The 54,407-nt window shown below is 52.2% G+C and carries 69 protein-coding genes, 1 pseudogene and 1 riboswitch; of the genes and pseudogenes, 24 read left to right on the forward strand and 46 right to left on the reverse strand.

The window, feature by feature from the left end; translation table 11 throughout:
* Together EVJ32_RS16485 and EVJ32_RS06245 are read left to right on the forward strand one after the other, a co-directional pair.
* A partial coding sequence (locus tag EVJ32_RS16485; RefSeq protein ID WP_131436690.1) for an IS3 family transposase occupies positions 1–81 on the forward strand: 81 nt, incomplete at its 5' end.
* Positions 82–278: 197 nt separating this feature from the next.
* Positions 279–542 carry a hypothetical protein gene (locus tag EVJ32_RS06245; protein WP_131457545.1) on the forward strand — a complete coding sequence of 88 codons (264 nt, stop codon included), beginning with the start codon at positions 279–281 and terminating at the stop codon, positions 540–542.
* Between the two features lie 15 nt (positions 543–557).
* Here the strand turns inward: EVJ32_RS06245 and EVJ32_RS06250 are convergent, their stop codons facing one another.
* Positions 558–1,364 (reverse strand): HAD-IIB family hydrolase, encoded by an 807-nt coding sequence (locus EVJ32_RS06250; protein ID WP_161568784.1) that lies wholly within the window; start codon positions 1,362–1,364, stop codon positions 558–560.
* Between the two features lie 64 nt (positions 1,365–1,428).
* Between EVJ32_RS06250 and EVJ32_RS06255 the strand changes: the two genes are divergently transcribed.
* The 6 genes from EVJ32_RS06255 to EVJ32_RS06280 all read left to right on the forward strand — a co-directional run bounded on the left by EVJ32_RS06255 (position 1,429) and on the right by EVJ32_RS06280 (position 4,652).
* On the forward strand, positions 1,429–1,680 hold the full coding sequence (locus tag EVJ32_RS06255) for a hypothetical protein (RefSeq protein WP_070329166.1): 252 nt from the start codon (positions 1,429–1,431) through the stop codon (positions 1,678–1,680).
* Positions 1,681–1,797: 117 nt separating this feature from the next.
* Positions 1,798–2,358, forward strand: coding sequence for an RNA polymerase sigma factor (locus EVJ32_RS06260; RefSeq protein ID WP_131457549.1), 561 nt, complete (start codon positions 1,798–1,800; stop codon positions 2,356–2,358).
* The gene (locus EVJ32_RS06265; protein ID WP_131457552.1) at positions 2,355–3,068 is read left to right on the forward strand and encodes an anti-sigma factor; all 714 of its coding nucleotides are present in this window, start codon (positions 2,355–2,357) and stop codon (positions 3,066–3,068) included. Before EVJ32_RS06260 ends, EVJ32_RS06265 begins: the two co-directional genes overlap by 4 nt.
* Positions 3,069–3,151: 83 nt before the next feature.
* Positions 3,152–4,063, forward strand: coding sequence for a Gfo/Idh/MocA family protein (locus EVJ32_RS06270; RefSeq protein ID WP_131457554.1), 912 nt, complete (start codon positions 3,152–3,154; stop codon positions 4,061–4,063).
* Positions 4,064–4,079: 16 nt separating this feature from the next.
* Positions 4,080–4,265, forward strand: a complete 186-nt coding sequence (locus EVJ32_RS06275) for a hypothetical protein (RefSeq protein WP_131457556.1) — start codon at positions 4,080–4,082, stop codon at positions 4,263–4,265.
* A 57-nt stretch (positions 4,266–4,322) separates the two neighbouring features.
* A complete protein-coding gene (locus EVJ32_RS06280; protein ID WP_131457558.1) occupies positions 4,323–4,652 on the forward strand; it encodes a DUF4349 domain-containing protein in 330 nt (109 codons plus the stop codon).
* A 17-nt stretch (positions 4,653–4,669) separates the two neighbouring features.
* Here EVJ32_RS06280 and EVJ32_RS16280 read toward each other — a convergent pair whose 3' ends face one another.
* Positions 4,670–4,831 (reverse strand): hypothetical protein, encoded by a 162-nt coding sequence (locus EVJ32_RS16280; RefSeq protein ID WP_167615757.1) that lies wholly within the window; start codon positions 4,829–4,831, stop codon positions 4,670–4,672.
* 605 nt (positions 4,832–5,436) lie between these two features.
* Positions 5,437–6,285 carry an HAD family hydrolase gene (locus tag EVJ32_RS06285; RefSeq protein WP_131457559.1) on the reverse strand — a complete coding sequence of 283 codons (849 nt, stop codon included), beginning with the start codon at positions 6,283–6,285 and terminating at the stop codon, positions 5,437–5,439.
* A 166-nt stretch (positions 6,286–6,451) separates the two neighbouring features.
* Between EVJ32_RS06285 and EVJ32_RS06290 the strand changes: the two genes are divergently transcribed.
* The 4 genes from EVJ32_RS06290 (at position 6,452) to kynB (ending at position 10,861) form a co-directional block, all read left to right on the forward strand.
* Positions 6,452–7,966: a BCCT family transporter gene (locus EVJ32_RS06290; RefSeq protein ID WP_131457560.1), complete on the forward strand. Its 1,515-nt coding sequence runs from the start codon at positions 6,452–6,454 to the stop codon at positions 7,964–7,966.
* Positions 7,967–8,093: 127 nt separating this feature from the next.
* Positions 8,094–9,371 carry a kynureninase gene (kynU, locus tag EVJ32_RS06295; protein ID WP_131457561.1) on the forward strand — a complete coding sequence of 426 codons (1,278 nt, stop codon included), beginning with the start codon at positions 8,094–8,096 and terminating at the stop codon, positions 9,369–9,371.
* Positions 9,372–9,382: 11 nt separating this feature from the next.
* Positions 9,383–10,222, forward strand: coding sequence for a tryptophan 2,3-dioxygenase (gene kynA / locus EVJ32_RS06300; RefSeq protein ID WP_131457562.1), 840 nt, complete (start codon positions 9,383–9,385; stop codon positions 10,220–10,222).
* Between the two features lie 12 nt (positions 10,223–10,234).
* Positions 10,235–10,861, forward strand: coding sequence for an arylformamidase (kynB, locus tag EVJ32_RS06305; RefSeq protein ID WP_131457563.1), 627 nt, complete (start codon positions 10,235–10,237; stop codon positions 10,859–10,861).
* Between the two features lie 33 nt (positions 10,862–10,894).
* Here the strand turns inward: kynB and EVJ32_RS06310 are convergent, their stop codons facing one another.
* The gene (locus EVJ32_RS06310; RefSeq protein ID WP_131457564.1) at positions 10,895–11,764 is read right to left on the reverse strand and encodes a MurR/RpiR family transcriptional regulator; all 870 of its coding nucleotides are present in this window, start codon (positions 11,762–11,764) and stop codon (positions 10,895–10,897) included.
* A 204-nt stretch (positions 11,765–11,968) separates the two neighbouring features.
* Between EVJ32_RS06310 and EVJ32_RS06315 the strand changes: the two genes are divergently transcribed.
* Positions 11,969–13,366 (forward strand): 6-phospho-beta-glucosidase, encoded by a 1,398-nt coding sequence (locus EVJ32_RS06315; RefSeq protein WP_131457565.1) that lies wholly within the window; start codon positions 11,969–11,971, stop codon positions 13,364–13,366.
* Positions 13,367–13,405: 39 nt separating this feature from the next.
* Here EVJ32_RS06315 and rbsB read toward each other — a convergent pair whose 3' ends face one another.
* From rbsB to EVJ32_RS06350, 7 genes are all read right to left on the reverse strand, one after another.
* On the reverse strand, positions 13,406–14,317 hold the full coding sequence (gene rbsB, locus EVJ32_RS06320; RefSeq protein ID WP_070329453.1) for a ribose ABC transporter substrate-binding protein RbsB: 912 nt from the start codon (positions 14,315–14,317) through the stop codon (positions 13,406–13,408).
* A gap of 22 nt (positions 14,318–14,339) precedes the next feature.
* A complete protein-coding gene (locus EVJ32_RS06325; protein ID WP_131457566.1) occupies positions 14,340–15,236 on the reverse strand; it encodes an ABC transporter permease subunit in 897 nt (298 codons plus the stop codon).
* 70 nt (positions 15,237–15,306) lie between these two features.
* Positions 15,307–16,785, reverse strand: a complete 1,479-nt coding sequence (locus tag EVJ32_RS06330) for a sugar ABC transporter ATP-binding protein (protein WP_131457567.1) — start codon at positions 16,783–16,785, stop codon at positions 15,307–15,309.
* Between the two features lie 11 nt (positions 16,786–16,796).
* A complete protein-coding gene (gene rbsD, locus EVJ32_RS06335) occupies positions 16,797–17,186 on the reverse strand; it encodes a D-ribose pyranase (RefSeq protein ID WP_070329456.1) in 390 nt (129 codons plus the stop codon).
* On the reverse strand, positions 17,186–18,070 hold the full coding sequence (rbsK, locus tag EVJ32_RS06340; RefSeq protein WP_131457568.1) for a ribokinase: 885 nt from the start codon (positions 18,068–18,070) through the stop codon (positions 17,186–17,188). Before rbsK ends, rbsD begins: the two co-directional genes overlap by 1 nt.
* Positions 18,067–19,050, reverse strand: a complete 984-nt coding sequence (locus tag EVJ32_RS06345) for a LacI family DNA-binding transcriptional regulator (protein WP_131457569.1) — start codon at positions 19,048–19,050, stop codon at positions 18,067–18,069. Before EVJ32_RS06345 ends, rbsK begins: the two co-directional genes overlap by 4 nt.
* A 185-nt stretch (positions 19,051–19,235) precedes the next feature.
* Entirely contained in the window at positions 19,236–19,790 is a 555-nt protein-coding gene (locus EVJ32_RS06350) for a GNAT family N-acetyltransferase (RefSeq protein ID WP_131457570.1), read from the reverse strand.
* A 68-nt stretch (positions 19,791–19,858) separates the two neighbouring features.
* Between EVJ32_RS06350 and EVJ32_RS06355 the strand changes: the two genes are divergently transcribed.
* Positions 19,859–20,305, forward strand: a complete 447-nt coding sequence (locus tag EVJ32_RS06355; RefSeq protein WP_131457571.1) for a DUF4385 domain-containing protein — start codon at positions 19,859–19,861, stop codon at positions 20,303–20,305.
* Here EVJ32_RS06355 and EVJ32_RS06360 read toward each other — a convergent pair whose 3' ends face one another.
* The 15 genes and pseudogenes from EVJ32_RS06360 to EVJ32_RS06425 all read right to left on the reverse strand — a co-directional run bounded on the left by EVJ32_RS06360 (position 20,306) and on the right by EVJ32_RS06425 (position 33,080).
* On the reverse strand, positions 20,306–20,743 hold the full coding sequence (locus EVJ32_RS06360; protein WP_131457572.1) for a GNAT family N-acetyltransferase: 438 nt from the start codon (positions 20,741–20,743) through the stop codon (positions 20,306–20,308).
* 97 nt (positions 20,744–20,840) lie between these two features.
* Entirely contained in the window at positions 20,841–21,290 is a 450-nt protein-coding gene (locus tag EVJ32_RS06365; RefSeq protein ID WP_131457573.1) for an OsmC family protein, read from the reverse strand.
* 207 nt (positions 21,291–21,497) lie between these two features.
* Entirely contained in the window at positions 21,498–22,574 is a 1,077-nt protein-coding gene (locus EVJ32_RS06370) for an RNA-guided endonuclease InsQ/TnpB family protein (RefSeq protein WP_131457574.1), read from the reverse strand.
* 4 nt (positions 22,575–22,578) lie between these two features.
* Complete coding sequence (gene tnpA, locus EVJ32_RS06375) at positions 22,579–22,977, reverse strand: IS200/IS605 family transposase (protein WP_131457575.1); 399 nt, start codon at positions 22,975–22,977, stop codon at positions 22,579–22,581.
* Positions 22,978–23,246: 269 nt separating this feature from the next.
* Positions 23,247–23,882: an SDR family oxidoreductase gene (locus EVJ32_RS06380; RefSeq protein ID WP_131457576.1), complete on the reverse strand. Its 636-nt coding sequence runs from the start codon at positions 23,880–23,882 to the stop codon at positions 23,247–23,249.
* Between the two features lie 23 nt (positions 23,883–23,905).
* Entirely contained in the window at positions 23,906–24,538 is a 633-nt protein-coding gene (thiE, locus tag EVJ32_RS06385; protein ID WP_131457577.1) for a thiamine phosphate synthase, read from the reverse strand.
* Positions 24,516–24,665 carry a hypothetical protein gene (locus EVJ32_RS16380; protein ID WP_236639493.1) on the reverse strand — a complete coding sequence of 50 codons (150 nt, stop codon included), beginning with the start codon at positions 24,663–24,665 and terminating at the stop codon, positions 24,516–24,518. Before EVJ32_RS16380 ends, thiE begins: the two co-directional genes overlap by 23 nt.
* 76 nt (positions 24,666–24,741) lie before the next feature.
* Positions 24,742–24,789: pseudogene (locus EVJ32_RS16385) on the reverse strand (hypothetical protein); the annotation flags it as partial.
* On the reverse strand, positions 24,768–25,064 hold the full coding sequence (locus EVJ32_RS16490; protein WP_370276222.1) for a thiaminase II/PqqC family protein: 297 nt from the start codon (positions 25,062–25,064) through the stop codon (positions 24,768–24,770). The gene EVJ32_RS16490 and the pseudogene EVJ32_RS16385, both read right to left, overlap by 22 nt.
* Positions 25,065–25,144: 80 nt before the next feature.
* Positions 25,145–25,249, reverse strand: a riboswitch (TPP riboswitch).
* Positions 25,250–25,310: 61 nt separating this feature from the next.
* A complete protein-coding gene (gene pelG / locus EVJ32_RS06400) occupies positions 25,311–26,759 on the reverse strand; it encodes an exopolysaccharide Pel transporter PelG (RefSeq protein ID WP_131457578.1) in 1,449 nt (482 codons plus the stop codon).
* A complete protein-coding gene (gene pelF / locus EVJ32_RS06405) occupies positions 26,740–28,158 on the reverse strand; it encodes a GT4 family glycosyltransferase PelF (protein ID WP_070329468.1) in 1,419 nt (472 codons plus the stop codon). Before pelF ends, pelG begins: the two co-directional genes overlap by 20 nt.
* Positions 28,155–30,002 (reverse strand): DUF2194 domain-containing protein, encoded by a 1,848-nt coding sequence (locus EVJ32_RS06410; protein WP_131457579.1) that lies wholly within the window; start codon positions 30,000–30,002, stop codon positions 28,155–28,157. Before EVJ32_RS06410 ends, pelF begins: the two co-directional genes overlap by 4 nt.
* Positions 29,984–30,922, reverse strand: a complete 939-nt coding sequence (locus EVJ32_RS06415; RefSeq protein WP_131457580.1) for a tetratricopeptide repeat protein — start codon at positions 30,920–30,922, stop codon at positions 29,984–29,986. Before EVJ32_RS06415 ends, EVJ32_RS06410 begins: the two co-directional genes overlap by 19 nt.
* A gap of 4 nt (positions 30,923–30,926) precedes the next feature.
* Complete coding sequence (locus tag EVJ32_RS06420) at positions 30,927–32,174, reverse strand: GAF domain-containing protein (RefSeq protein WP_131457581.1); 1,248 nt, start codon at positions 32,172–32,174, stop codon at positions 30,927–30,929.
* 66 nt (positions 32,175–32,240) lie between these two features.
* Positions 32,241–33,080 carry a glycoside hydrolase family 191 protein gene (locus EVJ32_RS06425; protein WP_236634139.1) on the reverse strand — a complete coding sequence of 280 codons (840 nt, stop codon included), beginning with the start codon at positions 33,078–33,080 and terminating at the stop codon, positions 32,241–32,243.
* A 108-nt stretch (positions 33,081–33,188) separates the two neighbouring features.
* On the opposite strand from EVJ32_RS06425, the gene EVJ32_RS06430 reads away from it, so the two are divergent.
* Entirely contained in the window at positions 33,189–33,584 is a 396-nt protein-coding gene (locus EVJ32_RS06430; protein ID WP_131457582.1) for an ion channel, read from the forward strand.
* Between the two features lie 11 nt (positions 33,585–33,595).
* On the opposite strand, the gene EVJ32_RS16285 is transcribed toward EVJ32_RS06430, so the two are convergent.
* The 5 genes from EVJ32_RS16285 to EVJ32_RS06450 all read right to left on the reverse strand — a co-directional run bounded on the left by EVJ32_RS16285 (position 33,596) and on the right by EVJ32_RS06450 (position 36,659).
* The gene (locus tag EVJ32_RS16285) at positions 33,596–33,748 is read right to left on the reverse strand and encodes a hypothetical protein (RefSeq protein ID WP_167615759.1); all 153 of its coding nucleotides are present in this window, start codon (positions 33,746–33,748) and stop codon (positions 33,596–33,598) included.
* 47 nt (positions 33,749–33,795) lie between these two features.
* On the reverse strand, positions 33,796–34,635 hold the full coding sequence (locus EVJ32_RS06435; protein WP_131457583.1) for an aminoglycoside 6-adenylyltransferase: 840 nt from the start codon (positions 34,633–34,635) through the stop codon (positions 33,796–33,798).
* Positions 34,632–35,009 carry a pentapeptide repeat-containing protein gene (locus EVJ32_RS06440; RefSeq protein ID WP_236639492.1) on the reverse strand — a complete coding sequence of 126 codons (378 nt, stop codon included), beginning with the start codon at positions 35,007–35,009 and terminating at the stop codon, positions 34,632–34,634. Before EVJ32_RS06440 ends, EVJ32_RS06435 begins: the two co-directional genes overlap by 4 nt.
* Positions 35,010–35,113: 104 nt before the next feature.
* Complete coding sequence (gene tnpB, locus EVJ32_RS06445; protein WP_131457584.1) at positions 35,114–36,205, reverse strand: IS200/IS605 family element RNA-guided endonuclease TnpB; 1,092 nt, start codon at positions 36,203–36,205, stop codon at positions 35,114–35,116.
* 208 nt (positions 36,206–36,413) lie between these two features.
* Positions 36,414–36,659, reverse strand: coding sequence for a pentapeptide repeat-containing protein (locus EVJ32_RS06450; protein ID WP_236636013.1), 246 nt, complete (start codon positions 36,657–36,659; stop codon positions 36,414–36,416).
* Between the two features lie 54 nt (positions 36,660–36,713).
* Between EVJ32_RS06450 and EVJ32_RS06455 the strand changes: the two genes are divergently transcribed.
* A complete protein-coding gene (locus EVJ32_RS06455) occupies positions 36,714–37,160 on the forward strand; it encodes an NUDIX hydrolase (RefSeq protein ID WP_131457585.1) in 447 nt (148 codons plus the stop codon).
* A gap of 15 nt (positions 37,161–37,175) precedes the next feature.
* On the opposite strand, the gene EVJ32_RS06460 is transcribed toward EVJ32_RS06455, so the two are convergent.
* On the reverse strand, positions 37,176–37,853 hold the full coding sequence (locus EVJ32_RS06460) for a YjjG family noncanonical pyrimidine nucleotidase (RefSeq protein WP_131457586.1): 678 nt from the start codon (positions 37,851–37,853) through the stop codon (positions 37,176–37,178).
* A gap of 72 nt (positions 37,854–37,925) precedes the next feature.
* Between EVJ32_RS06460 and EVJ32_RS06465 the strand changes: the two genes are divergently transcribed.
* Together EVJ32_RS06465 and EVJ32_RS06470 are read left to right on the forward strand one after the other, a co-directional pair.
* Positions 37,926–38,438, forward strand: a complete 513-nt coding sequence (locus EVJ32_RS06465) for a GNAT family N-acetyltransferase (RefSeq protein ID WP_161568785.1) — start codon at positions 37,926–37,928, stop codon at positions 38,436–38,438.
* A gap of 248 nt (positions 38,439–38,686) precedes the next feature.
* A complete protein-coding gene (locus EVJ32_RS06470; protein WP_070329268.1) occupies positions 38,687–38,962 on the forward strand; it encodes a hypothetical protein in 276 nt (91 codons plus the stop codon).
* A gap of 92 nt (positions 38,963–39,054) precedes the next feature.
* On the opposite strand, the gene EVJ32_RS06475 is transcribed toward EVJ32_RS06470, so the two are convergent.
* The 3 genes from EVJ32_RS06475 to EVJ32_RS06485 all read right to left on the reverse strand — a co-directional run bounded on the left by EVJ32_RS06475 (position 39,055) and on the right by EVJ32_RS06485 (position 41,269).
* Positions 39,055–40,005, reverse strand: coding sequence for an alpha/beta hydrolase (locus EVJ32_RS06475; RefSeq protein ID WP_131457588.1), 951 nt, complete (start codon positions 40,003–40,005; stop codon positions 39,055–39,057).
* A 180-nt stretch (positions 40,006–40,185) separates the two neighbouring features.
* A complete protein-coding gene (locus tag EVJ32_RS06480; protein ID WP_131457589.1) occupies positions 40,186–40,947 on the reverse strand; it encodes an HAAS domain-containing protein in 762 nt (253 codons plus the stop codon).
* On the reverse strand, positions 40,916–41,269 hold the full coding sequence (locus tag EVJ32_RS06485) for a PadR family transcriptional regulator (protein ID WP_131457590.1): 354 nt from the start codon (positions 41,267–41,269) through the stop codon (positions 40,916–40,918). The genes EVJ32_RS06480 and EVJ32_RS06485 overlap by 32 nt, the downstream gene beginning before the upstream one ends.
* Positions 41,270–41,435: 166 nt before the next feature.
* Between EVJ32_RS06485 and EVJ32_RS06490 the strand changes: the two genes are divergently transcribed.
* Positions 41,436–42,893, forward strand: a complete 1,458-nt coding sequence (locus EVJ32_RS06490; protein WP_131457591.1) for an aldehyde dehydrogenase family protein — start codon at positions 41,436–41,438, stop codon at positions 42,891–42,893.
* Positions 42,894–42,933: 40 nt separating this feature from the next.
* On the opposite strand, the gene EVJ32_RS06495 is transcribed toward EVJ32_RS06490, so the two are convergent.
* The 4 genes from EVJ32_RS06495 to EVJ32_RS06510 form a co-directional block, all read right to left on the reverse strand.
* Entirely contained in the window at positions 42,934–43,272 is a 339-nt protein-coding gene (locus tag EVJ32_RS06495) for a zinc ribbon domain-containing protein YjdM (RefSeq protein WP_131439500.1), read from the reverse strand.
* A gap of 66 nt (positions 43,273–43,338) precedes the next feature.
* Positions 43,339–43,851 carry a GNAT family N-acetyltransferase gene (locus tag EVJ32_RS06500; protein ID WP_131457592.1) on the reverse strand — a complete coding sequence of 171 codons (513 nt, stop codon included), beginning with the start codon at positions 43,849–43,851 and terminating at the stop codon, positions 43,339–43,341.
* A gap of 113 nt (positions 43,852–43,964) precedes the next feature.
* Complete coding sequence (locus EVJ32_RS06505) at positions 43,965–44,294, reverse strand: four-helix bundle copper-binding protein (protein WP_070329275.1); 330 nt, start codon at positions 44,292–44,294, stop codon at positions 43,965–43,967.
* 81 nt (positions 44,295–44,375) lie between these two features.
* The gene (locus EVJ32_RS06510) at positions 44,376–44,987 is read right to left on the reverse strand and encodes a protein kinase family protein (RefSeq protein WP_131457593.1); all 612 of its coding nucleotides are present in this window, start codon (positions 44,985–44,987) and stop codon (positions 44,376–44,378) included.
* A gap of 151 nt (positions 44,988–45,138) precedes the next feature.
* On the opposite strand from EVJ32_RS06510, the gene EVJ32_RS06515 reads away from it, so the two are divergent.
* From EVJ32_RS06515 to EVJ32_RS06530, 4 genes are all read left to right on the forward strand, one after another.
* Positions 45,139–46,035 carry an aldo/keto reductase gene (locus tag EVJ32_RS06515; protein ID WP_131457594.1) on the forward strand — a complete coding sequence of 299 codons (897 nt, stop codon included), beginning with the start codon at positions 45,139–45,141 and terminating at the stop codon, positions 46,033–46,035.
* A gap of 287 nt (positions 46,036–46,322) precedes the next feature.
* The gene (locus tag EVJ32_RS06520; protein ID WP_236636015.1) at positions 46,323–47,585 is read left to right on the forward strand and encodes a hypothetical protein; all 1,263 of its coding nucleotides are present in this window, start codon (positions 46,323–46,325) and stop codon (positions 47,583–47,585) included.
* Positions 47,586–47,599: 14 nt separating this feature from the next.
* A complete protein-coding gene (locus EVJ32_RS06525) occupies positions 47,600–48,823 on the forward strand; it encodes a hypothetical protein (protein WP_131457595.1) in 1,224 nt (407 codons plus the stop codon).
* A gap of 110 nt (positions 48,824–48,933) precedes the next feature.
* Positions 48,934–49,788: a pirin family protein gene (locus EVJ32_RS06530; RefSeq protein ID WP_201739063.1), complete on the forward strand. Its 855-nt coding sequence runs from the start codon at positions 48,934–48,936 to the stop codon at positions 49,786–49,788.
* Between the two features lie 25 nt (positions 49,789–49,813).
* Here EVJ32_RS06530 and EVJ32_RS06535 read toward each other — a convergent pair whose 3' ends face one another.
* The 4 genes from EVJ32_RS06535 to EVJ32_RS06550 are packed head-to-tail and all read right to left on the reverse strand — an operon-like array spanning position 49,814 to position 51,496.
* The gene (locus EVJ32_RS06535; protein WP_016508867.1) at positions 49,814–50,119 is read right to left on the reverse strand and encodes a hypothetical protein; all 306 of its coding nucleotides are present in this window, start codon (positions 50,117–50,119) and stop codon (positions 49,814–49,816) included.
* A gap of 15 nt (positions 50,120–50,134) precedes the next feature.
* Positions 50,135–50,599 carry a GNAT family N-acetyltransferase gene (locus EVJ32_RS06540; RefSeq protein ID WP_131457597.1) on the reverse strand — a complete coding sequence of 155 codons (465 nt, stop codon included), beginning with the start codon at positions 50,597–50,599 and terminating at the stop codon, positions 50,135–50,137.
* On the reverse strand, positions 50,596–50,916 hold the full coding sequence (locus EVJ32_RS06545) for a hypothetical protein (RefSeq protein WP_131457598.1): 321 nt from the start codon (positions 50,914–50,916) through the stop codon (positions 50,596–50,598). The genes EVJ32_RS06540 and EVJ32_RS06545 overlap by 4 nt, the downstream gene beginning before the upstream one ends.
* 55 nt (positions 50,917–50,971) lie before the next feature.
* Positions 50,972–51,496 carry a GrpB family protein gene (locus tag EVJ32_RS06550; protein ID WP_071398548.1) on the reverse strand — a complete coding sequence of 175 codons (525 nt, stop codon included), beginning with the start codon at positions 51,494–51,496 and terminating at the stop codon, positions 50,972–50,974.
* A gap of 155 nt (positions 51,497–51,651) precedes the next feature.
* On the opposite strand from EVJ32_RS06550, the gene EVJ32_RS06555 reads away from it, so the two are divergent.
* Positions 51,652–52,194: a TraR/DksA C4-type zinc finger protein gene (locus EVJ32_RS06555; protein WP_131457599.1), complete on the forward strand. Its 543-nt coding sequence runs from the start codon at positions 51,652–51,654 to the stop codon at positions 52,192–52,194.
* Between the two features lie 62 nt (positions 52,195–52,256).
* On the opposite strand, the gene EVJ32_RS06560 is transcribed toward EVJ32_RS06555, so the two are convergent.
* The 3 genes from EVJ32_RS06560 to EVJ32_RS06570 all read right to left on the reverse strand — a co-directional run bounded on the left by EVJ32_RS06560 (position 52,257) and on the right by EVJ32_RS06570 (position 54,395).
* A complete protein-coding gene (locus tag EVJ32_RS06560) occupies positions 52,257–53,243 on the reverse strand; it encodes a M23 family metallopeptidase (protein ID WP_131457600.1) in 987 nt (328 codons plus the stop codon).
* Between the two features lie 166 nt (positions 53,244–53,409).
* Complete coding sequence (locus tag EVJ32_RS16190) at positions 53,410–53,598, reverse strand: hypothetical protein (protein ID WP_131439518.1); 189 nt, start codon at positions 53,596–53,598, stop codon at positions 53,410–53,412.
* Positions 53,598–54,395 carry a GNAT family N-acetyltransferase gene (locus EVJ32_RS06570; protein ID WP_131457601.1) on the reverse strand — a complete coding sequence of 266 codons (798 nt, stop codon included), beginning with the start codon at positions 54,393–54,395 and terminating at the stop codon, positions 53,598–53,600. Before EVJ32_RS06570 ends, EVJ32_RS16190 begins: the two co-directional genes overlap by 1 nt.
* Positions 54,396–54,407 lie beyond the last annotated feature (12 nt).

Here is a 54,407-nt window from a genome sequence, read left to right on the forward strand (position 1 = left end):
ATATCGTTCTACAACCACGATCGTTTCCAGAAACGACTAAACGGCTTGAGCCCTGTCGAATACAGGTCTCAAGCCGCCTAGGCTGGTTTTCATTATTTGCCCTGTCTACTTGACGGGGAGCAGTTCATAAACGGTTCTTCGGGTGTTTTTGAATGTGCTCCGCGGTCAAAGTAACCGTTTACGGCACGGTGATTAGTGAAATATAACCATTACTTATTTAGCCGATTGACCACCGCGACCAAAACATGAGAGAACTGGACCCTCTAAAGGAGTTTACAATGTCATTTATTACCGACCACGAATTGTACGAACGCATCCAACAAAAAGACGCCCTCGCTTTAGAACTCCTATACGACCGTTACGAACGAATCTTATACGCCGTTACACTGCGTTTGACGACACGCCCTGACTTGGCGGAAGCCGCCCTCGTGACCGTGTTCACCGAACTTTGGCACAGTCACGTCTCGTTTGATTTGTCCACGAGAACGGTTCGGTCCCATTTGCTCGCGAGCGCGCAACAATCGGCACTCCGTTTCGCTTAAAGTGCATGAAGTGGACTAGTGCGACCGTGTCTCCTGCACAAATCGCGTCAACACCTCTAGTATTCCTTCCGCATAACTTCCCGCGGTCACACGATCGTGCTCAGACTTGGCTTGCTTCGTCCCGTTGCCGAGGACGTATCCGTTACCGACGTGCTTCAACATTGCCAAGTCGTTCCCACTGTCACCGAACGCATACGCTTCGCCCACTTGAAATGCACAGCGGGTACAGACGTAATCGACCGCGGCGGTCTTCCCGGCTCCGCGTGGGATGAAGTCGATATCATACGCCCCGACGGGATCTCCGGCGAGCGGATTGCAACGACTGACGTTGACGGCGATCCCAAAATCACGAGCGGCCGTTTGGATACGCTCTAGCTCGACTTCATCTTCACCGAAGTAATAATAGTTGTGCATCCACGCGTTCGTCCCCATGTTCGTCTGCGGCTCAATCGTGAGCGCATGGTGAGCCAACGTGTTGACGACCTGTTCGACACGGCGAGAGAAATCAGACGGGAACAGTGACTGGAAGTTCGAGTCTAGCTCGAGTTCTCCTGCAGTTGTAATATGGTATAGCTCTGTCCCGAGGCTCGAGGCGATCCGATGTGGAAAGTAGCGCATGTCGGCCCGCCTCACCTTCTCAGCAATCGTCTCAAGCGAGCTCCCCGTCACCCACATCGTCGACAACCGATGGGAGTGCTGCTCGAGAAAATCTTCGAGCCGCCGCAATTGCTCGAGCTGTTCAGATGTACACGCATGCGGGAAATACGTCTCGTCGAAATCAAAACAGACGAGCGTCCGCCCCTCGTTCGTAAATCGTTTCATGGTCATCCTCCTTGTGTCGTCATACCCCATCTCGTATAGTAAAAGGACGAAAGGAATGAGCGACATGAAAAATCGATTAAGTCGGTACTACTGTCAGTATAGCGGAATCCTGATTGGTTTCGCCCTCGTCTTCGCCTTTTTGTCCGGTGTGCGGACGTATCCGTTCTGGCATCAGTCGCTGTCAAACGGGCCCGCGCTTGTCATGACACTCGTCACGGCGGCGCTGTTCAGCTACGCGACACATCAATTGCTCACCTACTTGAATTTACGACTCTTCCGTCAAATCGGGGATGCAACTTCCACGTGTTCACGTTGAACACGATGGATACATACGATCATTCACAAAATAGTCATAATCAAATAGGCATCCATTTGATGATTCTATCCGTTAGATAAATACAAGGGACTCCCTTCATGAGTAAAGGAGAACGCCATGACTGATATTGAATTGTATGAGCGCGTCAGGAAAAAAGACAAGCAAGCGCTCGAAACACTATATGACCGCTACGAACGAATCTTGTACGCGTTCGTCATGCAACTGACGAAAGACCGCGACCTCGCCGAAGAAGCGATGCAAGAAGTCTTCATCAAGCTGTGGCGCGGCGGCGGTGTGTACGACGAGTCGAAAGGCAAGTTCAAATCGTGGCTGTTCACGATGAGCCGACACGTCACGATCGACTTGATTCGAAAACGCAAACCCGATTTACAGCTCGATGAATCATATGCTGAAGCGATTCCTTCCCCGTCCCCTTCTGTCGAGACCGAGGTCGAGTGGCAAGAAGAACGGACTCAAATCGAGACGGCGATGGCCGAGTTGCCGGTCGAGCAACAAAAAGTCGTCCGGCTCATGTATTTCCAAGGTCTCAGCCAGCAGAAGATTGCCGACGCGTGCGACATCCCGCTCGGTACCGTAAAAGGAAGGATTCGATTAGCGCTGAAACAGTTACGAAAACATCTATCCCATGACGATATAGATAAGGAGGTGGAACGATGAACGCCTGTGACCAATTGATCGACTATTTCAACCAACATTTAACGGAAGACGAACGGATTCGCTTCGAGGCACATTTGGCAACATGTCAAACTTGCCAAGAAGAACTCGAACAACTCGAGGCACTTGTCGGAGGCGTCGCGTTCCTCTCTGAACCGACCGAACCACCGAGCGGCATGAAGGCTCGCATCCTCGACAACGTCTTCGCCGAAGACGCAACTGAACCGAAGCTCGTTAAAGCCGAACCGGCTCCCGTCACACCGTTCACGAAAACCCGTAAGAAGCAGAAGTCATCGTGGGGAGCGCTCGCACTCGCGGCCGCACTCGTCCTCTCACTCGTCGGTAACGGCTATCTGTTAATGACTCAAGACGAGCCGACCGCGATCACCTTGACCGATACCGTACCACTCGAAGGCGAATCAGAAGGGGTCGCCTACTTGGCCGAACAAGACGGCGATCGCCAACTCATCGTCCAGACGAACGGCCTCGCACCGCTCGAGGCGAACGAAGTGTATCAAGTCTGGTTGCTCAAGGACGGATCTCCGATTCCGACCGGTGCGTTCGTCACAGACGATAAAGGCAACGGTACCGTCATCTATACGCTCGACTCGACCGAGTTAGCGACAGATTGGGACACGGTCGCCGTCACGAAAGAGCCTGAACGGGGCAATCAAACACCTGAGGGCGACATCGTGTTAAGTGCCAGTCTCTGACATAGAATCGGATGACTTTACGCGTGAAGCGTAGGTGTCATCCGGTTCTTTTTTCGTTATGATGAGAGAAAGGAGTGGTACATATGAGAAAACCGAAAATCGGTGTCGTCGGCCTCGGCGGCATCGCCCAAAAAGCGTACTTGCCCATCTTGACGAACAGCACGTCGTTCGAACTTGTCGGCGCCTACTCTCCGACACAGACTAAACGGGATGAAATCTGTCGGGCTCATCGGATGGAATCGTTCATGGGACTCGATACGCTCGCCTCGTCTGTCGATGCGGCGTTCGTCCATAGTTCGACCGAGACGCATTACGAGGTCGTTTCCTACTTACTCGCACAAGGCGTCGACGTGTACGTCGACAAGCCGCTCGCCGCAACCGTCGAACAGGCGGAACGGCTCGTCGAAACGGCAGAGCGTACGAACCGCAAGCTGATGGTCGGCTTTAACCGTCGCTTCGCCCCGATGTATACTCAAGTGAAGGCAGCGGCCCCGTTCCACTCACTCGACTTCGTCAAGCACCGGGGAGACGGCTTGCGCGGACACGATTACCGGTTCACGTTACTCGACGATTACTTGCACGTCGTCGATACGCTCCGCTATTTTGCCGGAAGCGACTTACGGCTCGTGACGGGACAGATCGAGACGACCGCATCGAACGGACTCCATTTCGCACGTCACGTCTGGCAAGATGAAAACGGCCTGCATACGACGTCGATGCATCGCAAGGCGGGCGTCAATCACGAAGGACTCGTCGCCATCAAGGACGGACTTCGTTTGACGGTCGATGAAATGGTGACGCTCAATCGCTTCGAGCACGGCACGCATTCGACCGAGACGTTTGGTTCGTGGGATACGTTGCTCACGCAGCGCGGCTTCCAAGGAGCAATCGACCACTTCATCACGGCGCTGACCGACGACACTCCGATTTTGACGGACGGACGCGAGGCGTTGCTCACCCAACAACTGGTCACAGACTTGTTCGGCAGACGCTGAGAGGATGAGAATTCGCATGAATTTCTTGTTTTACATCATGATCATCGCCGTCAACGCCATCGTTGCGGACACGATCATCAAGACGCGCAAAGTCCGCATCGAGGAGCTTCGTCTCAAAGTCGAGCAAGAAAAGCTGGCAATCCAGCGGCTCGAACTCGAGATGAAGCGCGACCAGGACAAATTGGATGAACACGGATTTTAAAAAGACGGTCGACCCTTCATCGGGCCGACCGTCGTCGTTTCCCATGACCGGTACTTCTTGAACAAACTGTTCCCAATCACGTATTGGCTCGATGGGACGATGACCCGTTTCCCGGGAAATGTCGCCTACGCGCTTGAAAAACGGGTTGAACCTCACATCGCTGAACCCGTCTCGCAACCGAAAGCCAAAATAGCCAAACCGCAACGGCCCGTCGATACCGCGGCCGACGAGGCACGATTGAACCAGCTCGAAGATGATCATCAGCGTCTACTCGCTCAAATGAACGACACGAACGACGTCGAGGAACTGATGACGCTGCAACGACAAGCCGAGGCGCTCCAAGCTGACATCGATATGCTACCCCATCAGTTGCTTGAATCGATTTAACGACGAACGACGCCGTGTCAACGGCGTCGTTTTTGTTCGAACCAGGATTGGACTAAAAAGCCGGTCACACCGACCGCCATCAAAAAATACGGGACGACGCGCGGCACCGCGCTCGCCTCTCCGATTGACATGAGCAGCAGTCCGCTCACGAACGTGCCGAGCCAGTACAATTTCGGCATAAATTCACCCCTTCGCCCATCACCTAAGAAAAAGCGCCACACGTGTGGCGCTTAACGGTGAGCATTTTCTAAAAAAGCGGACTTTCACCCGATCGAGAAACATCTCGATCGACCGTCCCATCGGATTGGTCAAATACGTGCTAGAAAATCGACGCGATTCACGCAATGATTTCTGAGCGTACGTTCGTCTAGAGGTCGATATAGCCTGGCACAGAAGCAAAAAACGGTTCCGGATTGGCATGTTACCGACACTTCGACTGTGAAAAATGAAATCTGTCACGAACCTCGTCCTGCTCACCTCTGTTTCCAGAAAAATCGATATCCGTTGACGTCTGCTTCCCCAAAGCATCATGTTTGTCTGCCCCTTGCCGTTTTAACATACGCAAGGTGGACGACAGATCGGATATGAAGGACGGTCACACAGGTCGATTTTTCTGACATGCTGTCTCTCGTTTCACCGAGCCGGCCTCGGCCAAACAACGACTGAATCTTTGTTTCATTCGTTGCCCCCTTTCAGCTCAACACGTTGAATGAGGACTACATTAATACAATAGCCGTTCTGCCCAGCGACGAACCCTAGTTCACCATTTCTTCAAAATTTCAGCTCATACATAACGATCCAGCGCATACGCGACTCCATCCGCCTCGACGTCTTTCGTAATATGGGTACTGATGTCTTTTAACGGATCGACCGCGTTACCCATCGCAATTCTCGTCTCCGCCACTTCGAACATCGAGATGTCATTCAAGTTGTCCCCGATCGCAACGATCTCTGCTTGCGGGATCTGATGATGCTCGGCGAGCTGCTTCAGCGCCATGCCTTTACTCGCCTTCGGATGTCCCATTTCAATCTTCGTCCATCCAGCCGTCGTGATCAAAATATCAGTCCTCGGCTCGTACAGCTTCCGTAGCTTATGCAACTTACGACGATCGAACGAATAGATGAACACTTTGTACACTTCATCGGCTTCAAAATCAATCTCGTCAATCGTATCGACGTACGTCAGGCCGAACTGTTCATTTTGAATCTCGATCTCCCGCTCGCCCCACTCTCGGGTGAACGACTGGTCGTGCGGTAACACCTCATCTAATTCGCCTTTTAACAAGTCGGTACCCGTGAACAACACTTTGACACCGGCGTTCGTATAAAACTCGACGTACGTATCGTGCTCATGCGCCACGTCCCACAACTCCTGAACGACTTGTTTTGGAAGGGCGTGATAGTAAATGCGTTCATTTTCATAAAATGCGATCGCCCCGTTCCCGGAAAGGATCGGACATGTCAACTCGCTCCGCTTCAAAATTTCCTCGATATCATGGATTGAGCGTCCTGACGAGATGGCGACCAAATCACCGCGCTCCTGGCGTCGCCGGATTGCTTGTTGGTTCGCTTCCGTGATGACACCGGTGCGCGACAATAACGTCCCGTCTAAGTCGATGGCAATCAATTTCATTTGATTCTCTCCTTTCAGCATGCTCATCTTCATTCTAATTCCCTGATTTGCTCAGTCTCAACTGTCAGATTGCACAGTTAATGAAAACTCCGGTTTCCTGATTTCAAAATTAGGGAATTTATTATTAGTTCCAAATAATATTTGTCCGTTCGGAAAGGAGTTTTTTATGAACATCTCACCTGAAAAACCGCGTTTGAATCGTGTGTTTTACATCTCTACGAGCATCATTGCCCTGCTCGTCTTATTCGGCGCGATTCGCCCGACATTATTTGCTGACATCGCCGGCAGTATCTTCAACTTCACGACCCAGTCGTTCGGTTGGTTTTACTTACTCGCCGTCTTCTTTTTCGTCCTCTTCTTAATCTTCCTCGCTTTCAGTAAGTACGGAAAGATTCGTCTCGGGACAGACAGCGATCGCCCGCAATACCCGTTCTTCACTTGGATCGGAATGTTATTTTCGGCCGGGTTCGGGGTCGGGCTCGTCTTTTGGGGCGTCGCTGAACCGATGAGTCACTTCATCACGCCCCCCTATGCGGATACGACTGAACTGACAGTCGAGGGAGCCCGACTCGCCATGGCCTATTCGTTCTTTCACTGGGGTGTCAGTCAATGGTCCGTCTTCGCCATCGTCGGATTGATCATCGCCTACTTCCAGTTTCGCCGGAACACAGATGGACGAATCTCGACAAGTTTATCCCCGCTCATCAAAGAACGGCCTTACAAACAACCGCTCAACCAAACAATCGACATTTTTGCCGTCATCGCGACGGTCATGGGTGTCGCGACGTCGCTCGGGCTCGGCGTCCTGCAAATCAATGGCGGACTGAATAGCGTCTTCGGGTTGCCGAACACGGCACTCGTCCAAGTCCTCATCATCATCGTATTGACCGTCTTGTTCTTGACGTCGACGACGACCGGGCTCGATCGCGGGATCAAATGGCTCAGTAACATCAACCTCGGAACGGCACTCGTGTTGATGGTGTTCGTCTTCTTCGCCGGTCCGACCATCTTCATCTTAGAGACGTTCACGCTCGGGCTTGGCGACTATTTGCAAAACTTTATCCGCTATAGCCTCCGTCTCCAACCGTATCAACAAGGGACATGGGTACGGGACTGGACGATCTTCTACTGGGCATGGGCCATCGCCTGGTCGCCATTCGTCGGCGCGTTCGTCGCTCGTGTCTCACGCGGCCGTACGATTCGCGAATTCATCGTCGGTGTTCTCATCGTACCACCGTTCATCGCGCTCATGTGGATCGCTGTGTTCGGAGGAACCGCCCTTCATCTCGACTTGTTTGAAGGGACATCGATCGCCCAGGCAGTTGATGCCGACGTCACGAGCGCCTTGTTCGTCACGTTTGCCGAACTGCCGTTCAGTTTCATCCTGTCTGTCTTGTCGATTTTATTGATTCTCACGTTCTTGATCACGTCGGCCGACTCGGCGACGTATATCATCAGCAGCATGACAACGAACGGAAGATTGAACCCGCCGCTTTCCGTCCGCATCGTCTGGGGCATCTTGCTCGGTGGCATCGCCGCTGTCCTGCTCATCGCGAGCGGGCTCGAGGGGCTACAGACCGCTTCCTTGATCTCGGCGCTACCGTTCACGATCATTCTAATCTTGATGGTGTACACGCTGTTCAGCTTGTTGCGTCAAGAGAACATCAAAAAAATCAAATGAGCTTGTCTGAGCCGCCGATTTCATGGCGGCTCTATTGCTGTCTCGATGCGTCGGTCCGTGTTGACACGTATGCGTCCGATTGCTACGCTTTTGTCAGCATGGCACGATAGTCAAAGGGGGAAATGGTATGGTTCAAGATTTCACACGCGGTTATGCGGAGACGCGAGACGCAAGCGATTCACTCGCACGCTACCGGGGAGAGTTTTACTTGCCGCAAGACGGGATCTACATGGACGGGAATTCGCTCGGCCTGTTATCGAAACGAGCCGAGAAGACGCTGCTCGAATCGCTCAGTGATTGGAAAGAACTCGGGATCGACGGCTGGATGTCGGGGCGCCATCCGTGGTTCAACCTGTCAGAAGAGCTGGCCGCACTCAACGCGCCGCTCATCGGTGCGAGTGCCGACGAAGTCATGGTCACCGGATCGACGACTGTCAACTTGCACCAGCTCGCCGCGACGTTCTTTAAGCCGGTCGGCAAGCGGACGAAGATTCTCGCCGATGCGCTGACGTTCCCGTCGGACATTTACGCACTTCAAAGCCAACTCCTGCTACGCGATCTCGATCCGGCCGAGCATCTCGTGCAAGTGCCGAGCCGTGACGGCCGTTATTTAAATGAGGATGACATCATCGCCGCTATGACTGACGACATCGCGCTCATCGTCTTGCCGACGGTGTTATACCGGAGCGGTCAAATTCTCGACATGGCCCGACTCGCCAAAGCCGCACACGAACGCGATATTTTGATCGGCTTTGATGCATGCCACTCGGTCGGTGCCATCCCGCACGCGTTTCACGCTTGGGGCGTCGACTTCGCCTACTGGTGCAACTATAAGCATTTGAACGGCGGACCGGGAAGTGTCGGTGGGCTGTTCGTCCACGAGCGTCATTTCGGGACGACACCAGGTCTTGCCGGCTGGTTCGGATCAAGAAAAGATAAGCAGTTCGACATGGACCATACGATGACACCGGCTGAGCATGCCGGTGCGTTCCAAATCGGGACACCACACGTCATGAGCCTCGCGCCGCAACTCGGCGCGCTCGAGATGTTCAACGAGGTCGGCATGAAAGCGATTCGTGAGAAGTCGCTCGCTTTAACGACGTATATGACCGAATTGATCGATGAACTGCTCGAACCGCACGGCTTCGTCATCGGCAGCCCGCGCGATGAAAAACGACGCGGTGCCCACTTGAGCCTCGAGCATCCGGAAGCGGCTCGTATCTGTAAAGCGCTCAAACAACATCGCGTCATTCCTGATTTCCGAGCGCCGAACATCATCCGCCTCGCACCGGTCGCGCTCTACAACACGTTCACCGACGTGTACGACGTCATCATGATCTTGAAAAAAATAATGGACAACAAAGAATACGAGGCGTTCGAGAACGTCCGTGAAGTCGTGGCTTAAGGAGATTAACGATGAGTGAACGTATCGAACATAAAGTCGAGCAATCGATTCAAACTGACTTTTCAAAAGCCATGTCGTATGGCGACTATTTACAGCTCGACCCGATCTTATCGAGTCAACATCGCCTGTCGGACCACCACGACGAGATGCTGTTCATCATCATCCACCAGACGAGTGAGCTGTGGATGAAGTTGATCTTGCATGAGTTGACGGCGGCCGTGACAGCCATCGAAACGGGTGAGCTCGAACGCTCGTTCAAAATGCTCGCCCGCGTCTCGAAAATCCAACAACAGCTCATCCAATCATGGAGCGTCCTCGCGACGCTCACGCCGGCCGAATACTTAGAGTTCCGTGACGAGCTCGGCTCGTCATCTGGTTTCCAATCGTACCAGAACCGCCAGATTGAATTCGCGCTCGGCTTTAAAAACGCACGGACGCTCAGTGTCTATGCCCATGACGAGGCACTGTATCCGCTCCTCGAGGCGTCACTGAACGCACCGAGCATCTATGACGTGACCGTCCATGAGATGCACCGCCGCGGACTGCATATCGACGCGGACGTGCTCAACCGGGACGTGACGCAAGACTGGGAGTGGAACGAGAGCGTCGAGAACGCTTGGGCCGCCGTGTACCGGGACGTCAACACGTATTGGGACTTGTACGAACTTGGAGAGAAGTTGCTCGACATCGGCAACCAACAACAGATGTGGCGCTTCAACCATATGAGCACGGTCGAACGGATCATCGGTCAAAAAATGGGCACGGGTGGATCGTCCGGCGTGAACTACTTACGCCGCGTCCTCGACCACCGTTTCTTCCCTGAACTATGGACCGTCCGGACAAAATTGTGAGGAGACATGACGATGACACCATGGATTGACGTATCACAGCCGCTCGAAGACTCGATCACGACATGGCCGGGCGATACCCCGTTCAACTACGAGATCGCTTGGCCGATGGCGGACAGCGGCTCCGTCAACGTCGGCAAAGTGACGATGAGTCTACATACAGGCACACATATTGACGCCCCGTTCCATTTCGACGATGCCGGCAAGCGGGTGATCGACCTCGACCCCGGGCTCTACATCGGACCGGTCCGGGTCATTCATTTGCCCGGGCGACAAAAGATTGAAGCAAGTGATTTGGACGGATTCGACTTGACCGGTGTCGAGCGCCTCATCCTGAAGACGGACGGATGGCCGAACAAAGCTGAATTTCCAAGCCAGATCCCGGAACTGACGCCATCCCTCGCCGAGCGGTTGGGACAGCTCGGTATTTATTTGATCGGTCTCGACCTGCCATCGGTCGACGCCATCGACAGTAAAGACATGGACGCCCACCACGCGCTCGCGCGGAACGGCGTCCACATCCTCGAAGGGCTCGTCCTCGATGCGATCGCGCCCGGGGATTACGAATTGAACGCCGTCCCGCTACCGATTGTGGAAGGCGATGGTAGTCCGGTGCGCGCGCTCCTACGTTCGCTCGACTGATCGACAGGCACCTCTTCGCGTGAAGGGGTGCCTTTAGTCTTCTTGCATGACCTCGCTCGAGCTCTTGCGGTGGTCGAACCGCTTGGATATTTGAATTTTGTACGCCAAATTTTCATCGTAGTCTTTCGAGAATATGCCGGCGTATAAGAGGTCGAGCAGACAGTGAATCGAGTCGTTCGAAGTGAAGCTTCCGATTTTGGAGTAGAGCCGCTCGCGCGTCGTCAAACGGAGCGTGCAATCTGCCTGATTTGAAATCGCATTCTCGCCGAGGCTCGTCAAGGCGAGCACCGGCACCCGGCGGCTCTTCAAATAAGGAATGAGGCCGACCGTATAATCACTCTCCCCTGTATACGAGATCAGGAGCGCGCACGTCCCTTCATCTGAGTTCGCTGCCTCGAACTCGGCGTCCACCTCACATAGTGTGACTTGCTTGCCAATGCGATTCATTTTGGACTTGAAGTCGTGGCAGAGCAGCAAGTTATGAATGATTGAAAAGACTTTAATATGCCGGGCCTCATGTAACATCGTCACGGCTTGCTCGAACGCCTCATGGTCGAGAAGCGACAACGTGTCTTCAATCGTCATCTGCTTCAGCGCCGCCACCTTATTCGCTACCGTCATCAATCCGTCTTCGGCTACAAACGGATAGTTGGCGTCAATCGTCGAGAAGTGACGGTTCAAATAGTCGATCTCCTCTAAAAAAACAGTCTTCAAATCGACCCAACCCGAGAACTCGAGCTTTTCGGCGATTCGACTTAGTATCGATGGGTGCGTGTACGTCGCCTCAGCAATCTGTTTCATCGTTTGGCTGGAGATGTGTTCCCGCTGTTCAAATAAATAATCGATGACGCCTCGTTCCGACGGTGAGAACAAATCTTGTTTCAGCTTTTCGGTCAACAACATATCTGGTCTCCTCTCGTGAATGAAATTCACAAAAATAATTCTTTTTTTGTTTTGTTTTGTAAACGCTTTCGGAGTTGTCTGTAAATCTATTGTGTTCATTTCTCTATATTCTATACTGAAATGGACATGAGGAAATACACCAAGCAGTCAATTCCATTTACACACCGCTCAATTTTTTGTGAACTATATGAGGAGGAGATTGAAATGACAACCGGAATCAAACTCGTCACGATCGGTGGCGGCAGCAGCTACACGCCAGAATTGATGGAAGGGTTCATCAAGCGTTACGAGGAGTTGCCGATTCGCGAGATTTGGCTCGTCGATATCGAGGCCGGCAAAGAGAAACTCGACATTGTCGGGCGGATGGCACAGCGGATGTGGGACGCGTCGCCATATGACGTCCAAGTGCATTTGACGCTCGACCGCCGGGAAGCGTTACAAGACGCCGACTTCGTGACGACGCAGTTCCGTGTCGGCTTGCTCGACGCTCGGATCAAAGACGAACGGATTCCGCTCTCCTACGGCATGGTCGGGCAAGAGACGAATGGGGCCGGCGGCATCTTGAAGGCGTTCCGGACGATTCCTGTCATTCTCGACATCGTCGAAGATATGAAACAGCTCTGTCCAAACGCCTGGCTCATCAACTTCACGAATCCGAGCGGCATGGTGACAGACGCCATCATCCGATACGGGAACTGGGACAAAGTCATCGGACTTTGCAACGTCCCGGTCAATGCGATGATGGCCGAACCGGAACTGATCGGCAAGAAACCGGGAGACTTGATTTACTCTTTCGCCGGATTGAATCACTTCCACTGGCACCGCGTGCATGACGTGACCGGTCGTGATGTGACGCGCGACATTATCGACAAGATGTATGATGCGGATGCCGGGATTCCGGCCAATATTCACGATATGCCGTTCTTTAAAGAACAGTTGCATCAGATGAATATGATCCCGTGCGGCTACCATCGCTACTATTATCGCGCCGAAGAGATGCTCGCCCATATGCTCGGAGAGTACCGAGATCCGGCTGTCGGGACACGGGCCGAACAAGTGAAACAGACGGAAGCCGAGCTGTTCGAACTGTATAAAGATCCGCACCTCGACCATAAGCCGGAGCAACTGTCGAAGCGGGGCGGCGCCCATTATTCGGACGCGGCGTGCGAGACGATCGCCTCGATCTATGCGAATAAAAACACGCACATCGTCGTCTCGACGAAAAACAACGGGGCCGTCCCTGACCTTGCTCCGGACGACGTCGTCGAAGTGTCCGCCTATATCGGTGCTAACGGCGCGAAACCGATCGCGTTCGGCTCACTCGCACCAGCCGAAAAAGGGTGGCTCCAAGTCATGAAAAACATGGAGCTGTGCGTCGAAGAAGCAGCTGTGACTGGGAATTACGGACTTGCTCTTCAAGCGTTTATCATCAATCCGCTCATCCCGAGCGGCGAGACCGCGAAACGGGTGCTTGATGAACTACTCATCGCCCATAAAGCTCACCTGCCTCAGTTCGCTGACAAAATCGCCGAACTCGAAGCGAGCGGTGTCACGATCAGAGACGAAGTCGTTCAAGCGCTCCGTCCAATCGAGCACGCATAAAAAACAGCCGGCGCATCTAAGATACGCCGGCTGTTCTCATTATTTGATCAACTCGAGGTCGACCGGAATATTTTCTTCCACGGTCTCACCTTTCAAGTAGTTGACGGCTGCTTCGACACCGAGTTTTCCGATCTCTGTCGGTTTTTGTGCCACCGTTGCGGCCATCGTTCCGTCTTCGACAGCTTTGACCGCGTCATCCGTCGCATCGAAACCGATGACTTTGACGTCGCTCAATCCGGCGCTGCTCAATGCTTGGACTGCACCGAGCGCCATTTCGTCATTGTGCGCGAACACCGCGACGATATCTTTATTGTCTTGGAGAATGTTTTCCATGACCGTTAAGCCTTGGGCCCGGTCAAAGTTTGCCGATTGCTTGGCCACGACGTCGAGTTTTCCATCGATTGCCTCGTTGAAGCCTTGACCGCGATCGCGTGTTGCCGATGCTCCTGGAATACCTTCTAATTCAACAACTTTCCCGCCTTCCCCGACAAGTTCAACCATGTATTCACCAGCGAGCTTCCCGCCGGCGACGTTGTCTGACGCGACGTGGGCGACGACTTCTCCCGATTCTGCGTTCCGGTCAACCGTGATGACAGGGATACCGGCATCGTTCGCGCTTTGAACAGCGGCTCCGACTGCTTCAGAATCTGTCGGGTTAATCAAAATCAAATCCATGCCTTTTTGAATCATATCTTCGACGTCACTCACTTGTTTCGCCGCATCGTTTTGTGCGTCCGCCACAGTGAGTGTCGCATCGAGTTGCTTCGCCTCTTCTTCAGCTCCATCTTTCAAGGCGACGAAGAACGGGTTGTTCAATGTAGAGATGGAGAGTCCGATCTTAAAGTCCCCATCTTTTGGTTCTTGTTCCGAACTTGTTCCTGGTTGTTCCGTCGAACAAGCCGCCATCATGACCATTGTCAATACGAGTAGCCAAGCTGTCCATTTTTTCATCTTTCGTTTCCCCTTTCGATGATTAAGCGTTTTGTTTGCGATCGAGCAATACCGCAAATAAGATCACGGCCCCTTTTACGACAAGCTGGAAAAATGACGAGACGCCGAGAAGATTCAAGCCGTTATTCAACGTGCCGATAATTAGAGCGCCAATCAATGTCCCAACAATCCATCCGCGACCGCCCGCAAGACTCGTTCCCCCGAGAACAACAGCCGCAATCGCATCAAGCTCGTATGAAGTACCTGCTGTCGGCTGAGCCGAATTGAGACGTGACGTTAAAATGATTCCTGCTAACGCTGCCAACATGCCTGACAACGAGTAAATCATCACTTTGACTTTGTTGACGCCAATCCCCATCAGTTTAGAGGCTTCCTCATTACCGCCAATCGCGTACGTATGGCGGCCGAACGTCGTTTTTTTCAAGATGAAGTAGAGTATGCCGAACGCGATCAACATCGTGACCGCCGGCACCGGAATGATCCATAAGTAGCCGCGCCCTAACATTTCAAACCAAGTCGAGTCTCCTAAACCTGTGATTGGCCGGCCATCCGTGTATACGAGCGTCAGCCCTCGGTAGATGGTCATCGTCGCCAGCGTCGCAATGAACGGCGCGACTTTCCCGTATGTGATGACGGCTCCGTTAAACGCACCGAGCACGGCACCCGCAATCAATCCGAGCGCGATCGCCATGACAGCGTGTTGGCCGTCGACCATCATCCCGGCGACAAACGCCGAAGAGAGGGCGAGAATCGACCCGACTGATAAATCAATTCCTCCGGTCAAAATGACGAACGTCATCCCGAACGCAATCAAGGCGTTGATGGAAACTTGCCGCAAGACGTTAAAGATGTTGTTCAACGAGAGAAATCCTGGTTCGAGAGCCGTCACCACAACGATGATGGCAAGTAATCCGAACAGTGGACCGAGTTTTTGCCCCCATCCGAGCTTTTGTGGTCACTGCAGCGCAGCCGTTGCTTTCAATTCCATATCATTGTCCTCCTGTCGCATATGTCATGACTTTTTCTTGCGTCGCCTCGTCTTTTGCTAACGTCCCTGTGACGACGCCTTCTCGCATGACGACGATCCGATCACTCATCCCGAGCACCTCGGGTAAATCCGAAGATACCATGATGATTGCGACACCTGCCTCTGCCAGTTCGCTCATAATCGTGTAAATTTCTTTTTTCGCCCCGACATCGACTCCTCGTGTCGGTTCGTCAAGGATTAACACATCTGGTTCGACACCAAGCCACTTGCCTAGAACGACTTTTTGTTGATTCCCGCCAGAAAGCGACTTCACTTTTTGTTCCATCGAATGATGTTTGACACGCAGCTTCTTCAAATAACCGTCCGCGAAGCGCTCCTCGTCTTGTCTCGAGATAATTGTGCCTTTCGCCCGTTTATCGAGCGTTGGTAGCGACAAGTTTTCTCGTAACGAGAAGTCGAGGAGCAACCCTTCGCCTTTTCGGTCCTCTGTCAAAAAAGCGATACCGTGACGAATCGCATCAGCCGGCCGTTTGATTCTTATTTCTTTTCCATTCAGTTTGACGACACCGCCTTTTGTTCGATCGGCGCCGAACAAGGCGCGCATCACCTCGGTCCGACCGGCTCCCATCAATCCTGAGAAACCGACGATTTCACCCGCCCGTACATTGAACGAGACGTTGTGGAACCGGTTACCTATCAAACCATCAACTGCGAGGACGACGTCGCCAATCGTGGCGGTCCGGTCCGGATAACGTTCCCCGATCTCGCGTCCGACCATCTCTTTGACGATTTCTTCAAATGACGTCTCGGCGATTGGATGGGTCCCGATCGACACCCCATCCCGGAGAACGGTGATGCGGTCACACAGTTCAAAAATCTCTTCCATCCGATGGGAAATATAAATGATGGACACGCCTTGGTCACACAGTGCACGCGAAACCGAGAACAACGCCCGAATCTCACGGTCGGTCAAGGCGGCCGTCGGTTCGTCCATAACGATGACTTTCGCGTCTGTCATGAGTGCTTTCGCGATCTCAATCATCTGTTGTTGACCGACGGATAAGTTTTTAGCGAGCTCATCGACTTCCATGAATACGTTCAGCTCCGCCAAATATTCCCGGGCGCGGCGCTTCATCTCTTGTTGCTTGATGACACCGAACGGACCGGTCAACTCCCGACCGAGGAACAAGTTTTCCATCACCGTCAATTCCGGCAAAATATTCAACTCTTGATGGATGAAGGCGATGCCGGCTCGTTCTGCTTCTTTCGGATGTTTGAACTGCCGCACGGCACCATCGATTTGGACATCCCCTTCGTCTTGCGCGTGAAGACCGGTCATCACTTTCATGAGCGTCGATTTCCCGGCCCCGTTCTCACCCATCAACGCGTGAATTTCACCAGGTAACAGTTCAAAGTCCACACCTCTCAATACACTCACCGGACCGAATGACTTATGGATGCGTTTCAACTGGATGTGCATCGAACCCCTCCTTAAAATAAAACGCCGGCGTGTAAAATGACGTTCGCATACGGTGTCGCTTCACCTGTACGAATGACGACTTTCGCCTGCTCGACTTCGCGCTTGAACGCTTCATGCGAGCACGTCTTGACCGTTTCGAATCGTTCAGTCAACGCTTTAGCAATCGGCTCGTTCTCGGTGAACACTTCGTCCGCCACCGTAATCTGTTCGATGACCATGTCAGCCTCAACCGCATTCAACACATCAAGAAATGACGGCTCGCCGAGACGGAGCGCTAAATCGACCCGTTTTACTCCTTTCGGGATCGGCAGTCCGCAATCGGCGATGACGACTGTATCCGTATGTCCCAGGTCAGCAAAGACTTTTGCCAAATGACTATTGAGAATCCCATGTTTTTTCATCACACTCGCTCCAATCGTCTCATCACGTCGGCTCGGTTCGGCATCCCGCCTTGAGCCCCGAACCCTTCCACGCTCATGCCCGAAGCTACGACGGCAAAACGCGCGGCTTCTTCTAAATTGTTTCCTTCCACGAGGGAAACTGCGAGAGCGCCATTGAATGTATCTCCCGCTCCGGTCGTATCGACGACATTCGCCCGGATGGCTGGGATATGTTGAATCGTCTTCCCGTCGAAGAAACGAACACCTCTTACTCCTTCTGTCACAATCAATTTGTTTGGGTAACGGCGCAATACGTCTTCAATCGGCAAGTCGCCGAATAGATCGCGGCATTCGTGCTCGTTCGGCGTCACGTAAGTCACCTTTTCAAGTAACTCACTCGTGAGCGCTTGAGACGGCGCCGGATTTAACAGGACTGGAATATTTCGCTGATGACAGTACGTACTCACTTGTTCGACGGTTTCAATCGGAATTTCTAGTTGCAACAAGACAAGCGTCTGATCATCAAGCAGTTGCTCCAACTCCACGTCGGTGAAGCGTACATGCTTGTTCGCGGATTGAACGACGACGATTGAGTTATCGCCGTCTGCTAATACGATATGCGCCGTCCCTGTCACTTCTTCGCCAATCGTTCGCAAATGACGCGTCCCAACCTGGTTCTGTTCAAAGTTTTGACGGATTATATTCCCAAATTCATCGGATCCGATACAACCGACCATCTCGACCTGACCACCTAGTCGAGCGGCAGCCACTGCTTGGTTGGCGCCTTTTCCACCGGGTACCGTCTGAAATGTATTCCCGATGACAGTCTCTCCAGCCTGCGGACGTTTATTTGTCGTGACAACCAAATCCATAGATACACTCCCGATGACAACAATTCGGTTCATGCGTCATGCCCCTTTCGTTTCGTCGTCTGTCGCTCTGTCAGTGTGACAGGCAATAAAATTTCTTTTGTAGCGGTCTCTTTCTTTTCAATCAAATCAAGAAGCCGCTCGGTCGCTCGTCGCCCCATCTCATAGATCGGTTGAGCAATCGTCGTGAGTGGCGGAGACGTCATCTCACCTAATTCGATGCCATCATACCCGATGACTTGTAAGTCTTCAGGCACCCGGACGTTGCGACGCACCGCTTCCTGCAAGACTGCGGCGGCGATGACGTCATTGGCGGCAAACACGCCGTCGAACGGCCAATACTCGTCAAATAATGTTTGTGCCGCTGTGAGTGCCTCTTTGAATGCGAAACTAGAATGTGTCATCCCGACGAGCCGGTCACCCGCCACGTCGAGAAAACCATCTGTCCGTCGCCTTACCGTTAGGAGGTGCTTAGGCCCAGCGATATGAGCAAGCTTTGTTGCCCCACAGCTCAACAGCGTCTCCGCTGCGAGGCGTCCACCTTCATACCCGTTCGAGATGACTGCATCAATCCCCGGCTTGACGATACGATCTAACGCCACCATCGGTAGTTCTAACTTTTCATAGTTCGGGTTATCCGAATGGTTCGTCGTAATAATCAGTCCATCAACATGCATCGTCTGAAGAGCGACCAAATACGTCTGCTCTTTTGAAAGTTGCTCATCTGTGTTGCAAAGTACGACCTGATAGCCATGCTGGTTGGCCACGTCTTCAATCGCTCGGGCCAACTGTGGAAAGAACGGATTTGTAATGTCCGGCATGATCAAGCCGATCAAGCCCGATGTCTTTTTAAATAATGAACGCGCGACTCGGTTCGGGGCATAGTCAAGTTCGGCGATGGCCCGCTCGACGGCTTCCCGCGCTTCTGCACTTACGTATCCGTTATTGTTCATGACACGGGACACGGTCGCGACAGAAACGTTCGCTCGTTTGGCCACTTGTTTGATTGTCGCCATCTCGCCCCTCCTTCTTTGGTAACGCTTACAAAACAAGCATAATGTGTAACCGGTTACATATCAACTATTTTTTAAGAAATTTAAAAACTTCGATTTTTCCTAGCTAATAATTAACAATAGAGGCGCGTCTATCCACCAGGGACGACGCGCCTCTACTCGAAATCTTTTGACGTTTTTCTGCTCCCTTAGTTAAGAGATGAGCGGTTGTCATAATCATCACGCGTGATGACATAGACTAAACTTCGAACGGTCCGTCCGTCCAACCGAGTCAGCTCTTGCGTCGTCGTGAACGCATACGTGAAACCGCACTTCTCGACGACACGACGCGACCGGTCATTGAAGTCAAAATAACCGCACCAGATCAGTTCTAAACCAAGGTCGACAAATCCGTGACGAAGCAGCTCACGCACCGCTTCCGGGACGTAGCCTCTCCCCCAATGATCCGGACTGAGCACGTAGCCGATTTCACGCTGGTTGTCGTGTTGGATATCCGGGTCCGGGCGTCGGTCGTGCAAACCGATGCTGCCGATCAGTTCGCCGGTCGCTTTCAACGTGATCGCCCAGACGTCTTGATCTTGCTGGAACATACGGATGACGTCCCGCGTCTCGTCGACGGACTCGTGCGGGGCCCAGCCCGCCATCGGTCCGACCCGCTTATTCTTCGCATAGCGATGCATCGCTTCGGCGTCATCGAGCTGAAACGCTCTGAGCCGTAGCCGTTCTGTGTCTAATAGAATCATGTCAGCTACTCCTTCGCTCGTTTCCCTCGCCTCCGTTCCGGGAACAACGGAACAGAGGAGGGATGACGATGCCGTTTGATTATGATCTTGATTTTGAGACGATCGATTTCCGAAAACACCCCGAGCTCTATCGCGTCGGACGCAGTGAACAAGGTGTGTTGCTCGTCGAACCTTACAAGAGTGAGATTTTGCCGCACTGGCGCTTTAAGACACCGGACATCGCCCGCCAATCTGCCGATGAGATCATGGAGCTGTTTGAAGCATATCGGGCAAACGATGATTTCGTCGGCATGGACATGGCGCGGAAATTCATCCAGATGGGCCATACCCGGGCCCGTCGTTACGCGAACTATAAAGGCGGCCGCAAGTATAAAGACGACGGCGCTATTCACGATCGCCAAATCGACGAAGAGAAAGCCGAATCGGCACGCATCTTTAAAGTGCAGTGGGACGAGATTCGGGCTGACGAGGACTACTTGAAACGTAAGAAGGCTCATCAGAAACAGTACGGTTGATCATTTGACCATGACAATAAAGCGGGTCGTCCCTTTTTCAAACGAAGCGACTTGTTGAAAGCCGAGCTGTCCATACAAATAGATGGCTCGTCGATTGAACACAGCCACGGTCAATCGGAGTGGTCTGCCTTCTCGCTCGGCTTCTCGCATCACTGTCTCGACGAACGCTCGACCACGTCCTTGTCCGGTCCGCGCCGGATGCATCCCGAGCCCGATATCAACGTACGTCCCGCTATAGTCATACGTCGCGTTCGGGACTTGGGCGTATGTGCCGAGGCAGAAAAAGCCATATAGCCCTTGATTATGGACCGCGCAATACGTCATCAGCTCGTTGATGCCTTCGGCCGAAGCTACTTGGTTATAAAAATCATATGGCGGCTCATACGTCCACGCTTGGATCGCATGGGCGTCTTTTTCTGTCATAGGACGAATTTCCATTTGCGCCTCCTGTCTCACGTCTTACTCCTGTTCGTGTCCTACACGAAAAATCCCTGTCGCTCCATACAAAAAAGGATGGGTTGCCCCCATCCTCTCGTTATTTACGGGTCCATGTCGCCGTGATGTCGACGTCGGCCGCATGCATCAAGTTATGGATCGGACACCGGGCCTCGACACCTTTTTGCAGCGCCTCAATCCGTTCATCCGACTCGGTCGTGTCAAGCACGATGTTGACGTGCACGTTCTCGAAATAAGTCCGGACCCCTTCGACGCCTTGGAAGCCGCGCGGGTCGAGCGTCCCTTCCGTCGCGAACGTCACACCTTCATAGTTAAAGTCCTGGTCTTGCGCGACATAGGCAATCGTGATCGTCGTACACGATGATAGCGCTCCGAGTAAATATTCGAGCGGATTCGGTCCGGCATCGGTCCCGCCGAGACGTTCCGGCTCATCGACGATAAACGGCTCTAGGTCGCGCACATGCACCGTCGTCTTCACGCTCGTCGCTTCGCCCTCGGCCCGCATCGTCACTAATGGTTTTTCTGACATCCCATCTCCTCCTTTTGAAATCGCATCTCTACTATCGTTCCCGTTATGTCGGACCGTTTGACACTCCCACGGCTAAAGCCGCAAGCTCACCCCTTCGGTATGAGTGGGATTCTGAAGTGCCCGTGCGGACGCAGTCCATTTCTGTTTTGTCCAAGCCTTCAGATGAGGGTGTGCCATCACCCCTCCTAAGACAGACCCTATAGGTTCTCAGGCTGGCCGACTGTCACCATCGACCACAGGTGCGTATCGGATGTTCATCGCACCGACTAGATCTCTGTGTTTTTTGAATCCACACGGACAGGCGTACGTCCGGTCTTTCGCTTTGCTTCGTTCGCCACAAGAAGGACAGGTTTGAGAGGTGTAGGCCGGATTGACATATTCGACCTTGATCCCTTCGAGCTTTGCCTTGTACTCGATGAACAATGCCAAGCGATAGAACGACCAGGTGTGCAGGTTCTTGTTGTGTTTACGGCTTGTTCTTGCCGTCTGTCGGATGTTCGCCAGTTTTTCTAGGCGGATGACAGAAATATGATTCTCTTTCGCGAAGCCGACGATCTCACGACTGACCTTGTGATCTTTGTCTTTCATCCAGCGCTGCTCTTTGTTGTTCAGTTTCTTGATCGCATTCAGTTTCTTCTTTTGACCGAGCTCTTTCCGTTTCGCACGGAACTTGCGTTTCATGTACTTGTTCTCGCGCCCGTTCCCGAAGAATCGCACCTTGTCACAACTTGTGGACGCGACGGCGGGGACTTTCAGGCCGAGGTCCACCCCGAGCACGTTGGTGCCCCCCTTCTCCGTCGTGGGGACCGTGACAGCGATCTGCGCCATCCACTTGTTCGATTTCTTCGTGATGCGGAGCGTCCCGAGCTTGTGCGCGAGGAGCGTGGCGTGGCGGTTGTCCGGTTCGACTATCTCGGCGCGGATCGCCGTCTTTTTGACCTTGCCGTCGATTATGATGGGGAAGGAGATCGACTCGAAGTCGAACGAGTAGTTCTGGTTGTTCCAGGTGCAGTACGGTTTCTTGAGGACAGGGACGATTTGGAAATCCTTCTTCTTCGCCCTCCTGAACACGCTCTTCGCGTCCTGGATGGCCTGGTTCTTGACGGCGCTGGGCAGGTCGGAACTCACGTTTTTGCTCGTCAGTTTTAGGCTTTCTCGAGCCTGCACCATGTCCGAGACGAGCTGGTTTGTCGTGCGGATATAGGTGTCCATCATCCGCTCTAAGATCGACTGTTGCGCTTTTGTCGGATGAAGTTTGATGTTCACGGTCAATGCCTGTGACACGGTGTCACCCCCTTGTCTTTTGTTCCTCGACATAACGTTTGATGGTCTCACTGGAGACGTTTCCCGCCGTCGAGACGAAGAAAAATCTCGTCCAGAGGCTCGTGAGATGTGTGAGATGCGGAAACTCCTCCCTTAGCCGCTTCGACGAGACGCCTTTGATACGCGCCATGATGTCAGACGGGCTGATGGATGGCAACGCCGACAAGAATAGATGCGTGTGGTCCCGATCACACGCGATGGCGATGAGTCGAATGTCGAGCTCTTCGCAGACATCACGGACGATCTCTTTGAATCGTCGCTCGAACAAATCGTCATCAAATAGTTTTCGGCGATACCTCGGGCAGAACACGAAATGATAACGGATCATCGACACGGTGGTTTTGGTTCTTCTGTAGTTGTTCATACGTTTATGGTATCACTTTGTTTGTTTTAGTGATACATTTTCTTGGAATAAGATTCTGCTTGTAGATTTCTGAAGTTCCGACTAGCGGGACCCCGAAATCAAGCTCACGTTCATCCCACCACTAAAGGAGTGGGCTTTCTCGTTCGCAAATTCTGTAACGCGTCATCGCAAATCGCATAGTCGTTTTTCCTTGCTACTTGATTTGGTACATCGCTCGGTCACATCACCGCGAAAAAGCGAGCGGATTCGAATCCGCTCGCTCGCATGGTTTATATCGTTTCTTCGATTGCAGTGTCACCTTTGACCAAGTCGATGGCTTTGTTTGCCGCTTCTTGTCGACCGATGACATGGGCCAAGAACGCTGCGACATCCGCCCGCGGAATCTCACCCGTCGTCACGTTGTCGACGTTCACTTTGCCTGTACCGGCATCGTCTGTGAGCGCGCCTGGACGGACGATCGTATAATCGAGTCCACTCTGTTCGAGCAAACGGTCCGCATGATGTTTCGCCACGTAGTATGGCTTCATCGAATCAGGCCATGCCGAGCGGTCTTCCGCTTTCAAGGCACTGAGCATCACGAAGTGCTTGATGTTACCGTTCGCTTGGGCCGCCTCGACGCTTTTGGCTGCACCGTCTAGGTCGATAAGTAACGTTTTGTCGGCTCCCGTGCTGCCGCCCGAACCGGCCGCAAACACGACTGCGTCCATGCCGCTCATCGCTTGCTTCAACGTCTCGACATCACCTTCTAAGTCTCCGAGAACCGCCTGATAGCCGTTCGCTTTGAACTCGTCTAGCTGCTCTTGTTTCCGTACCATCGCGGTGACTTCGTGCTTCCCATCCTGCTTCAATCGTTCTACGAGTTGCTTTCCAATCTGTCCATTCGCTCCAATTACAAATACGTTCATCTGTCTTCCTCCTCAAATAAAATTCAGAGACAAGCGAAACGCCGTGTGGCCATGGCCACGTCCGGTGCAGAAGCAATGGCCGAGATGACAGCTACGCCGTCAGCCCCGTCACGCCGAATCGCTTCGACGTGTTCAGGCATGATTCCACCGATCCCCACGATTGGCAAATGCTGAAACCGGGCTCGCACTTGCCGAATGGGCACCGTTCCGTTCACTTCGGCCGCGTCTTGTTTCGACACAGTCGGATGAATCGGCCCAATTCCGACATAATCGGCATATCTCGAAGCCGTTGCGGCTTGCTCGAGCGAGTGGACCGAGACACCGAGACACTTCTTTGAATCGATTCGCCGACGAACGACTTCGGCTGTCGCATCTTCTTGTCCGACATGAACTCCGTCCGCATCGAGTTTGATTGCCAGCTCGACGTCATCGTTGACGATGAACGGGACACGGTACTGTCGACAAAGTGGATGCAACGTTCGTGCCATCGCTTCTTTTTTATCCCCATACAGTGGCTCTTTACCTTTTTCGCGAAATTGAAAACATGTCACGCCGCATTGAAGCGCCGTTTCGACCGTCTGAACGAGATCAAACGTATCTGCCGTGCCGCAGATGAAGTAGAGCTTTAATCGCTCAACGATAGGCGATGGATTCAATGGAAACCACCTCCTTCGGGTGCTTGTTGTACGCCCAATGATTTGTCAGTCCATGCCCGCTGCCGATCTGTAATCCGTGGGCGATGGCAATATGGATGAACTGTTTTGCCGTTAGTGCCGCTTCCATAACCGTCCGTCCGTTCGCGTGCTCCGCTGTTAGCGATCATGACCGGATCGACGACGATATTTTGAAAACGATGCTGCTCGATCGCACTAGCCACGACATCAATCAACTCATGATTGAACAGCAACCCAGTCTTACGCGCCGAGATGATAAAGTCTGATCCGACCGCATCGAGCTGGCGTGCGTCAAAAAACGGCTCGCAAGTTCCATCGTCGGGGCAAGAGTCACCCCTTTAGCCTGAACTTTCGAAAATTGATTCAAGTAGTACGAGTCTTGCATCACGTAATGCCGAAACTTCGCCTCGTCGAGCGTCCCGTCTCCGAGCGCGCGGACGAACGGATGGTGGAAACTCGCCTCAAACAAGGCGTCGGCCTCTTGGCGGATATGTGCGGTAAACGTCATCGTATTCTCCTCCTTTGCATAAAAAAGACGCCGCCTCCCATAACGGAAGCGGCGTCGGCCATACACAAAGAGTGTGAGACAGGACGTTTCGCCCACTTCCCTCCGCTAGCGTGAACTAGATCAGGTTCAAAGGGTCTGGACCTCGTCCATCTCAGCCGCGTCAAGCGACTCCCCTAGTGGCAAACATTATGAAATTTGGTCATCTTCGACCACATCATATCAATCTTTTTGAAAAATGCAAACTCTTTAACGCGAGAAGCGACGGTTGAGCGCGGTCCCAAAATGCGAGAACCGTTCTGTCCCGAGCTTACGACGGTTCGAGGCCGCAAACACGTAATAATCGACCTTCCCCATAAAATAAATCAAGCGCAGTCCTGCGATAAAGAACGTGATCGTCGTGCTGACAGCAAAGCCGACCCCATACCAATCGATCCCGCGCGATAGTAACGACAACGTGAACAAGGCGTTCAGTATGAAGAACGAGAGGCTGACGAACAACGCCCCACGCCGGTCCTCAAAATACAGCAAGAGCAGCGTCAGTACGAGAATCATCGCGTTCGCGAACGCGGCGAGCGTCGTCATCCGGAAAATCTGGCCGACTTCTTCCGGGACACCGATCCACCCGACGAACACACCCGCCATCAGGATCGCGAACAAGGTGACAACACCTTGACTTCGCCCAAGTCGGATCAATTCATTTTTCAACACCGTCGTCATCGTCTGCTTCGCTTTCTCAATTTGGTGTAACGCCCCGCCATAATTGATCAAGCCGTAAAACGTTCGGTAGCGCTCGTAAAACCTTGTCTCGACAGCGACGACGAACAAGAGCTGGGTCGGGATGATCGTCAAGTACGACCAGAACACGGCCGTGTCATAATACGGATTGAACACGAACGAATCGGCAATCACCATGCGCCCTTCACCAAACCAGATGATGAAGTTGGTCACCCAGATCCCAAGCACGTATAACACACCGATGGCGAACAAGTCCGGATACTTATCAAAGTACCGGAAGTATGAAAATTCTCGCGTCGCATACCTGAGCGGGAACGTTCGGAGCATCGCGAAGAATAGCCCGAACAGCGTCACGACCATCCCAACGGTAAAGCCAAACAGAAGTTCGAGGCTCGATGGGTTGACCATGAGACGACTGATCAAATAGACGCTCGCGACTGAAATAACCCCGCCTAGCAAGAAGCTGTAAGCGACCGCTTGATAAAATTTGGCGGCGCTCAAGAACAAGAACATGACCCAGATAACGTTGATGGTCATGAATAAGACGAACAGGACGAGCTTATAGGCTAAACCGAGCGGTGAAATCAGCCAAAACACGCTATACATGACGACGGCAGCGAGAATCGTCACTTTTAACATGCCGGTGAAGACAGGAAAGATCTCATGGGCTTTCTTTTCATAAAATAAATCGGCCACGTATCGCGTGACGACGAGCTGCTGAAAACTAAATAGAATTTGCGAGAAAATGAACGCGTAAGACACGGATAGCATAAACAGCGTCCGTTCCTCGAGTGACAACATCGGCATCTGAAACGCCAACCATTGAATCGTACCGACAACGAGGATGACGATCAGCCAAGGGCCTGATGTGACGAGCCCGGAAAACGTGTACGCCTTCAGTCTTGAAGAGTAATAGTCTTCTTGAAACAACTTTTGTAACTTAAACCCGATGCCCGCCATACTGTTCCCTCCTCGCTTCATAGATGGCTTTATAGCGGTCGACGAACTGTTGCAATCGATAATACTGACGGACACGCTCGCGGCCGTTTTTACCGAAGCGCATCCGTTCGCGCGGATAATCCATCATCCATTCGACTTTGTCAGCGATGGCTTCCGGATGGACCGGAGGAACGATGAAGCCGGCCGGACCGAACGGATCGTCAGCGCGTCCGTAAAGTAGTTCCGAACAAGCCCCGACATCGGTCGCCACCCAAGGGATGCCAGCCGCCATCCCTTCTAAAATGGCGAGCGGTTGCCCTTCCGATATGCTCGTCAGCAACAACAAATCAAATTTCGGCAACCAGTCTTGTACGTTCACTTTCCCGACTAGTTCGACATAGTCGGTCAGCCCGCTCTGCTCAATCAGTAGACGACACTCTTCGGCGTACTCTTCGTCCTCATCAAGCGGACCCATGATCGTCAGTTTAAACAGCCGATGGCGCTCTTGAAGGATTTTTGCGGAATAAATCATCGTCTTCAAATCCTTAATCGGAACGAGGCGGACGATAGCCCCGATTTGGAACACATCATTCTCGGCTCGCTCAAGCGTAGCGTGGATATGACGGTCGTCAATCCCGTTGGCGATAATTTTCGTCTTCTCGCTAGGCGCCCCAATCCACTCTTGATATTCGCGATTCCGCTCAAACAGTGTGATAATCTCGTCGGCCGCGTTATACGCCTCGCGTGACAAGTGATGGAAAAAGCGAACCCATCTCGGTTTGTAAGGGGACGGAATCCAATAGGACTGAAGGATTTCTTCCTCGCGTTCACGTGAGTAGATGCCGTGTTCGGTCAAAATGAACGGGATACCTTGCGTCTCTTTCATGTAAGATGCGACGACACCGGCGTAGCCTGTCGAGATGGAGTGGACGAGATCGACTTTTGGTAACGGTTGATGCAACACACGCAAGATCGGCATATACATACTCTGCCACATCCAAAAATAATCGATGAACGAGCCACCGTTCATTTCTTCTGCGTAAGCCGATTTTACGTTTCTCCAAAAGAACTCGCTTGAGAAGAAGGCTTGGCTTGATGGGACTTGTTTCCCGAGAATGCCAAGCGCTTGCCGGTTCGGGTTTTTCAACATGAGCCATTCCGAAATTTTCCGCTCGTCTTCGGCGTCGAGCTTCATTCGACCCTTCGCCTTTTTATCCATATCGCTTAAATAAAGGTGCGTGATCCCTGACACGTTTTGCGGCAACTCATATTTCATATCTTCTGGCCGCTTGACCGATGGCTGAATCGAGATGATTTCAAACTCGACTTCCGGCATCGCTTCAATCAGCGTCTGCGTCCAACTCGAGACACCTCCGCTCACATACGGGTAACTCCCTTCTAACACGAGCCCAATCTTCATTGCGGGTCCCCCTTGATGGCGATTTCAGCGTTCGCTGATGTCAATTGGACCAGATAGAGTGGACGGTCCGCCTCCATCTGCTCGACCGTGCCGAATGCGAATTTGCCTGTGTCCAATGATTGGCCGACTTTTAGACGGACGGTGAAGTGTGACGGATTGACGAGTCCGTCCCCAGTCAAGTAAATGGTCTCGTCATCAAACGTGACGTTCAAGTCTGCCTCTTGATACGTGATTAGTTTTTCCGTCGCATAGTGTTGTGTGTAGGCCTCTAAATAGGGATAGCTGACGTTGACATCATCGACGATTTTTTTCAAACTGGCGAACATCGTATCCCAGTCGCGACCGAAAGCACGGTCTGGGTCGATGACGTCATCCGGGTGGATAAAGTGTGAAAACACCCCAAAGTTAGCGATCGCATCGACCATTTGGAAGATCGAACCTCTTTCTTCCCCGTAGTCACTCGTGATACGCGGGAAATGATAGATTCCGGTATGTGTCGTATCAAATTCGAACTCTTGGACAAAATCACCATTTTCCGGGTCACCGGTATAGAGTGACGCAATCGTCCGCAGTTCAGGCAACGCCTCAGCAATCGCGTCGACACCGGTGCGATTGAGTGCATTCGAAGGTGGGACGTATGATTTGAGTTGTTCTGCCGGGAAATAGTTAGCAAATACCGACTCTGCCTGCAGCAACGAACGCTTCATCTCGTCCTTGTCTTTCCACGGAATATATCCGTACGTCGGATCGATCGGTTCATCGGCCGTGACAAGCGATTGGTGGTTATATCCGTGCAACCCGATTTCACCACCCTGCGCCAATAGTTTTCGACCGAAATAGAGCATCGGGAACTCGCCACGTTTAATCAATTTTTCATCTAGCAGTTCCATCTCTTCTTCGTACGTCCCGATCATCGCGCCCGTGTAAATGACGTCGTCATCTTGAGCCATGTCGACCATGTCTTTCCACCAATCTTCGGCAAAGAAGTCTTTGACCGATTTATCGAGTGGTGTCGCCGAGACATCTTTCATCTTGCCGTCCATGACTGGAGCCGGAAAGTCATCGATATACATGAGCTTAATCGCCGCTTGGGCACCCACGAACGCAGGCGGTAACGTTCCGAGCGTTTGGACGAACAGTCCGCGAATCATCTTTTGATCGGTGATCGTTGTATTCCAGTACAGAACGTTCCCATCACCGACCTCATATTCCCAAAGGACGGGAAACCCTTCCGCTGACAGCAAAACGTTCGCTTCGTCTGCAATTGCGAAGTCGACGACACTATGGACGAACAGATCGTCCGGTGGATTCAAGTCGACATAACCCGGGAAAACCGTTTCTTCGAAGTTCAGACCGTAAACGTCTGGAACGAATTCACCGATTTCTTCGATACCTGTCACTTCATTCCAAGCGGGGTCTTTGAAACGGTTGGCGAACACGACATTGCCTCCTTGTTCGACGAACCGTTTCGTCTCTTGCAATGGCCATGTCGCGGTTTGTTCTCCTGTAAATACGATGATGCTGTAGGGAGACGGCGTGATCGAACTGACCGCACCCGCATCAATTTCTCGAACGTCTAGTTTGGCGTAACGCAAACCATACAATAAATTATCTGCCGTATTGACCGCCAAATCACCTTCGTCTCGGACAAGGTAAACTTGAAGTTGATGCTCTCCTGTTTTAGCGGAAGCATCCCCTTGCAATTGGTCGATATTCATTCGTTGTTCAGCAACGTTCGGTAACAACGTATGCAAGGAATGGATCCTCAAGTATTGGATTGCACCGACGACGACGAGAAATAACACGATGAAGAGCGAGAATGAGATTATAGTTCGTTTTTCCATGATGTCGAGTCACTCCATTCTTCAAACAACAGTCGGTGCTCATACGGCACATCGTCTAACGAAAATTGTGTTTGCATCATAAACATGACAGCCTTCACCTCGGTCCACCGCTCCCGTTCATAGTAAAAGTCGATGAGCATGAGGTGGGCCTCGATGCGTTCCGGGAAATGGTGAACATACTCCTTCAAAATTTCGAGCTGATCTCTCGGACGTTTTAATGTGATGTAGACTTCGTTTAAATCCTCATAAATCCATGGCGACGGCGGATACAGTGTCTTCGCTGTCAAAATCTCTTTTAACCAGGCCTCGCGTTTGTCTTTCAACATGACTTCCGTGATCAGTTCACTGTGAACCATCCGTTTGTATATTGTCGCTAGCCGGCGAATCGTTTCCGGGTTTCCTAAATCGTATTCACGCTTCGCCAATTTCAATTCCTGCTCATACTGATTGATGAGAATGTTCATCGTCGCGGCCGCATAATGGACCGTTTCACTGTCCGTGCTCTCAAGCCCCATCTGCAAGTATTTCCCTTGGTTATTGATGGACTGGTTGACGTGCGTCAAAATCGAGTGCTTGCGGATCGCGGGATCTTTTGAATTGATGGCATCGGCTAACGGCAACAGGCTAGAGCTCGTTTTCGCATCGTGCCGAATCTGCTCATAATTGACGACCCGAAAATCAATATACTCATCGTAATCTTCAATCAGTCCGCTCCGATCAAAGCGTTCTGCGAAGCGATAAATCGCATATACTGCGACTTCAGCGACAAAAGGTAAAAATAGGCCGAAGCATAAAGCGACCACTGCCACCCCGTAGTCTAGCGCTTTCATTTTCCGCTTCAACACCACTAACAAAACGAACGCTAAGATTGCGTGAATCACATAGAGCCCAATCCAAACTAAACTGTCGATGGCTTCCATGAACTCACACTCCCTTCTGGATCAAAATCCCTTCGATCCGATCATAAATTCGTTGACGGTTCTCCTCACTCGTTCCTGGGAGTAGCAGCAAGAGCTTGTTCTCGTCTTCGTCATAACCGACAATATCAATCTCTCGCAAATACGACTGCACGATCGCTTCAATACTTTCGAGCGAGACTGGTTCATAACCGAGCGCATACTCGAGTACGATGAACGGTTGGTCGTGATGAAGTTTCTTTTGCTCTTGAAGCGCCATTATCTCGATGAACGCCTCTTTCTTATAGAACGATGTGCCCGGGTAGAGCTTCTCGTGTTGCTCTTTACGAATCAAGTTTTGCGCGTTTGTGATTCGCGTCCCAATCCATGAGAACAGGATATTTAATACGTGGAGGTCATCTGTCGTCAGTTTCCGGAGCGGCAGACGCTTAATGACGACAACTTCACGCGTCTCTCCGTCAATCACAATCGGAGCGAGCAACATCGGATCCGTGTCGTCATCATCGAGTTGTCGTAACATCGTTTCTTGGACTTGGAAGAAACGTTTGAACATACTCGACGCCTCATCTAAGAAAATTGTTTGTGGAAACTCTTTCTTCTCGGCTTGGCGAATGATTAGACGCATCGACTTTTGCGATCGATCGACATGATAGATGGCGACGTCGCTCGCCAAGAAATATTTTTTAAGCAGACGAATCGTCTCGCTACGAATCAATTCAGGATGTGGCAAGTCAAGCGAGACAGCTAGTTCGTACAATTGATTTAAACTGTATTCCGATTGAAGTAATTTTTGACGAAGAGTCGTTTGCGAAGTGTTGAGTAAATCGACGGTCTCTTTCAAATACGTGTTTTCATCTTTCAGTTCTTCGTTGCGAAACTGACTGATTTCATAACGCTCTCGAAATGAAGTGCTAAACAAGCCGACGATGACGGTGAGTGCGAAGTAATAGAAAAGGGTGAGAAGTGAGTTTGTATCGTAGAACAGTAAGAAGATATCGCCTCCGACAAGTCCGGTGTAGAGGACTTTGTACAGCAGCAAGACGGCGAAACTAATCAATCCAAAGGTTGTTCCGTAACGTAGCGCGAATAAGATGGCGGCTACATAAAATAGGTTCAAATCATTTTGAATCGTCCCTAAATTGAAAGCTAAATCGATTCCAATCAACAGAGTAAACACGACAAGAATTTCGGCCCACTTAATCCACGGGCGGTCTTGAGCATATAGAATGATAATCCCCTCCCAACGATTAGTCACAGCTTCATAACACGAATGTCATGCTTACTTATTTGGCGCTCGCAGCAAATTCCCCTGCTAATTTTCTTAATCTCCTTCCTGAAAATCCCACGTATCGTAATAAGTGGGTTCATGATAATGGATGAACCCGTTCGCTTCCGCCAAGTCTCGACTAATGGCTTCCTCTTGGTCCGAAACGGTAAGTACCGCAGTCCCATACTGTTCTTGAATCACATTCATCCGGTCCAACATGTCCATCGACCAAGAGTCCGATGTGATCTCCGAATAATTGAACCCCTCCCACATGAACCCATCCACGTATGGAGCGCTCGTTCGTTCAAGCGTTTCGATTCCCCAATTTTGTACAATCGGGACCCCGGGGTAAGTCTGTTTAATCGCTTTTAAAAATGCTTCTAACCCGTTCAATTGTTCAGTCAAGTCTTCGGGATAGTCGAGGTGTACATCGTCGATATCTCCAACCGTGTCTAAAAAGATACCGTCCAAGTGTTTATTGATGACTTGCTTTTGAATTTCGCGCATCAAAATCTTCCGAAAATGGTCCGAACTGATATCCGTCAAATAAGAATCCCATTTCGGAAAATAAATCCGCTCTCCGTCCCGATAGAAAAAATCATCTTGTTTCATTTGACCGATCAGTTCCCGATTCCACGTGTCCGCCTCCATCACGTTTATATAACCGAGCACTTTCGTGCCGTTCGAACGAATCGCTTCAATCTGTTCCGGTGTATACCAAATCGGTTCGATGATCACGAGATCATACCGGGTCATATCCTCAATAATCGCCTCGGTCGGAATGTTGTAAAAAATTTTATACGAGCTGATTTTATCAAAATCAAATGGTTTCTTCGTGGCACATCCACCTAACAGCAGAAGCAGCACTAAACTCGTCAACCTAAAGCGTCGCACACGGACACCTCCTTGTCGCAGAATCCTTCATGGTGCAATCAGGTCCGTTTGACGTCAATTGTTCAGGGAAACAACTTAGTATGACTTAGCAAAAAAGGAGAGATGAGGATGAATACGATTTTACTGACGGTTGCCCTCTTATTCGTCGGACTGAACGTATATACCTTCTTCCGCCGACAGACGTACCGGCAGACTGGATTTGACGGCCGGTTATTCAGCCACCTTTTTATCAGCTTGTTAGGCGTGTTGGTCGGGTTTGCCTTGGTGTATTACGCGTTGTCGTGGGACGGGGTCATTCTCGTCACGTCACTTGAGACGATGACCGCTGTCGAGCCATCATGGCAAAATCTGCTCTATTTCAGCGGCGTCACGCTTCTATCAATTGGATTCGGTGACTTACTGCCGGTTGGGCCGGCCCGTCTGTTCGCCCTACTCGAAGCGGCAATCGGAATCTTGCTCCCGACCGCGTTTTTCGTAAAATCGATGTATAAAAAAGAAGACTGACAAGCAGTCTTCTAACGTCCGGTGATAAGTAAAAACATGTTAAATGCGACGAGTCCAAGCGGAAATAAGGCCACGACAACGATTGGCCATTTCTTCGTCCGGATGCCGACAAATAAGAGTAAACTCCCCACTAGGAGCGCGATGAACGTCGTATACGGATTCAAGCGTCATTCCCCCTTCTATAGAGTGGGTTTCCCGACTCGGCTAAAAACTAATCGTTTGAAGTCCAAAGCGTCGAAAAAGCGTCACGAATCCGCTTGGACTCGTCGTCCCGAAATGAGTTGCCACTTTTCTCCGAAACACGCCGACTGACGACGCAGAACTGCTCGACCAACGTTTCAAACGCGGCTGCAATCGCCGCAGGATCCGCGACCGGGTATGTCCGTAAGTATGCTTGCCAAGCTTGATTTGATAAGTGGTTCACCAAAGCGTCCCCAGCTTTCCCGATATTCGAGGAAAAGCCGGTCCTATATCCGACATCCCACGCCATCATCTGTCGGAGCATGTCTCGCATGATCGTCACGTGATCGAGCGCATACAGCAGTTGATTGCGCCTTAGTCCTTTCACGACATACAATGACACCCACCAAAACTCGTTCCAACACGACGCATAGTCAAACGCGCTCGGGCGTTTGACTCGGTACGTCTCATCGCTCGGCACAGGACGTCCTGCCGTGTCATCTTTATCGAGCATGACGAGACTGAGCGAATCTTCCGCAATCGCCTCCTGCACGACGCGAACAGGACGAACGGTCAGATCGATCCGATGACCGGCTGCAAACTGGACGAGAAACGCAAACCGCTCGTATCTTGTTTGAGACGGTGACTCGTCCGGTGTCTGCATGATCAACACCTCGCCGAACCGATCGATCCAGGATTGATCCGTTATGAACGATGATACGTCCAGAACGAAAAACGTGACATCTACATCTTGAAACCGGTCTGGGGAAACGTGCGGATTGACGAGCGATCCGTTCAACACCATGATTCGGATGTCTTCCCGCTCCTCCGCCAAAGCGAGTAGCTGCTCTAGCACCTGGTTATTGTTCATTCGACGATGGCCCCGAGCGAACGGGCGACTTGGACCGCCTGCATGACGTCGAGTTTCGTCTTTTTGAGCGTAACGTCCGTGAAATCGACCCCGTCCATGTCAGCACCTATGAAGTCGGCAGCCGTACAGTCCGCATGCTGCAGGACGGCACGTGTCAACGTAGCGTTCGTCCAACGTGACTCCTTCAAGTCCGCCCCGTACAAATCAGCCTCTACTAGACGAACATTCGACCAATCCATTTTCCGGAGCGGCGCGTGACGCAAATTGACGAACGACCAGTCGCCCCCACGAACGGTCACTCCTCCGAACGTACACGACTCGAACGAGGAACCGGTCGTCTTGCACTGATCGAACTCACGTGAACTACTCACCACTTATTTGCTTCGCAACTTGAAGTGGGAGCTTCTTGGGAAGACCATGCTTTGACCAGCCACGGTTGTGGACCAAGCTCGTCGGGCAGTCCCTGCCCTGGGGTGTTTCAGTCCGCGAGGCGCAACAGGTTGAGGCTCGCGTTGACGTCGCGGTCGTGGTGCGTGCCGCATGCGGCACAGGTCCACTCGCGGACGTCCAGGTCCTTCTTGCCGCCGTTCTCGCCGCAGGCCGAACAGACCTGGGTCGAGGCGAACCACGGGTCGGCCTTGATGAGCGTCCGTCCATAGAACCTCGCCTTATATTCCAGCTGGCGGACGAACTCGCCCCACCCGGCGTCCCCGATCGATTTTGCCAGGCGGCGGTCCTGCATCATCTCCCTCGGCTTCAGCGTCTCGACGACGACGACTTGGTTCTCGTCGACGATGCGTCGTGACAGCTTGTGGAGGAAGTCGTGCCGTCGGTTCTTGACCTGCTCGTGTTTCTTCGCGAGGACGAGCCGGGCCTTCTCGCGGTTCCGGCTGCCGGGCTTCTTGCGGGAGAGCGAGCGCTGCGCCCGTTTGAGCCGTTCCTCGGCCTCGCGCAGGTTGCGCGGGTTCGGGACCTTCTCCGTCACGAGCGCGTCGTTCGTCATGACGGCGAAGTGCCCGAGGCCGAGGTCGATCCCGATCTTGTGCTCGGCCGGGACCCACGGCTCGTCGGGCTGCTCGACGAGGAGCGACACGAAGAACTTGCCCGTCTTCGTCATCGACACGGTCGCCGAGTGGATGGCCCCGTCGAAGATTCGGTGCTGTGTGAACCGGACGAACCCGACCTTCGGGAGCCGGACCCGGTCCCCTTCAATGCGGATCGTGCCGTGCTGGTTGTTCGTCGTGTAGGAGGCGCGCGCCTTCCGTTTCGACTTGAACACCGGGAAGCCGGCCGTCCCGGTGAAGAACTTCGCGAACGCCGCGTCGAGGTGCAGCTTCGCGTTGGCGAGCGCGAGGCTGTCCGCCTCGCAGAGGAACGGGAACAGGGGCTTGTACGAGGCCGGTGTCGGCAGTTTGCGTTTCGGGCCGGTCCCAGCCTTCGCCTCCTCGTGGATGGTGATACGGTCCTCGAGCAGCTTGTTGTAGACGAAGCGGGCGCAACCGATCGTCCTGACGAGGAACTCGGCCTGTGCCGCCGTCGGGTGGAGCCTATATTTGTAGCCCTTCAGCATGTCTCCGCCTCCTCCCGGCCGATGATCGTGATGAACGTCTTCCTCATCCGATACCCGCGACGGGGGAAGGGAAATCTGACGGAATCACGAACTTCTGTTCGTCATATCTGTCACAGGGGTGGCCAAGAGGTTTATGTACGGGCGATTCATCTCCCACCTACGCCGGGCCTCGCCCCAGACGCTTAGAGGTGGGAGAATTCTCGCTTAATTATGTTAAAAACAAATTCGCCCCATTGAATTGACAGTTTAAAAACGAACTGCCGACGTGGCGCGATGCGTTCCATTTCGAGTCGGTAAAGTCACAGTTGATGAAGCGGCACTGCTCGGTCTCGAACTCGGTCGCGTCGATGTATGTGAACCGACAGTTCTCGAACGTCACGTGTGAAAGTTGAAGGTCACGGAACGAGGACTCGCGAAAATCTTGTCCTTCGTAAGACTCATTTAATTGAAACATGTCCTGCCTCCTTGGCGTATACTAATTGTAGCTAAAGGAATGGAGTGATGAAAGATGGATATCGTATTTCCGACCGATCAGGGCACGTTCAACTACCGCGTCGCCGGCATCTGGGTCCAAGATGGTCGTTTGCTCATTCATCGGAACGCAAATGATGACTTTTGGGCGTTGCCGGGCGGCCGCGTCGGCATCGGCGAAGAAGCCGAACTCGCTTTGATGCGCGAACTGCAAGAAGAGCTCAACGCGACACTGACGGGAACGACGTTCGCTTTCGTCTCCGAAAATTTCTTCACGTACTTAGAACGCACGGTTCACGAGATCGGCATGTATTTTTATGTATCGGGTGACCTCCCGCTCCGGACCGGCGACTTTCACGGACCAGAAGGAGATCACCTCATCTATCGTTGGCAGCCGCTCGAGCAGTTACGCGAACTGACGTTGTATCCAGAGACGCTCTATACGTTGCCCGAGGCATTGCCGCCTCATTTCATTGACCGCTGACCTAGTAGCCACGCGTCACAAGATCGTTTTTAGTTCGTTCAAGTCTCGAATCTCATACGTCGTCTCGACCGTTGCCGCGACCTCATCCGGGTTGTACCAACACGTATCGAGCCCGTACATGCGTCCTCCGGCGATGTCCGCCGTCAGCGAGTCACCGACGATGAGTCCGCGCTCTGGCGACACGTTTGGGACACGGTCGAACACGTAATCGAAGAACGGTTTCATCGGCTTTTGCGATCCCGTCGCGTCGGAGACGAACACGTCCTTGAAATACGGGAGCAACCCCGACGCCTCAAGCCGCTTGAACTGTGTCTCTGTCACACCGTTCGTTACGATATAGAGCGGATACTGCTCACTGAGCGTTTGCACGAGTTCGAGTGCCCCGTCGATGATGTGCACCCCGTCGTGCAAATGGTCCCGATAGCGCTGTTCGACTTCATGCGCATCGATCGCAATCCCGAGCGTGTCGAACAGTTGCGTGTGGCGGCCCATCAAGACGTCTTCCCGTCCGACCTCACCGCGCTCGAACGCGCGCCATAGCCCGTTGTTGATCGTCACGTATTGTTGTTTTAACGCATCGGTCATCCGGACGTTATGTGAGGCGAGCAATTGCTCCAAGGCGACGTGCTCGCTCCGTTTAAAGTCTAGCAACGTATCGTCGACATCAAATAAAATAGCTTCATACCGTTTCATAATTTGAATTACCCCTCTCTGCCTCTAATGTACAGGAACAGGCCGAGAAGTTCAAAACAAGGAGTGAGTCACATGGCTAAACGACCGATCACCAATCTCGAGTATTCAGATAAAGAACGTGAATCATTTTTCTACTTGACCGATGAAATGTTCGGCATCGATTTTCGCGGATGGTATTTGGACGGAGAATGGACCGACCGCTATCGCTGTTATTCGTTGACGTTCTACCGGAACATCATCTCGAACGTCAGCATGAGCCGGATGACCCTCGTGACGGACGGAACCGCTCGTGAGATGTATCAAATCGGGACGGTCATGACGGACGAGGACCGACAAGGACAAGGACTCGCCACCCGCGTCTTCAAGCACCTCTTCAAACAATATGACTCCGATGGATTGCCCTATATTTTGGCTTGTGACGAGGGCCTCGAACCATTTTATCAAAATCAGGCGAGAATACTCCCACTTCTAAACGACGCGGGCGAAGCCCTAGTGAAAGTGGGAGATGAATCGCCTTCGAACCAGGCGTGTCTTTCGATACGTCAATGGTTCGACATCGTGTTTGAACTTCCTGAAATCAGGTAAAAAATAAGTGTCACGTTCCTTGAAAACTGAAGATATAGGGTTGTGGCAGGAAGTTCGTCTGTCACGTAAAATCTTCAACGTTCACCTAGCGGATGACCGAAGTAGCGAAAACCAAGCAAAGTAGGCATCAGCACTAAAGAAACGGACAAGGTCAACTTCCAACCGTCGGGACGACGGGGGTAGCCTGATCAGGTTCCGGCTGATAGGTCGGATAACTCAGGAATCCTCCACCTCTAAGCAAGGCGTAGGTGGGGGTAGTTCAAGAGAAGCAAGGGTTCACTGTCCAACACGAACCGGAGCTATTTGTCTCCGTTTCGGGCTCGGCGCCCCCGCTCGAACACGTCGACGTCGTGGCACGGCTCTCCTTTGATGGGATCGCGGAAATCGTCTTTGAATTCACACCTGACTTGGCCGATGTCGAACGACGTGCGTCACGTGCACGTGACGGACAATGGATGATCCGTATGAGTGACGGCCACCTTTTCCCGGAAGGCTGTCGCTTCCCGAGTTTATCGAAAGCATGAAATAACGCGCCTTGCAACAGAGTCTGATGGTGCGAGCGTACTCATAAGAGAAGAGGACCGTTCCGACAATAGGTCAGAATGGTCCTCTTCTCTTATCCAAGAATATTTTTTTGGTTCTCAAACGCTGTTTTTAAACAATGAGCCGCCTCTTTCACCGCCCGTTTCGCCTCTGGGACGAACGCATAGTAGTTCGTGAAGCCGTGGATCAGCCCCCCGTAATTTTTATACGTCACCGGGACACCGAGGCTGATCAATTTGTTCGCATAAGCCCGCCCGACGTCACGGAGCGGGTCGTACTCGGCCGTCAGTAGTGTCGTCGCAGGCAGTTGTTCTAAGCGATCGGACAAAATTGGCGACGCATACGGATGTGTCAACTCATTTTCGTCATTAAAATATTGCTGCTGGAACCAACGGATCAACCCTTCGTCAAGCAAGTAGCCGGTAGCGTAATCAATCAAAGATAACGGCAAGTTTTCTTCGGTCCCGGTCACCGGGTAAAACAGGAGCTGATGAACGAGTGACGGCCCCCCGCGCTCACTCGTAATCAATGCGCTGACCGTGGCGAGCGTCCCGCCGGCACTGTCGCCGCCGACGGCGAGTCGTGACGCATCTACGTTTAATTCCGAAGCGTGTTCCCCGATCCAAACGAGTGCATCGTAAGCGTCTTCGACTGGGGCTGGAAATTTATGTTCCGGCGCGAGGCGATACCCGACCGAGATGACGGTACAGTCCACCTCGTTCGCGAGGGTGCGGCAAATCGCATCGTGTGTCTCGATGCTGCCGGTGACGTAACCGCCGCCGTGATAGTAGACAAGTGCCGGGGCGGTCGTTGCTCCTGACCGATAAATCCGAATCGGGAGCGTACGCCCTGGGAGCGAGAGATCCAAGTCCTCGACTTCGTGAACGTGCTCTTTATGCTGGAACCTCGTCAGCACTTCATCTTCCTGTCGTCTTAACTCGAGTGGGTTCATTTGCTCATATGTGGGTGACATCTGATTTTTAAATTGATCCAAATAAAATTGAATCGTCGGATTGACTGGCAATGGGAACCCCTTCTTTCTCTATTGGCGTACAGTTTCCTATTCCCAGCCGAACCCGTCATTAAGCAGACTCGCACACTTTTCGAAATTTAGAATGATAAAAGAATGCCAAGACGACACCGATAACGAACAAGACCGTCCAAGCGATGCCTAACAATCGAGCTAGCATCTATGACAAACGTCTTAGACTTCCTCCTGTTGATTCTTTTTCCACCAGACGAACATAACGATTCCCATGCCGACGAACAGAACCATCATTGAGAAAATCAACTGTTGTTCAAGCGGCAGGCTCGTTTGCGCGAACACATATTGCGGCACAAACAGTAGAAGTGGAATAATCAGATTGATCCACGTCTTCGTCCACACCGACACGATGACGAGTGTGAGCACTGCTAGCCCGAACAACACGAACTGCCCGACCGTCCCAAACGTGATCTTCGGTGTCTCAACGAGCAGGTCGAAAGTCATCAAGCCTAGGAATAGCGTCATCGGCAATGCACCGAGCGCGGCATACGTCAACCCAGTTTTCATCTTGCCGCGAGACGAACCGGTCGACATCTTACGGAACACTTGTGTCACGGCGAGTAAAAGTATGACGGCGACGAGTGGGAAGCCGATCAGTTGGACCGTCGAGAACGTCATCTCTCCTTGAATAAAGTTTCCGATGATGATGTAGGCGAATACGCTCGGAATGATCATGCCGACAACTTTCACTACCCCTTTCACGTCAAACGCCATCTCGCTCCCGAGTTGGCGCATATACGCCTCAGGGCTCTGTCCGACGACATCGGTCACGTCCTTCCCTGCCCTCTCTGCTTCTTCCAAATGGTCTTTCAATTCTGCGGTCACGTCTTGCACTTCCCGTTCTGATTTCCCACTCGACATGAGATAGACCGCCAAATCATCTAAAAAATCACGACTCTTTTTCGAAAGTTCCACGTTCATTCCCCTCTCCTAGTACGCGGTCGACACCGCTCGACACATCTGCCCAACGCTTCCGGAACGCCATCAGTTCCTGCCCCCCAGCTTCCGTCAATACGTAATACTTTCGTTTCGGTCCCCCCGAAGGCAGAGGTTTTTGAATCGTCTCGACCCATCCTTCCTTTTTCATCCGCAGCAACACCGGGTAAATACTCCCCTCGCTCACCATCGTGAAACCGTACGCTTGAAGTTTCTCCGACATCTCATAGCCGTACGTCTCCCCTTTCGCGATGATGGCGAGCAGACACCCTTCGAGCAGACCTTTCAACATTTGACTCATTGCCATAGCGCAACCCTGCTTCCCTTCAAACTAACTTGTTATACACAATAGTAATGGATAAAGATACCAAAATCAACTAGTTTGTAAAGCAAGATAGTGCACATTCCAATGTTTAGTTTTTGACAAGAGGTGAATACTTCTTATGGTGAAGAAAAAATAAAGGAGTGTTGTTATGCATACCGATTTTACGAAGATGTACATTGACGGCCAGTGGGTAGACGGTTCGAGCGACAAGTCGATCGACAACGTCAACCCGTTCACGGACGAGAAGCTGTTCTCGATCCGGTCAGCAGACGAGTCCGATCTCGACAAGGCATATCAGGTAGCTAAGGAAGCGCAAGGTGAATGGGCGGTCATGCTGCCGCAAGAGCGCCGCGCCCTGATCGAGCGGTTCGCTGAACTGACGTTACACTACAAAGACGACATCATCGACTGGCTCGTGAAAGAGTCAGGCAGCACCCGCATCAAGGCAGAAGGCGAATTCGCTGCCTCGATGGCAATCATTAAAGAGGCGTCGACGTTCCCGTTCCGGATGGACGGACTGATCAAACCATCGATCGTGCCGAACAAAGAGAACCGGGTCTACCGGAAGCCGCTCGGCGTCATCGGCGTCATCAGCCCATGGAACTTCCCGTTTCATCTCGCAGTCCGTTCAATCGTCTCGGCGCTCGCGACCGGCAACACGGTCGTCGTCAAACCAGCGACGGCGACACCGGTCACTGGCGGGCTCCTGTTCGCTTCATTGTTTGAAGAAGCCGGGCTCCCGAAAGGCGTCTTGAATATCGTCGTCGGTCGCGGCTCTGAGATTGGCGATGCCATCGTCGAGCACCCGATCCCAAAACTCATCTCGTTCACGGGATCGACCGAGGTCGGGAAAGGCATTGCCGAGAAGGCCGGACGTCTGTTGAAGAAGACCGCGCTCGAACTCGGCGGCAACAACGTCTTCGTCGTCCTAGACGATGCTGATATCGACCGCGCTGTCGAGTCGGCCGTCTACAGCAAGTTCTTCCATCAAGGTCAGATCTGTATGTCGACGAACCGGATTCTCGTCGCCGAATCGATTCATGACACGTTCCTCGAACGGTTCAACGAACGCGTCCGCGGCCTTAAATTCGGAAATCCGAATGAAGCCGATACACAAGTCGGACCGCTCATCGACCATGATCAAATCGATCGTATCCTCGACCAAATCGATCAGACGATCGACGCCGGGGCGACGCTCCACGTCGGTGGCAAAGCGAACGGCAACGTGCTCGAACCGACCGTCCTTAGCGGTGTCACGAACGACATGCCGCTCGCCAAAAATGAGATCTTCGGACCGGTCGCCGTCATCTTGTCATTCAAAGACGACGAAGAAGCGCTCCATATCTCGAACGAACTTCCATATGGTCTTAGCGGAGCCGTCCACGGTTCGATTTACCGGGCGACCGAGTTCGCTCGCCGCGTCGAGACCGGGATGATCCACATCAACGACCAATCGGTGAACGACGAGCCGCACTTGCCGTTCGGCGGTGAGAAAGACTCAGGGCTCGGCCGCTTCAACGGCGAATGGGTGCTCGAGGAGTTCACGACGCTCCAATGGGTATCTGTCATGCATGAACGCCGTGAATACAAGCCGTTCTTCTCGTAATACAAAAAACTGTTTCGGTCCGTGGACCGAAACAGTTTTTTCATAGTTTCTTGACGAATTCTGACTTGAGCTTCATCGCGCCGAACCCATCGATCTTGCAATCGATATCGTGATCACCGTCGACGAGGCGGATACTTTTCACTTTCGTCCCTTGTTTGACGACGAGTGACGTACCTTTCACTTTCAAGTCTTTGATGACCGTGACCGTATCTCCATCTTGGAGCACGTTCCCGTTCGCGTCTTTAACCTCAGCGTCCGCCTCGGCCTCGGCCGCCTCGCTCGGTGACCACTCGTAAGCACATTCCGGGCAGACGAGCAGAGCGCCATCTTCATAGACGTAGGCCGACTGACATTTTGGGCAATTCGGTAGTTCTGTCATCTTGATTCCTCCATTCGATTCACTGTTGCCAGTATACCGTATTTCAGAAGTGTCGATAGACAACATTTAGCCTTCTTGCGGTGTTTCGGGACCTGTCAAATCCAATTGATAAAATGACAAGTCGAGCCATTTTCCAAATTTGTAGCCGGCTCGTTTGATCGTCCCTGAATGAACGAAGCCCAGTTTTTCATGCGCTTTGATACTCGCGATGTTCGCAGCGTCGATTCCGCCGATCATCGTCTTATAGTCACGCGCTTCCGCGATGCGAATGATCTCACGAAGCAACTTGTTGCCGACACCTTTGCCTCGATAGCCCGGATGGACGTAGACAGAATGTTCGATCGCGTAATGATAGGCCGGCCATGGACGGAACGGACCAAACGTGGCGAAACCCATGACGACGTCGCCGTCTTGCCAGACGATGACAGGGTGTCCGGACGCTTTTTTATCTTCATACCAGGCGACTCGATTTTGAAGCGTCACCGGTTCATAGTGATAGACGGCAGTACTGTTGACGATGGCGTCATTGTAAATATGTAAGACGGCTTGAAGGTCGTCACGACGGCAATTACGGATCATACATACACCACTTTCATGAGTTTTCTTCATTATACGTATCTCGCTCTCAAAACACACGTCGCGACGCATTTTCCACAAAAAAAGGTCAGCCGCGTCGACTGACCGTATTCCGCTCAAGCTGCTAAGCGGTCGCACATCGAAGCGCATTCGAAGCAAACGCGCGCACACTCTTGGCAGTGCTCGTGCTTATGTTTTTCGCACTCTTGGGCGCACGCCTTACACATGACCGCACAAGCCCGTGCGAGTTCGGGCACGAACGCCGAATCCCGTGTCATCGCCTCGGCGAGGAACGAGCACATAGCGGCACATTCGCGGTCGAGCCGGATGCAATCGACCATCATCTTCACATCGCGCTCTTCAAGACACGATTCAAGACAGTAGTTACACGTCTCCACACAGTCATGCAACGTTTCAAGTTCATTCGCATAAATTCGGTGAGCCATTCGGACGTCCTCCTTTTTTAGTGACACGACAACGATACGTTACTGTTGTTCCCTAATCGCCAAAATAAAAACGACCTTCGACTAGCGTCTCGGATCGTTGACAAACGTGCGGTATAAATAGGCGATCCCGTTCAACAGCCGCTCGGAATATCGTTTCGGCACGAAGCGGAGCCGGTAGAGCCGATACATCCGTTTCAAGTCTTCCCATTGATGGTCGATATGCTGCCCTTGCCGGAACCGGGCCAAATCGATCAAATAGATGCGGCCTTGCGGACTGAGGATGATGTTGCGCAAATGTACGTCTGACGGGGTCAGTCCAAGCTGCCGCGCCTTAATCAGCGCCTCGTCGACTTGCTCGATGTACGCCGCGTCAATCCAAATCCCTTCGGTCAAACACTCGAACAGCGTTTTGCCTTCGATATAATCGATGACGATATAGTTCGGCCCGACTTCGTACAAATGCGGGAACTGGGGCAGCCCTTCGAGCGTACGATAAATCACGGCTTCTTCCGCCGCGATTTGAGTATAGCCCGGGAAGAACACTTTGATGACGAGTCGCGTATCTTTCACGCGAAATACGGCGGCGCTCCGTCCGATCCCATGCAGCTCGAGGTCTTGGTGATAAGCGGTGACACGCGTCTCGTGAACGTCTTGTTCGAACGACACGTCCGCATAAATTTCATAACAATTCATGAAGAACTCCTCTTTCTGTTTGTCTCTCGTCTATCATAACGGATTCCGTCACGATTGACCCTGTTTCAGCATCCCTGCTCGCGCGCAGAAAGTGACGCTGTTGGACAATACCCGTATAATGAAAGCGACAGACAATTAGGAGGAATCGATTATGCAACGAATCGCACTAACGGAAGACTTATCGTTCTCACGCATCATCCACGGAATGTGGCGTCTCGCCGAATGGGAGATGAGCCCACAGGAGCGTCTCACGTTCATCGAGCAATGTATCGAGCTCGGCATCACGACGTTCGACCACGCCGACATTTATGGCGGGTATACGTGTGAAGGATTATTTGGAGAGGCGTTGCGCCTCAAACCTTCGCTTCGCGACCAAATCGAAATCGTGACGAAGACGGGCATCAAATTGACCGGCTCATTCAACCCCGGCCAAACGCTCAACCATTATGATACGACGAAAGCACATATCATCAGCCAAACCGAACGTTCTTTGAGCGAGCTCGGAATTGACCAGATTGATACACTTTTGATCCATCGTCCCGATCCGCTCATGGATCCAGATGAAGTCGCCGAGGCGTTCATCACGTTGCAACAGAGCGGAAAAGTCCGGACGTTCGGCGTCTCGAACCACGTGCCGTCGACACAGCAATTGCTGCAGTCACGGCTACCGTTCCAACTCGTGACGAACCAGCTCGAGCTCTCGCCGATGCAGTTGAAACATTTCGAAGATGGTTCTGTCGACCTATGTCACGAAAAGCGGATGCCGCTCATGGCCTGGAGCCCGCTCGCCGGAGGCCAGTTATTCTCTGCAGACGACTACGCGCCGCTTCGTGAAAAACTTGAAGAGATCCGCGTCCGTCATGACGCTAGCGGTATCGATTCAATCGTCTATGCTTGGCTACTTAAGCATCCGGTCAATATCATGCCGATCATCGGCTCTGGGAAAATTGAACGAGTCCGCACCGGTGTCGACGCACTCGAAATCGAGCTCAGCCGTGAAGAATGGTTCGAAATTTTGAAAGCTTCACGCGGTCGCGACGTCGACTAAAAGAATATAAAAACCAATAAATACCTATAAAACCCATAATTCATTTCAACGCTTTCTATTCGTTTTTTAGCAATGACGCTATATCAAGGTTCATTCGTCAAAAATCGACAACGTTGAAATCGAGAAATTCCATTTCATATCCATAAGTGTAAATCAGACCCGCTCAGTTCAAGTCGAGCGGGTTTTTCGCTTTTTTATTTAAAAAACACATTAGTTTTCCTAAGACTAAAGTCACAAAAAAATGGTGCTACAATGATGAAAGTTATTCATCGAAGGAGTGCACCGCTGTGAAAAAGTACCTGCTTTTCTGTACGCTCGCCATTTTATCATTCCTGTTTGGATGTGAGGAAGAACATGCTTTTCGTTTACATACAGCTCCAGAGTACTATCAAGGTCGCGCCACGCTTCCTTCGGGGCAACAGATCGAGATGACCGAGTCCGACCGGACGAACGTGCTCGATGCTTGTTATCCAGAAGATGCGATCACGACCGTTCCCGCCGGCGACCGCCGTTTAGTCGGAACGGTCACGTTGACGCAGCCGTTGACGACGACAACGTCAACCGAAGCGTTCCCGACCGCCACATTCTTTGAAGTGGAGAATCAGTTTTACGTGCAATGTCAGGTAGGCACAATCACTTATATCAAACAAGTCGCATCCGTTCCCGACAGTCTCACGGCTTTTCAAGACTTGTCCGTCACTTATCCGTCCATCTCGAAACTGCGAAACGCTCAACCGCACGAACGACTTCAATTTCTAAACGAGATGGACAAACCGGTCGGCAACGAACCGTATCCGCTCCGGACTGCTCTCGAGCAAACGCTCGTCCACGTGACGATGCCGTTCAACGGTTCATATGAGTTCACGTTCGAGTCAATGGATACGGCTGAGACCCTCGTCGTCCCTATTGATTTATCTTCTAGACAGCCGTTTCTCTCGATCGGGTTTGGTACCGAGTCGGCTGATGGCGAACAGCGCTACGGGATTTATACCTCGTCAAACCAAGAGCTCTATCGCGACGTGATCCGACCGTTCGACGCGTCGTTCGACCGTTTTCTAGGAGCCCGGCAAGCAAGTACGCTCCTATCGACACTCGTAGCGAACAAACGCTATCCGTTGTTCAGCTTCTCGTTCACCCGCGATGGAAAAGCCCATAAACAAGTCGTGTCGATCACCTATAAAGAAGAAACCTTGTTGCGCGGGGATAGCTTGAAGAACGAAATGCGCCAACAATTCGACCACCGCCGGCACGTCATCTTTCACGAGCTCGCCTTGATCGGTACGGAATCGAAAGACGAGCCGTTTTTAAGCCACGCCACAGCTGACGATACGCAATTCATCTTCAATGCGATCGAGCGCGCGAAAGCCGTCTCGAAAGCCGGCACACCTGCCTCGACCCCTTATTTGACCGTCTTCGAAGGCATATGTGCACAAACGTTCGACGTCAGCTATGAAGGAAATGACGTGTTTTTGACGAATACGAAGACTGGGTCTCATTTCCAGCTGCTCCGCGACGATGCGGCCAAGTGGCAGGCCCAATTCATGGAGTAAAGGGGGCAAATGGCGTGCGAACCATCGGCATCACAACGTTGCTCATGGCGACAATCATCTTGACCGGTTGCACAGAACAAGAGTCCGCGCTCGACCTCAAAGTTCGCCCCATCCTATTCGACGGCTATCATTATGAACCGGACCAACAGTCGATGCAGCTCGACGAAACGGAACAGATTGCCGTGCATACGATTTGTGACGACACCGGCGCCGTTTCCATCTCGGACCGACCGTTCGTCTATGACGCGACGTATCGCAGTTTCTCACGTTTTTCGTCAAACTTCACGACGATGTCCGTGTTCCATGACGACGAGGCGACATACGCTTACTGTCAAACTGACGTTAGCCAATATGTGAAACTGATCGATGCCGATCTCCTCCCGGCCGCTCGGCGTGAAGCGGAGCCCGAACCGCTCCGACCGCGTTCTGTGGGCGTGTCCGATGCAATGCGTCAAACGACCGAAACCAAGCTTGAAGACGATCCGTTTTTCGAATTGATCCCATTCGATTCACCGTTTGTTACGCTGCACTCTCCTCTCTTCGCCTCACTCGCTCTAGAAGTGAAGACGCAGGACTCGTCGACGACATCTTTTCACCCATTTGACCCGAACATGAAGACGATGACGCTGTCGCTTTATCTCGTCAAGATGGACGGGGTTGTCCAACCGCTCTTGATTCGATCTTCTGAAAACAACATGGCATACGGGTCGCTCGATTCTGTTCCAGATGGCGGCATCCCGACACTTTCAACCGTCTATCCGTTGCCTGACGAACTCAAGTTCGGAGAAACATACCCGCTTTGGGAACTGTCTTATGATATTGGCGGGGAAACGGTGAAACAAACGATCTCGCTCTCCTATGAACCGCCGGTGATGATGACACAGTCAGAAGTCGACGCAGCAACGACAGAAGAAGTCGAGGAAGCGACCATCGGTTATTTCCATAAGACGTCGCTCTCCGGTAAGACCGAACTTCATCATTTGGACGCCATCCAAACGACCACTGCCGACGGAGAAACGCTTAAACAGATGCTGCAGCGGGCCGAACGCGTCAACCGGAACGGTGAGGCGGCCGCATATCCGCTATTCACCTTGGCCGAAGGCGTTAAGTCCCAAACGTTCGACGTGACGCTCCATGAACGTTCCAAAAAGACGGACGTCTATGTCACGACCAAGGGTAACCATTACAAACTCAGTTCCGAGGACAGCGCCACCTGGCTGTCGCTCGCCTCTTATTGACAGACGGTCTCCTGGCCGTCTGTCTTTGCACGTTCAGAGAGCAAAATCACCCGTTTCTAGATCGTCCATGTGCGACAATGGAGCCAAACGCTTCCGAAGGAGATGGTCTGATGACGAGACAATTTGACCGCGATGTCGCCGCACACTGGCAAGTCACGTATAAACAGAACGGCTATCCGCACGTCCAACAAGGGTGGGTGTTGCCCCCGGAACGAAAAGCCGAGTTCGACCCGTTCATTTTAATGGCCGAGGATTGGTTCAAGCGTGGCACGTTCTCTGACCATCCGCACCGCGGGTTTCAGACGATCACGTACGTCATCGACGGTCGGCTCGAGCATATTGACAACCATGGCGGTCATTCGGTTTTAGACGCCGGTGACGTTCAATATATGAACGCCGGTTGGGGAGCCCGGCATGCCGAGGAAGCCGTCGATGACGACTTGATCCATACGCTGCAACTATGGCTCAACTTGCCAAAATCGCTCAAATCGACGACGACATCCTATCAGAACGTATATGTCGAAGACGCCCCGGTCGTACCGATCGACGGCGGGCAGATGCGCGTCTACTCCGGCGACGTCGCCGGGGTAACGGGGCCGATGAACAGCCTCGTGCCGATCACGATGAGCGAAATCAGTTTGAAAGCCGGTGCCGTCTACGAGCACGTCTTGCCGACAAATCATAACGGATTCGTCTACGTGCTCGCCGGTTCAGTCGAGCTCGGCACGTCGGCGACCCCGCTCGCGAAAACGTACGTGGCGACGCTCACGTACGACGAAACAGCGGACAGCATGAGCGTACTCCGCGTCAAAGCGACGTCACGGGCCCGCCTGCTCGTCTACTCAGGACAGCCGATCCGTGAGGACTACATCGCCCATGGTCCGTTCGTCATGAATACCGAGGACGAGATTCGCCAAGCGTTCCGCGATTATCATGCCGGTAGTTTTGGACCCCCGGCACAATAACAAAAAGCCACGCGGCAGCGTGGCTTTACTTCGTTTTATCCGGCATGAGTACCGTCTGCTGGGTCGGAACCCGACCGATCGGTACGGTCCGTTCGACGAGGACGTATCGTTTCCCGTCCACCTCAAACTTCCGGTCGCCGAGATAATGGGCCGACTTGCCGTCCTCATAGAGTTTCGTCAAAATCGCCGGCACGTATTGATTCAAGTCCGTGTGATGATCATCGAGCGTCATGACGATATTGCCTTTGCTGTATCCCATCCACTGGTTCGACATGAAAAACATTAAAGAAATCACTCCGATGATCCCAATCACTAAAATAACCGTTTCCATCCAATCCCCCTCATCCTATAAATGCTTTATAACAATTTGACGTTTCGTTCGAAAACCGACACGCTCGTAAAACTTGGCGGCTTCTTCGTTCACCGACCAATAATCCAGTTCAATCGATGAGAAATCATGGTCAACTGCAAAGCGCTCGACATGCTCCATGACGAGACGGCCATAACCGTGTCTTTTCACGTCCGGGTTGATACTGATTTGATGGACGTAGAGCGTTCGCACTGCCTGACGAAATGCGTTGGCCTCACTCACTCGCTCTTGAAAACATACGTAGCCGATGATTTCATCGTCTACTTCGGCCGTAAAGAAATGATAAGTATCTTGTGCCATCATCTTCGAGAACGCCTCTTCGATCAACGCATGATCATACGCAGCAAAGAAAGTCGGTACCAGTTCGATATGATGCTCGTGAATCGGGCGGTTCAACGTGGCGATCAACGACGCATCATTGGTGGGGCGCAAGCGCATCATAAACCGCCCCCAGTGTGCGTGTCGTTTCGATCTTCCGTGATTCCGTGTGGCTTTTCATCACCACGCAACACGTGGTTCGAACTGACCGTCTCTGTTCCGTTCAACCGGCGCTGAATCGGACGGGCGAGAAAATAGCCGCCGAACAACGAAGCCGGAAACACGAGAACGGCTGTCCCTAAGACGAGATAAGTATAACGTTGAATCTCTTCCGTTGCCGGGACGAACTGATGGACCCCATAGCGCAGACCGACGAATAATCCGATGAATACGAGCGCGACAAACGCGTACTCGATACATTTCCCAAGAAATTGCTTCATCCTGTTTCCCCCTCAACTTGTTATCTATCGTTACGAGATGAAGCGAGAAAAAGTTTCATTTCTGTTGCTGGGACAAATACCAAAGCGTCGCCACTCGCTCCGTTTCGGACACCCATTCTTGTTTTCCTTGGATGTAGCTTTCGATATCTTCCGGATGTTGGCTCGCGAGCTGTTGTTTGAGAGCGGCATATTCGGCACGTACGTCCGGAAACGCCATCAAGTAGTCCCGAAAGGCCAAATGCCGGACGACCCCTTCGTCCCCTTCCTCGAAGACGTGGACATGGACCGTCCGCACGTCCTCACCTTTGGCGAAGAAGCGCCGTCTCGGAATACCGTGCTCGCCGAAACTGCGATAACCGAGGGCCTCCATGTGGCCGATCAATCCATCGACGCGTTCGATTTGGCGAACGACCGGCATGATATCGATAATCGGTTTGGCGTCAAGACCCGGGACAGACGTGCTGCCGATATGATGAATCACAATCAGTTCACCGTCGAGCAATCGTTCGAGCCTGCTCGACTCGTCCTCAAACTTTTCCGTCCATGCTGTATCGTATTCCACAACCTCAACTTTTCTCATGTTGCTTCCTCCTTATTCCACGACAATTGACACTCATTGTCATCATACCCGTTTTCTCAAGTCTTTAGAAATCCGCTTTGCCGACAGAAAGGTTTGTCGCGTCGCAAAATGGGAAATGCTTATACTAATGAAATCAGAACTGGAGAGTGGACCGTATGTTGACACAAAAACAAATCGATACGTTCAAAGAACGTCTACTAAAAGAGAAAGCCAAGACCGAAGGGTATCTGGAAAATCGTGAAGAAGTTTACGACGAAGGAGAGTTGTCGCACTATGACAACCATCCCGCCGATTCGGGAGAAGAGCTGTTTTTACGCGAACGTGACCACGCACTCACCGAACTCGATGAAGAATTTTTAACGGACGTCGATAAGGCGCTTCTCGCCATCAAAAACGGGACGTACGGAAAATGTGAAGTATGCGGGAAAGAAATTGAACTCGATCGGCTCGAGATCATCCCAGAAGCGACGCTTTGCATCGAACATGCACGTGAGCAGGAAGAACAAGAGCATCAAACAGACCTCGATCGTCCGGTCGAAGAAGATGTCCTCAATGCGTCTGAGACGGCTGCCCATAAACAGCTCGACGGAACAGATGACGCCGGGAAAAGTACTGACGCCTTCAGCCAAGTCGAAGACTTCGGAAGCTCGGATACAATCGCCGACACCAAAGGCAATCACGATCCAACCCGCGAATGAACGAGAGCCGCTGTAATGCGGCTTTTTTTGCGCAAAAAAACACGACGCTACGTCGCGTCGTGTCAATAAACCGCTTTGATTGGCGATGTGCCGCCGAGTACTTCCGCTACGTCCATCGGATTGACCGTATTGCCGGCCGAACTTGACGAGTAACCGTATTTTCCTTGATGCACCTCGAAATGTAAGTGAGGACCTGAAGAATTGCCCGTGTTGCCGATTTGGCCGATGCCTTCACCTTGAAGCAACGCTTGGCCTTTCTTCACTTCGATTTTATGCATATGGGCGTAGACGGTCGTCCACTTCTGTCCGTTCAAGTCATGCTCGATGAAGACGTGCTTGCCGTAAGGGCCGCTCGTCTTGACGTCGATGACCTTGCCGTCAGCCGCTGCATAGATCGGTGTCCCGACTTTGGCGGCGATATCGATCCCGTTGTGGAACGTATAGCCGAATTGTCCACTAGCAGGGCCGAACCCTTGTGACAGACGTCCCGTCGCCGGAATCATAAACTGATCTGGTGCGATTGCCGCTTTTTGCTTCTTCAAATCTGTTAATTGCGCAGCTTGTGCCTTCAACTGCTTATACGCTGCCGCATGTGAAGCCTTCGCCTGTTCCCGCTCGGCCTTCACTTCGGCCTGTTGATCACTCAATTCGTCTAACGCTCGAGCAGCTTCGGCTTCTCTCGCTTTTAAATCTGTCTCGGCTTTTTCGGATTCCGCCGCTTCCGCCTTCGCGCTAGGAAGGACAGACGACAGTACTTGTTTAAACAAAGACGTCTCTTCAGGGGTCGAAGCCGTTTCATACGCTTCGAGCTGAGTGCTTACTTGATCTAGTTTAGCTTGAAGCGCATCCGCCCGCGTCTCGACGGTCTGCACATGACGCTTCGCCTTTTCAACCGCTTGCTTTGATGCGCGAACATCACGCTCTATCTTCTGAAGGGACTTCGTCGTCTTGACGAGCTCTTGCGGGGTAAGTTGATCTGCTGAGGCCGACGCCGGGCCATTCAAAACGAGTACGCCGACACCGACAGTTAGTAAAAGTTGTTTCCACATATATTGATAAAACCTCCAAATAGGATGATTCGCTAGCTATATAAAAAGCTACAAGTGCGAATATAGCATCCCTACCTAAAAAGTTCAATATATGAAGCATTTCATTTGTATGTCGAACATTTCAAAACAATGAGCAAGCACTCTCACAATCTTCACGAAGAGTTCATCACCGTTTGTCTCGCTTCATTTTTAGGACGACAAAGACAATACCCACAGCAGTTATAAACGTCACCGCCGGCCCCCCGAACAGAAAGACACGGTCGATTGACGGAGACAAGTTCGTCGTCAATCCGAGAATCGTGAACAAGTTTCCGACGATGAGACCGACCATCAACATGGGAAGAAGACGTCTCATCAGACACCCGTCTCGCGCTTCACCATCTCAAACTGGGCGATGGCATCTTGTTTGAACCCGAGCGTTCGCGCCGCCTCGATCAATGCAGGACGATCCGACGTGAGCGTCAACTTGATCGGTCCATTCGCTGCAGCTGCCCGTAGGAGCCATTCCGCATCCTCATCCCGGCCGAAAACGTCGAGGAGGACGCCTGACCGGAACAAAAGCGCCCCTGTTTTGTCGCCTTCTGTGATCCGGACGAGCTCCGCTCGTTGCTGGGTCGTCCGGGCGTCCGTTTGCCAGATCGGTCGGTGCGATGCCGACGGGTAATAGCGATCGAACAGCGTCACGACCGGTTCGATTGCGCGTGTCGCTTCCGTTTCGGTCGGAACGGAGTCGAAATAAAAGATTTCGCGCACCGTCTCGTACCCGAGCCGCTCGTACAAAGCGAGTGCCGAGTCGTTGCCTTGGATGACTTCAAGTAGACGTGTCCCCGTTGCCTGCTCGTCAAAACGGCGCATCAACTCGCGGGCAATCCCTATTTTCCGAAACGCAGGGGAGACGGCCAGACCACCGCAACGCGTGACCCAACCTGTCTCTAAATGGGCCACCCCACTCAAGACGACACCGACCGGACGTCCGTCCGCATACGCGACGATGGAGCGTGACGGTTGATTTTGATCCCGGACGAGGAAGGTCGATTCGAATCCTGCCGCATCCATGTCAAAGCGAATTATGTAATCAGAAAACCCGTCCATGAAAGCTTGATACATGTCGGATAGTGGTGCATTTTGTTGATACGAGATCTGTTGGTCCATAGTTGATCCTTT

The sequence above is a fragment of the Exiguobacterium sp. SH5S4 genome (genome assembly GCF_004337045.1).
Lineage (GTDB): Bacteria > Bacillota > Bacilli > Exiguobacteriales > Exiguobacteriaceae > Exiguobacterium > Exiguobacterium aurantiacum_A.

Coding starts and splice junctions, on each gene's coding strand:
- EVJ32_RS06505 (WP_070329275.1), bottom strand. CDS start 44,294: ATGGCTCACCGAATTTATGCGAATGAACTTGAAACGTTGCATGACTGT.
- EVJ32_RS06480 (WP_131457589.1), bottom strand. CDS start 40,947: ATGAACGTGGAACTTTCGAAAAAGAGTCGTGATTTTTTAGATGATTTG.
- EVJ32_RS06360 (WP_131457572.1), bottom strand. CDS start 20,743: ATGGAAATTCGTCCTATGACAGAAAAAGACGCCCATGCGATCCAAGCG.
- EVJ32_RS06410 (WP_131457579.1), bottom strand. CDS start 30,002: ATGGAAAAACGAACTATAATCTCATTCTCGCTCTTCATCGTGTTATTT.
- EVJ32_RS06265 (WP_131457552.1), top strand. CDS start 2,355: ATGAACGCCTGTGACCAATTGATCGACTATTTCAACCAACATTTAACG.
- pelG (WP_131457578.1), bottom strand. CDS start 26,759: ATGGCGGGCATCGGGTTTAAGTTACAAAAGTTGTTTCAAGAAGACTAT.
- EVJ32_RS06560 (WP_131457600.1), bottom strand. CDS start 53,243: ATGTGGAAACAACTTTTACTAACTGTCGGTGTCGGCGTACTCGTTTTG.
- EVJ32_RS06500 (WP_131457592.1), bottom strand. CDS start 43,851: ATGATCCGTAATTGCCGTCGTGACGACCTTCAAGCCGTCTTACATATT.
- EVJ32_RS06485 (WP_131457590.1), bottom strand. CDS start 41,269: ATGGCAATGAGTCAAATGTTGAAAGGTCTGCTCGAAGGGTGTCTGCTC.
- EVJ32_RS06255 (WP_070329166.1), top strand. CDS start 1,429: ATGAAAAATCGATTAAGTCGGTACTACTGTCAGTATAGCGGAATCCTG.
- EVJ32_RS06490 (WP_131457591.1), top strand. CDS start 41,436: ATGCATACCGATTTTACGAAGATGTACATTGACGGCCAGTGGGTAGAC.
- EVJ32_RS06315 (WP_131457565.1), top strand. CDS start 11,969: ATGACAACCGGAATCAAACTCGTCACGATCGGTGGCGGCAGCAGCTAC.
- EVJ32_RS06285 (WP_131457559.1), bottom strand. CDS start 6,285: ATGAAATTGATTGCCATCGACTTAGACGGGACGTTATTGTCGCGCACC.
- EVJ32_RS06540 (WP_131457597.1), bottom strand. CDS start 50,599: ATGATGCGCTTGCGCCCCACCAATGATGCGTCGTTGATCGCCACGTTG.
- EVJ32_RS06245 (WP_131457545.1), top strand. CDS start 279: ATGTCATTTATTACCGACCACGAATTGTACGAACGCATCCAACAAAAA.
- kynB (WP_131457563.1), top strand. CDS start 10,235: ATGACACCATGGATTGACGTATCACAGCCGCTCGAAGACTCGATCACG.
- EVJ32_RS06355 (WP_131457571.1), top strand. CDS start 19,859: ATGCCGTTTGATTATGATCTTGATTTTGAGACGATCGATTTCCGAAAA.
- EVJ32_RS06415 (WP_131457580.1), bottom strand. CDS start 30,922: ATGGAAGCCATCGACAGTTTAGTTTGGATTGGGCTCTATGTGATTCAC.
- EVJ32_RS06380 (WP_131457576.1), bottom strand. CDS start 23,882: ATGAACGTATTTGTAATTGGAGCGAATGGACAGATTGGAAAGCAACTC.
- EVJ32_RS06260 (WP_131457549.1), top strand. CDS start 1,798: ATGACTGATATTGAATTGTATGAGCGCGTCAGGAAAAAAGACAAGCAA.
- EVJ32_RS06515 (WP_131457594.1), top strand. CDS start 45,139: ATGCAACGAATCGCACTAACGGAAGACTTATCGTTCTCACGCATCATC.
- tnpA (WP_131457575.1), bottom strand. CDS start 22,977: ATGAACAACTACAGAAGAACCAAAACCACCGTGTCGATGATCCGTTAT.
- EVJ32_RS16490 (WP_370276222.1), bottom strand. CDS start 25,064: ATGACGTTTACCGCACATATCCGCCAAGAGGCCGACGCCTTGTTTGAG.
- EVJ32_RS06530 (WP_201739063.1), top strand. CDS start 48,934: ATGACGAGACAATTTGACCGCGATGTCGCCGCACACTGGCAAGTCACG.
- EVJ32_RS06330 (WP_131457567.1), bottom strand. CDS start 16,785: ATGCACATCCAGTTGAAACGCATCCATAAGTCATTCGGTCCGGTGAGT.
- EVJ32_RS06270 (WP_131457554.1), top strand. CDS start 3,152: ATGAGAAAACCGAAAATCGGTGTCGTCGGCCTCGGCGGCATCGCCCAA.
- EVJ32_RS06535 (WP_016508867.1), bottom strand. CDS start 50,119: ATGGAAACGGTTATTTTAGTGATTGGGATCATCGGAGTGATTTCTTTA.
- EVJ32_RS06460 (WP_131457586.1), bottom strand. CDS start 37,853: ATGAAACGGTATGAAGCTATTTTATTTGATGTCGACGATACGTTGCTA.
- EVJ32_RS06495 (WP_131439500.1), bottom strand. CDS start 43,272: ATGACAGAACTACCGAATTGCCCAAAATGTCAGTCGGCCTACGTCTAT.
- rbsD (WP_070329456.1), bottom strand. CDS start 17,186: ATGAAAAAACATGGGATTCTCAATAGTCATTTGGCAAAAGTCTTTGCT.
- EVJ32_RS06465 (WP_161568785.1), top strand. CDS start 37,926: ATGGCTAAACGACCGATCACCAATCTCGAGTATTCAGATAAAGAACGT.
- EVJ32_RS06290 (WP_131457560.1), top strand. CDS start 6,452: ATGAACATCTCACCTGAAAAACCGCGTTTGAATCGTGTGTTTTACATC.
- EVJ32_RS06350 (WP_131457570.1), bottom strand. CDS start 19,790: ATGATTCTATTAGACACAGAACGGCTACGGCTCAGAGCGTTTCAGCTC.
- EVJ32_RS06510 (WP_131457593.1), bottom strand. CDS start 44,987: ATGAATTGTTATGAAATTTATGCGGACGTGTCGTTCGAACAAGACGTT.
- rbsB (WP_070329453.1), bottom strand. CDS start 14,317: ATGAAAAAATGGACAGCTTGGCTACTCGTATTGACAATGGTCATGATG.
- EVJ32_RS16190 (WP_131439518.1), bottom strand. CDS start 53,598: ATGAGACGTCTTCTTCCCATGTTGATGGTCGGTCTCATCGTCGGAAAC.
- EVJ32_RS16280 (WP_167615757.1), bottom strand. CDS start 4,831: ATGCCGAAATTGTACTGGCTCGGCACGTTCGTGAGCGGACTGCTGCTC.
- kynU (WP_131457561.1), top strand. CDS start 8,094: ATGGTTCAAGATTTCACACGCGGTTATGCGGAGACGCGAGACGCAAGC.
- EVJ32_RS06545 (WP_131457598.1), bottom strand. CDS start 50,916: ATGAAGCAATTTCTTGGGAAATGTATCGAGTACGCGTTTGTCGCGCTC.
- EVJ32_RS06250 (WP_161568784.1), bottom strand. CDS start 1,364: ATGAAACGATTTACGAACGAGGGGCGGACGCTCGTCTGTTTTGATTTC.
- pelF (WP_070329468.1), bottom strand. CDS start 28,158: ATGAAGATTGGGCTCGTGTTAGAAGGGAGTTACCCGTATGTGAGCGGA.
- EVJ32_RS06570 (WP_131457601.1), bottom strand. CDS start 54,395: ATGGACCAACAGATCTCGTATCAACAAAATGCACCACTATCCGACATG.
- rbsK (WP_131457568.1), bottom strand. CDS start 18,070: ATGAACCGAATTGTTGTCATCGGGAGTGTATCTATGGATTTGGTTGTC.
- EVJ32_RS06555 (WP_131457599.1), top strand. CDS start 51,652: ATGTTGACACAAAAACAAATCGATACGTTCAAAGAACGTCTACTAAAA.
- EVJ32_RS06450 (WP_236636013.1), bottom strand. CDS start 36,659: ATGTTTCAATTAAATGAGTCTTACGAAGGACAAGATTTTCGCGAGTCC.
- EVJ32_RS06550 (WP_071398548.1), bottom strand. CDS start 51,496: ATGAGAAAAGTTGAGGTTGTGGAATACGATACAGCATGGACGGAAAAG.
- EVJ32_RS16380 (WP_236639493.1), bottom strand. CDS start 24,665: ATGGAAGCGGCACTAACGGCAAAACAGTTCATCCATATTGCCATCGCC.
- EVJ32_RS06310 (WP_131457564.1), bottom strand. CDS start 11,764: ATGTTGTTGACCGAAAAGCTGAAACAAGATTTGTTCTCACCGTCGGAA.
- EVJ32_RS06435 (WP_131457583.1), bottom strand. CDS start 34,635: ATGAACAATAACCAGGTGCTAGAGCAGCTACTCGCTTTGGCGGAGGAG.
- EVJ32_RS06365 (WP_131457573.1), bottom strand. CDS start 21,290: ATGTCAGAAAAACCATTAGTGACGATGCGGGCCGAGGGCGAAGCGACG.
- kynA (WP_131457562.1), top strand. CDS start 9,383: ATGAGTGAACGTATCGAACATAAAGTCGAGCAATCGATTCAAACTGAC.
- tnpB (WP_131457584.1), bottom strand. CDS start 36,205: ATGCTGAAGGGCTACAAATATAGGCTCCACCCGACGGCGGCACAGGCC.
- EVJ32_RS06455 (WP_131457585.1), top strand. CDS start 36,714: ATGGATATCGTATTTCCGACCGATCAGGGCACGTTCAACTACCGCGTC.
- EVJ32_RS06275 (WP_131457556.1), top strand. CDS start 4,080: ATGAATTTCTTGTTTTACATCATGATCATCGCCGTCAACGCCATCGTT.
- EVJ32_RS06430 (WP_131457582.1), top strand. CDS start 33,189: ATGAATACGATTTTACTGACGGTTGCCCTCTTATTCGTCGGACTGAAC.
- EVJ32_RS06345 (WP_131457569.1), bottom strand. CDS start 19,050: ATGGCGACAATCAAACAAGTGGCCAAACGAGCGAACGTTTCTGTCGCG.